The 56247-nt window shown below is 58.1% G+C and carries 55 protein-coding genes and 1 pseudogene (1 of these 56 running past the window's edge); 34 read left to right on the top strand and 22 right to left on the bottom strand.

The features are described from left to right. On the top strand, positions 1 to 982 hold the 3' portion of the coding sequence (locus ROR01S_RS04830) for a PTS transporter subunit EIIC (RefSeq protein WP_064359159.1). The gene continues 578 nt to the left of window position 1, outside the view; the window shows 982 of its 1560 coding nt (coding positions 579–1560); the start codon falls outside the window, past its left edge; it ends in the stop codon at positions 980 to 982. Beyond that, positions 979 to 1668: an N-acetylmannosamine-6-phosphate 2-epimerase gene (locus ROR01S_RS04825; protein ID WP_004866975.1), complete on the top strand. Its 690-nt coding sequence runs from the start codon at positions 979 to 981 to the stop codon at positions 1666 to 1668. The genes ROR01S_RS04830 and ROR01S_RS04825 overlap by 4 nt, the downstream gene beginning before the upstream one ends. 46 nt (positions 1669 to 1714) lie before the next feature. Here the strand turns inward: ROR01S_RS04825 and ROR01S_RS04820 are convergent, their stop codons facing one another. Then, positions 1715 to 2824: an SDR family oxidoreductase gene (locus ROR01S_RS04820; protein WP_044347454.1), complete on the bottom strand. Its 1110-nt coding sequence runs from the start codon at positions 2822 to 2824 to the stop codon at positions 1715 to 1717. 512 nt (positions 2825 to 3336) lie between these two features. Between ROR01S_RS04820 and queE the strand changes: the two genes are divergently transcribed. Continuing rightward, on the top strand, positions 3337 to 4008 hold the full coding sequence (gene queE, locus ROR01S_RS04815) for a 7-carboxy-7-deazaguanine synthase QueE (RefSeq protein WP_004866972.1): 672 nt from the start codon (positions 3337 to 3339) through the stop codon (positions 4006 to 4008). A gap of 78 nt (positions 4009 to 4086) precedes the next feature. Here queE and queD read toward each other — a convergent pair whose 3' ends face one another. Beyond that, positions 4087 to 4449, bottom strand: a complete 363-nt coding sequence (gene queD, locus ROR01S_RS04810; protein WP_004866969.1) for a 6-carboxytetrahydropterin synthase QueD — start codon at positions 4447 to 4449, stop codon at positions 4087 to 4089. A 521-nt stretch (positions 4450 to 4970) separates the two neighbouring features. On the opposite strand from queD, the gene cysJ reads away from it, so the two are divergent. The 3 genes from cysJ (at position 4971) to cysH (ending at position 9313) form a co-directional block, all read left to right on the top strand. After that, complete coding sequence (cysJ, locus tag ROR01S_RS04805; protein WP_032718168.1) at positions 4971 to 6770, top strand: NADPH-dependent assimilatory sulfite reductase flavoprotein subunit; 1800 nt, start codon at positions 4971 to 4973, stop codon at positions 6768 to 6770. After that, on the top strand, positions 6770 to 8482 hold the full coding sequence (gene cysI, locus ROR01S_RS04800; protein ID WP_004866966.1) for an assimilatory sulfite reductase (NADPH) hemoprotein subunit: 1713 nt from the start codon (positions 6770 to 6772) through the stop codon (positions 8480 to 8482). The genes cysJ and cysI overlap by 1 nt, the downstream gene beginning before the upstream one ends. Positions 8483 to 8578: 96 nt before the next feature. Further along, positions 8579 to 9313: a phosphoadenosine phosphosulfate reductase gene (cysH, locus tag ROR01S_RS04795; protein WP_004866964.1), complete on the top strand. Its 735-nt coding sequence runs from the start codon at positions 8579 to 8581 to the stop codon at positions 9311 to 9313. Positions 9314 to 9390: 77 nt separating this feature from the next. Here cysH and ROR01S_RS04790 read toward each other — a convergent pair whose 3' ends face one another. Next, positions 9391 to 10434, bottom strand: coding sequence for an aminopeptidase (locus tag ROR01S_RS04790; RefSeq protein WP_004866962.1), 1044 nt, complete (start codon positions 10432 to 10434; stop codon positions 9391 to 9393). A 247-nt stretch (positions 10435 to 10681) separates the two neighbouring features. Between ROR01S_RS04790 and cysG the strand changes: the two genes are divergently transcribed. The 13 genes and pseudogenes from cysG to ROR01S_RS04725 form a co-directional block, all read left to right on the top strand. Continuing rightward, positions 10682 to 12088 (top strand): siroheme synthase CysG, encoded by a 1407-nt coding sequence (gene cysG, locus ROR01S_RS04785; RefSeq protein ID WP_155075185.1) that lies wholly within the window; start codon positions 10682 to 10684, stop codon positions 12086 to 12088. Between the two features lie 9 nt (positions 12089 to 12097). Next, positions 12098 to 13006 carry a sulfate adenylyltransferase subunit CysD gene (gene cysD, locus ROR01S_RS04780; protein ID WP_004866959.1) on the top strand — a complete coding sequence of 303 codons (909 nt, stop codon included), beginning with the start codon at positions 12098 to 12100 and terminating at the stop codon, positions 13004 to 13006. Positions 13007 to 13015: 9 nt separating this feature from the next. Continuing rightward, positions 13016 to 14443: a sulfate adenylyltransferase subunit CysN gene (gene cysN / locus ROR01S_RS04775; protein WP_004866956.1), complete on the top strand. Its 1428-nt coding sequence runs from the start codon at positions 13016 to 13018 to the stop codon at positions 14441 to 14443. Then, positions 14443 to 15048 (top strand): adenylyl-sulfate kinase, encoded by a 606-nt coding sequence (gene cysC, locus ROR01S_RS04770; protein ID WP_064359158.1) that lies wholly within the window; start codon positions 14443 to 14445, stop codon positions 15046 to 15048. The genes cysN and cysC overlap by 1 nt, the downstream gene beginning before the upstream one ends. Positions 15049 to 15096: 48 nt before the next feature. Then, entirely contained in the window at positions 15097 to 15423 is a 327-nt protein-coding gene (locus tag ROR01S_RS04765; RefSeq protein ID WP_004866953.1) for a DUF3561 family protein, read from the top strand. 140 nt (positions 15424 to 15563) lie between these two features. Further along, positions 15564 to 15875, top strand: coding sequence for a cell division protein FtsB (ftsB, locus tag ROR01S_RS04760; RefSeq protein ID WP_004866952.1), 312 nt, complete (start codon positions 15564 to 15566; stop codon positions 15873 to 15875). 19 nt (positions 15876 to 15894) lie between these two features. After that, positions 15895 to 16605: a 2-C-methyl-D-erythritol 4-phosphate cytidylyltransferase gene (ispD, locus tag ROR01S_RS04755; RefSeq protein WP_044347446.1), complete on the top strand. Its 711-nt coding sequence runs from the start codon at positions 15895 to 15897 to the stop codon at positions 16603 to 16605. Then, the gene (ispF, locus tag ROR01S_RS04750) at positions 16605 to 17084 is read left to right on the top strand and encodes a 2-C-methyl-D-erythritol 2,4-cyclodiphosphate synthase (RefSeq protein ID WP_004866948.1); all 480 of its coding nucleotides are present in this window, start codon (positions 16605 to 16607) and stop codon (positions 17082 to 17084) included. Before ispD ends, ispF begins: the two co-directional genes overlap by 1 nt. Continuing rightward, the gene (truD, locus tag ROR01S_RS04745; RefSeq protein WP_004866946.1) at positions 17081 to 18130 is read left to right on the top strand and encodes a tRNA pseudouridine(13) synthase TruD; all 1050 of its coding nucleotides are present in this window, start codon (positions 17081 to 17083) and stop codon (positions 18128 to 18130) included. Before ispF ends, truD begins: the two co-directional genes overlap by 4 nt. Next, positions 18111 to 18872, top strand: coding sequence for a 5'/3'-nucleotidase SurE (gene surE, locus ROR01S_RS04740; RefSeq protein WP_004866944.1), 762 nt, complete (start codon positions 18111 to 18113; stop codon positions 18870 to 18872). The genes truD and surE overlap by 20 nt, the downstream gene beginning before the upstream one ends. Then, positions 18866 to 19492, top strand: coding sequence for a protein-L-isoaspartate(D-aspartate) O-methyltransferase (locus ROR01S_RS04735; protein WP_004866942.1), 627 nt, complete (start codon positions 18866 to 18868; stop codon positions 19490 to 19492). The genes surE and ROR01S_RS04735 overlap by 7 nt, the downstream gene beginning before the upstream one ends. 123 nt (positions 19493 to 19615) lie before the next feature. Then, entirely contained in the window at positions 19616 to 20740 is a 1125-nt protein-coding gene (nlpD, locus tag ROR01S_RS04730; RefSeq protein ID WP_004866940.1) for a murein hydrolase activator NlpD, read from the top strand. A gap of 153 nt (positions 20741 to 20893) precedes the next feature. After that, a pseudogene (locus tag ROR01S_RS04725) lies at positions 20894 to 21175 on the top strand (sigma-70 factor domain-containing protein); the annotation flags it as partial. Between the two features lie 209 nt (positions 21176 to 21384). Here the strand turns inward: ROR01S_RS04725 and ROR01S_RS04720 are convergent. From ROR01S_RS04720 to ROR01S_RS04695, 6 genes are all read right to left on the bottom strand, one after another. Further along, the gene (locus ROR01S_RS04720; protein WP_064359157.1) at positions 21385 to 22002 is read right to left on the bottom strand and encodes a Fic/DOC family protein; all 618 of its coding nucleotides are present in this window, start codon (positions 22000 to 22002) and stop codon (positions 21385 to 21387) included. 394 nt (positions 22003 to 22396) lie between these two features. Further along, positions 22397 to 23185 carry a heme ABC transporter ATP-binding protein gene (locus ROR01S_RS04715; protein WP_004866920.1) on the bottom strand — a complete coding sequence of 263 codons (789 nt, stop codon included), beginning with the start codon at positions 23183 to 23185 and terminating at the stop codon, positions 22397 to 22399. After that, the gene (locus ROR01S_RS04710; protein ID WP_004866917.1) at positions 23178 to 24173 is read right to left on the bottom strand and encodes a FecCD family ABC transporter permease; all 996 of its coding nucleotides are present in this window, start codon (positions 24171 to 24173) and stop codon (positions 23178 to 23180) included. Before ROR01S_RS04710 ends, ROR01S_RS04715 begins: the two co-directional genes overlap by 8 nt. Then, positions 24173 to 24991, bottom strand: coding sequence for a heme/hemin ABC transporter substrate-binding protein (locus ROR01S_RS04705; RefSeq protein WP_004866916.1), 819 nt, complete (start codon positions 24989 to 24991; stop codon positions 24173 to 24175). The genes ROR01S_RS04710 and ROR01S_RS04705 overlap by 1 nt, the downstream gene beginning before the upstream one ends. Continuing rightward, on the bottom strand, positions 24988 to 26019 hold the full coding sequence (locus tag ROR01S_RS04700) for a hemin-degrading factor (protein WP_004866914.1): 1032 nt from the start codon (positions 26017 to 26019) through the stop codon (positions 24988 to 24990). Before ROR01S_RS04700 ends, ROR01S_RS04705 begins: the two co-directional genes overlap by 4 nt. A gap of 184 nt (positions 26020 to 26203) precedes the next feature. After that, complete coding sequence (locus ROR01S_RS04695; protein ID WP_004866913.1) at positions 26204 to 28573, bottom strand: TonB-dependent receptor domain-containing protein; 2370 nt, start codon at positions 28571 to 28573, stop codon at positions 26204 to 26206. Positions 28574 to 28790: 217 nt separating this feature from the next. Between ROR01S_RS04695 and ROR01S_RS04690 the strand changes: the two genes are divergently transcribed. Together ROR01S_RS04690 and ROR01S_RS04685 are read left to right on the top strand one after the other, a co-directional pair. After that, positions 28791 to 29084: an Rdx family protein gene (locus ROR01S_RS04690; protein WP_004866911.1), complete on the top strand. Its 294-nt coding sequence runs from the start codon at positions 28791 to 28793 to the stop codon at positions 29082 to 29084. Positions 29085 to 29159: 75 nt separating this feature from the next. Continuing rightward, entirely contained in the window at positions 29160 to 29510 is a 351-nt protein-coding gene (locus ROR01S_RS04685) for a nitrous oxide-stimulated promoter family protein (RefSeq protein ID WP_004866910.1), read from the top strand. A gap of 68 nt (positions 29511 to 29578) precedes the next feature. Here the strand turns inward: ROR01S_RS04685 and sitD are convergent, their stop codons facing one another. The 11 genes from sitD to hypA all read right to left on the bottom strand — a co-directional run bounded on the left by sitD (position 29579) and on the right by hypA (position 39680). Next, positions 29579 to 30436: an iron/manganese ABC transporter permease subunit SitD gene (gene sitD / locus ROR01S_RS04680; protein ID WP_004866908.1), complete on the bottom strand. Its 858-nt coding sequence runs from the start codon at positions 30434 to 30436 to the stop codon at positions 29579 to 29581. Continuing rightward, on the bottom strand, positions 30427 to 31278 hold the full coding sequence (sitC, locus tag ROR01S_RS04675; RefSeq protein ID WP_004866907.1) for an iron/manganese ABC transporter permease subunit SitC: 852 nt from the start codon (positions 31276 to 31278) through the stop codon (positions 30427 to 30429). Before sitC ends, sitD begins: the two co-directional genes overlap by 10 nt. Beyond that, positions 31275 to 32096 (bottom strand): manganese/iron ABC transporter ATP-binding protein, encoded by an 822-nt coding sequence (locus tag ROR01S_RS04670; protein WP_004866905.1) that lies wholly within the window; start codon positions 32094 to 32096, stop codon positions 31275 to 31277. The genes sitC and ROR01S_RS04670 overlap by 4 nt, the downstream gene beginning before the upstream one ends. After that, complete coding sequence (locus ROR01S_RS04665; RefSeq protein WP_064359156.1) at positions 32093 to 33010, bottom strand: metal ABC transporter substrate-binding protein; 918 nt, start codon at positions 33008 to 33010, stop codon at positions 32093 to 32095. The genes ROR01S_RS04670 and ROR01S_RS04665 overlap by 4 nt, the downstream gene beginning before the upstream one ends. 198 nt (positions 33011 to 33208) lie before the next feature. Beyond that, positions 33209 to 33637, bottom strand: coding sequence for a TOBE domain-containing protein (locus ROR01S_RS04660; protein ID WP_004866901.1), 429 nt, complete (start codon positions 33635 to 33637; stop codon positions 33209 to 33211). 38 nt (positions 33638 to 33675) lie between these two features. Beyond that, on the bottom strand, positions 33676 to 35748 hold the full coding sequence (flhA, locus tag ROR01S_RS04655; RefSeq protein WP_004866899.1) for a formate hydrogenlyase transcriptional activator FlhA: 2073 nt from the start codon (positions 35746 to 35748) through the stop codon (positions 33676 to 33678). A gap of 236 nt (positions 35749 to 35984) precedes the next feature. Then, the gene (gene hypE, locus ROR01S_RS04650) at positions 35985 to 36995 is read right to left on the bottom strand and encodes a hydrogenase expression/formation protein HypE (protein WP_004866898.1); all 1011 of its coding nucleotides are present in this window, start codon (positions 36993 to 36995) and stop codon (positions 35985 to 35987) included. Continuing rightward, on the bottom strand, positions 36992 to 38113 hold the full coding sequence (gene hypD, locus ROR01S_RS04645; protein ID WP_004866895.1) for a hydrogenase formation protein HypD: 1122 nt from the start codon (positions 38111 to 38113) through the stop codon (positions 36992 to 36994). The genes hypE and hypD overlap by 4 nt, the downstream gene beginning before the upstream one ends. After that, complete coding sequence (locus ROR01S_RS04640; protein ID WP_004866894.1) at positions 38113 to 38385, bottom strand: HypC/HybG/HupF family hydrogenase formation chaperone; 273 nt, start codon at positions 38383 to 38385, stop codon at positions 38113 to 38115. The genes hypD and ROR01S_RS04640 overlap by 1 nt, the downstream gene beginning before the upstream one ends. Continuing rightward, entirely contained in the window at positions 38376 to 39248 is an 873-nt protein-coding gene (gene hypB, locus ROR01S_RS04635; RefSeq protein WP_064359155.1) for a hydrogenase nickel incorporation protein HypB, read from the bottom strand. Before hypB ends, ROR01S_RS04640 begins: the two co-directional genes overlap by 10 nt. 81 nt (positions 39249 to 39329) lie before the next feature. Continuing rightward, a complete protein-coding gene (hypA, locus tag ROR01S_RS04630; protein ID WP_004866890.1) occupies positions 39330 to 39680 on the bottom strand; it encodes a hydrogenase maturation nickel metallochaperone HypA in 351 nt (116 codons plus the stop codon). A 211-nt stretch (positions 39681 to 39891) separates the two neighbouring features. On the opposite strand from hypA, the gene hycA reads away from it, so the two are divergent. From hycA to hycI, 9 genes are all read left to right on the top strand, one after another. After that, a complete protein-coding gene (gene hycA, locus ROR01S_RS04625; protein WP_004866889.1) occupies positions 39892 to 40341 on the top strand; it encodes a formate hydrogenlyase regulator HycA in 450 nt (149 codons plus the stop codon). Between the two features lie 82 nt (positions 40342 to 40423). Further along, positions 40424 to 41032: a 4Fe-4S dicluster domain-containing protein gene (locus tag ROR01S_RS04620; RefSeq protein ID WP_004866887.1), complete on the top strand. Its 609-nt coding sequence runs from the start codon at positions 40424 to 40426 to the stop codon at positions 41030 to 41032. Further along, a complete protein-coding gene (hycC, locus tag ROR01S_RS04615; protein ID WP_015585875.1) occupies positions 41029 to 42855 on the top strand; it encodes a formate hydrogenlyase subunit 3 in 1827 nt (608 codons plus the stop codon). The genes ROR01S_RS04620 and hycC overlap by 4 nt, the downstream gene beginning before the upstream one ends. A 2-nt stretch (positions 42856 to 42857) precedes the next feature. After that, entirely contained in the window at positions 42858 to 43781 is a 924-nt protein-coding gene (locus ROR01S_RS04610) for a respiratory chain complex I subunit 1 family protein (protein ID WP_032718150.1), read from the top strand. 16 nt (positions 43782 to 43797) lie between these two features. After that, positions 43798 to 45507, top strand: a complete 1710-nt coding sequence (hycE, locus tag ROR01S_RS04605) for a formate hydrogenlyase subunit HycE (RefSeq protein ID WP_004866882.1) — start codon at positions 43798 to 43800, stop codon at positions 45505 to 45507. Between the two features lie 9 nt (positions 45508 to 45516). Further along, positions 45517 to 46059: a formate hydrogenlyase complex iron-sulfur subunit gene (locus ROR01S_RS04600; protein WP_004866880.1), complete on the top strand. Its 543-nt coding sequence runs from the start codon at positions 45517 to 45519 to the stop codon at positions 46057 to 46059. Continuing rightward, positions 46059 to 46826: an NADH-quinone oxidoreductase subunit B family protein gene (locus tag ROR01S_RS04595; RefSeq protein ID WP_004866877.1), complete on the top strand. Its 768-nt coding sequence runs from the start codon at positions 46059 to 46061 to the stop codon at positions 46824 to 46826. The genes ROR01S_RS04600 and ROR01S_RS04595 overlap by 1 nt, the downstream gene beginning before the upstream one ends. Then, the gene (locus ROR01S_RS04590) at positions 46823 to 47233 is read left to right on the top strand and encodes a formate hydrogenlyase maturation HycH family protein (RefSeq protein WP_015585877.1); all 411 of its coding nucleotides are present in this window, start codon (positions 46823 to 46825) and stop codon (positions 47231 to 47233) included. Before ROR01S_RS04595 ends, ROR01S_RS04590 begins: the two co-directional genes overlap by 4 nt. Continuing rightward, positions 47226 to 47696, top strand: coding sequence for a hydrogenase maturation peptidase HycI (gene hycI, locus ROR01S_RS04585; RefSeq protein WP_064359154.1), 471 nt, complete (start codon positions 47226 to 47228; stop codon positions 47694 to 47696). The genes ROR01S_RS04590 and hycI overlap by 8 nt, the downstream gene beginning before the upstream one ends. Before the next feature lie 379 nt (positions 47697 to 48075). Here the strand turns inward: hycI and ROR01S_RS04580 are convergent, their stop codons facing one another. Together ROR01S_RS04580 and ascF are read right to left on the bottom strand one after the other, a co-directional pair. Beyond that, a complete protein-coding gene (locus tag ROR01S_RS04580) occupies positions 48076 to 49500 on the bottom strand; it encodes a 6-phospho-beta-glucosidase (protein WP_064359153.1) in 1425 nt (474 codons plus the stop codon). 28 nt (positions 49501 to 49528) lie between these two features. Continuing rightward, positions 49529 to 50971, bottom strand: coding sequence for a PTS cellobiose/arbutin/salicin transporter subunit IIBC (gene ascF, locus ROR01S_RS04575; RefSeq protein WP_032718148.1), 1443 nt, complete (start codon positions 50969 to 50971; stop codon positions 49529 to 49531). Positions 50972 to 51237: 266 nt separating this feature from the next. Between ascF and ROR01S_RS04570 the strand changes: the two genes are divergently transcribed. The 4 genes from ROR01S_RS04570 (at position 51238) to ROR01S_RS04555 (ending at position 56216) form a co-directional block, all read left to right on the top strand. Then, on the top strand, positions 51238 to 52251 hold the full coding sequence (locus tag ROR01S_RS04570) for a LacI family DNA-binding transcriptional regulator (RefSeq protein WP_064359152.1): 1014 nt from the start codon (positions 51238 to 51240) through the stop codon (positions 52249 to 52251). 147 nt (positions 52252 to 52398) lie between these two features. Beyond that, the gene (hydN, locus tag ROR01S_RS04565) at positions 52399 to 52926 is read left to right on the top strand and encodes an electron transport protein HydN (protein WP_004866866.1); all 528 of its coding nucleotides are present in this window, start codon (positions 52399 to 52401) and stop codon (positions 52924 to 52926) included. A gap of 12 nt (positions 52927 to 52938) precedes the next feature. Continuing rightward, positions 52939 to 55173 (top strand): carbamoyltransferase HypF, encoded by a 2235-nt coding sequence (gene hypF, locus ROR01S_RS04560; protein ID WP_064359267.1) that lies wholly within the window; start codon positions 52939 to 52941, stop codon positions 55171 to 55173. Next, positions 55170 to 56216 carry a HoxN/HupN/NixA family nickel/cobalt transporter gene (locus tag ROR01S_RS04555; RefSeq protein ID WP_004866862.1) on the top strand — a complete coding sequence of 349 codons (1047 nt, stop codon included), beginning with the start codon at positions 55170 to 55172 and terminating at the stop codon, positions 56214 to 56216. The genes hypF and ROR01S_RS04555 overlap by 4 nt, the downstream gene beginning before the upstream one ends. Positions 56217 to 56247 lie beyond the last annotated feature (31 nt).

Below are 56247 nucleotides of genomic sequence, written 5' to 3'. Positions count from 1 at the left end.
CGGGGCCCTTATGACCGTAGTGTGGCCCCATTTCCAGAAGCTGATTTTCGGCCTGGGCGGACTGGTCGATGCGACGGGTTATCTGGGCACGCTGCTGTATGGCTTTATCCTGCGCATGCTGGGCCCATTTGGCCTGCATCACATCTTCTATTTACCGTTCTGGACGACGGCACTCGGCGGCAGCGAAATCGTTAACGGACAGCTGGTGGAAGGCACCCAGCGCATCTTCTTCGCTCAGTTGTCCGATCCGAATACGCAGCAGTTCTTTATCGGCACGTCCCGTTTCATGTCCGGGCGTTTCATCACCATGATGTTTGGCCTGATTGGCGCATGTCTGGCGATGTACCACACGGCGAAGCCGGAGAATAAGAAGCGCGTGGCGGGGCTGCTGCTTTCAGCGGCGTTGACCTCTTTCCTGACGGGGATCACCGAGCCAATTGAGTTCTCCTTCCTGTTCGTGGCACCCGTTCTCTACGTCATCCACGCTTTCTTCGACGGGCTGGCGTTTATGATCGCCCACATTCTGCACATCACCATCGGCCAGACTTTCTCCGGCGGCTTTATCGACTTCATCCTCTTTGGCGTATTGCAGGGCGAAGCCAAAACTCACTGGATGTATGTGCCGCTGGTCGGCGTGCCGTGGTTCTGCCTCTACTACTTCACGTTCCGCTTCCTGATTAACCGTTTTGGTTTTATGACGCCTGGCCGGGAGAAAGAAGCGGCAGTCGAAAATGCCATCCCACAAAGCGAACGTGCGGCGGCAGTGATTGCCGGGCTGGGCGGGCGAGATAATCTGGAAGAGGTGGATTGCTGCGCCACGCGATTGCGCGTCACGGTAAAAGACGGCGGGAAAGTCGATCAGGAAGCATTGAAGGCCACGGGCGCGCGCGGCGTGATCCTGCGAGGCAACGGCGTGCAGGTCATCTATGGCCCACACGTCACGATTATTAAAAATGAAGTGGAAGAGAGCTTAGCGTTATGAAAACTGTACTGGATAACCTGAAAGGGAAACTCATCGTCTCCTGCCAGGCGCTGGATAATGAGCCGTTGCACAGCCCGTTTATCATGTCGCGGATGGCGGTAGCGGCAGAAGAGGGCGGCGCGGAGGGGATTCGCGCCAACAGCGTGGCGGACATTGCTGCCATTAAACAGCTGGTTTCACTGCCGGTGATTGGCATCATTAAGCGTGATTATCCGGACAGCGAAGTGTTTATTACGGCGACCATGAAAGAGGTGGATGAACTGATGAGCGTCGGGCCGGAACTCATCGCGCTTGATGCCACGGCTCGCCCGCGCCCCGGTGGGCAGCGGCTGGATGCGCTGGTCGCGGAAATTCGTGCGAAGTACCCGTCGGTGCTGCTGATGGCGGATATCTCGACGGCGGAAGAAGCGCTCACGGCGCAGTCTCTCGGGTTTGATTGCGTGGGCACCACGCTTTACGGCTATACGGCAGAAACGGAGGGGCACGCACTGCCGGAAAACGACTGCGGTTTTTTACGCGATGTACTGGCTGCTGTAAATATTCCGGTGGTGGCGGAAGGGAACGTTGAAACCCCGACGCTGGCGGCCCGGTGCCTTGAACTGGGCGCGCATACCGTGGTGGTTGGCGGCGCGATTACTCGTCCTCAGCAAATTACGGCACGCTTTGCGGCGGCCATCAAAGCCTGAGGTTTTTATACTGAATAAAAAACCCGCCTCGGCGGGTTTTACAGGCTTATTTGAAATCAACGGCCATCTGCTGCGGAATCGAAAGCCCGCGGGTGGTCTGCACGCAGCGATCGATATAATCGGTAAAGCGCGGCGGCTTCGGCATTCCCATGCTGAGCAGCTTATCGTTGCTGAAGCGTACGTTGAGGGTTGCGAAGGCGCCATAAAGGCGCATTGCTTTGAGCATCAGACGTTCATTGCAGGGACCGAAGATATCCTTCAGTTCGCGACGCATCTTGACCAGCGTCTCATAGCTGACCTGCGCATACTTATCGCCGACGGGAACCTGCTCCAGCGCCGAGGCCATGGCGCGATCGATCTCAGCAAATTTGACGCTATTTTCTTCACCTGCCGAAATATGCACGACTTCCCCCTGCGCAAGCTGGTTATCAAGCAGCATCATCAGCGCATCGGCGCAATAGTCGACGGGAATCACATCGATCCGGTCTTCCATTGAGCAGAGGAATTTTTGCAGCATTAAGCCCATGCTGAATACCCAGAAGATACTGCTGGAGGGCTGGCAGCCGTGATGAGTATGGCCCACGACAATCGAGGGGCGGGCAATCGTCAACGGAAGCGTCGGGCAGGTCTGCTGCATCAGCTGCTCGATCGTGGATTTAGAGTGGGTGTATTCGACAAGGTGTTCGGCACGTTCGCGAAACTCGGCGCTTTCCGCGACCAGAGAATCGGGCTCGGGAGAACATGACATAGCCGTACCCACATGCAGGAAGCGCTGTAGCCCGGCAACCCGGGACATACGTTGGGCAAACTGCAGGGTGCCTTCCACGTTCACCTTCCAGATGAGCGGGTTATTGCCAAAGGAGGCGACAGCCGCACAGTTGAGCACGTGAGTCACTTGTTCCAGACGTGGGTCGCAGAGAAATTCTGCGGGGTTAGCTAAATCGCCCGCGAGAATATGTTGCGTACCCAGCGTCGCCAGTTTCTCCTCAGAGACATTGAACTTGCGCATGTTTTCTTTGACCCGGGCAAGCGCCGCGTCATCATTATCGGCTCGAACTAAAAGCAGCAGATTAATCCCGTTATTTTGCTTCAGGATATTCTCTAAAACCGCTCCCCCCAGAAAACCGGTAACGCCTGTAATTAATAGTGTATTCATGAACGCCGTCTCATCATGGTTGGTCGGCTGGATTCTAGGCGGCTGAAACTAAACGGTGAGTCAATGGAAAATGGCGAGTCGGAAGGCTTTCTTAAGACCGAATTAAGGTTACGAACGGGCGTGGATAGCATTGGACATCCGCGAAGTGAAGAAGATTCTGTTTTTCATGTTTCAATTTGTACATATATGATTTTTATGATTATTGTTATATTCTCAATGGTGTTGTTATAGGTGTTTAAATGTAATTTAAAACATATTTAGTTACATCAAAAGTCGCTGTATAAAAAACGTAATACATGCAGAAATAAGTCGAGGCGATTTATTTCTTCCGTCGTTGAAGGTCTTTAAAGGCTGCGAGAAATAAAGCTGAAGGGACCGTTTAGAATTGCTCAGCAGGCTATAATCTTAGTCTGACTTCAGCCACAGCTAAGCGCCGGCAATCGCAGCTGAGGACAAGACCTCGGCCGCTAAATCTGCGATAATGCTCGTTTCGAACCTAAACAGAGATGATTATGCAGTACCCGATTAACGAGATGTTCCAGACCTTGCAAGGCGAGGGTTACTTCACCGGCGTGCCTGCCATTTTTATTCGTCTGCAGGGATGCCCGGTTGGTTGCGCCTGGTGCGATACCAAACATACCTGGGATAAGCTTGCGGATCGGGAAGTGTCGCTGTTTAGTATTCTGGCGAAAACCAAAGAGAGTGATAAATGGGGCCCGGCCAGCGGCGAAGACCTGCTGGCGATTATCGGCCGTCAGGACTGGACCGCACGTCACGTGGTGATCACCGGCGGCGAGCCCTGCATCCACGACTTAACCCCGCTGACCATGCTGCTGGAGCAGAACGGATTCAGTTGCCAGATTGAAACCAGCGGTACCCATGAAGTGCGCTGCAGCCCGCGCACCTGGGTGACGGTTTCACCGAAGGTCAATATGCGCGGTGGCTACGATGTGCTGTCGCAGGCGCTGCTGCGCGCGGATGAAATTAAGCATCCGGTTGGCCGCGTGCGCGATATCGAAGCGCTGGACGAACTGCTGGAAACGCTGAGCGACGACAAGCCGCGGATTATTGCTCTGCAGCCCATCAGCCAGAAAGAGGATGCGACGCGTCTGTGTATTGAGACCTGCATCGCCCGCAACTGGCGGCTCTCGATGCAGACGCATAAATATCTGAATATTGCCTGATAAAAAGGCCCGGTCGCAGGATGCGTACCGGGCCTTTCTGTTCTGCGCGCCAGGAAACGTCGGTTTCCGGCCAGCGCATCACTCGCCGCGATAGATGCAGCCTGCGGTACAGGTTTCTTTGATCATCACGGCGCTCAGCAGCGGCACCAGCGGTTTCATCTGCTGCCAAATCCACTTCGCCAGCACTTCGCTGGTTGGGTTTTCCAGACCGGGAATGTCGTTCAGGTAGTAGTGATCCAGGCGATCGTAGGTCGGTTTAAACGCCGCCTTGAGCTCGGCAAAATCCATGATCCAGCCCGTGTGGGGATCGACTTCACCGGTAATCTCCAGACGCACCATAAAAGAGTGGCCGTGCAGGCGACCGCACTTATGACCTTCCGGTACGTGAGGCAGGTGATGGGCGGCTTCGAAGGTGAAATCTTTAAACAGGGTGGTGGACATCTTTTACTCTCAATAAGACAAAAAAACCGCCGTAGGGTACCGGAAAGCGGTTTTTTTATCATTAACTAAAACGGTCCTGAGCGAAATATCGACGTATTTACCCACGAGTACCTTAATATTCTTTTTAATTTCATAGCGTTGGCTAATCGTTTTTGTTGTTAATAACTATAACTAAAACAGGTTAGTCCATTTGGTTATTTGTTATTTCCATCCCTTCTTTAATTGTTACTATCGGCGCCGTTAACCTTATAACTCGTCATACTTCGAGCCGCATGTGCGTTGGCAATAACTCGGCCCATCCTTGGGCCTCGCCCTAACGGGCGCAGTGAACAGCGTTCAAATTCGTTCCTGACGAATTTGTCCTCGACCACCCCGGTCACTTACTTAGATAAGCTCCCGGGGGGGAACTGCGTCGCCGCCTGCCTGCAACTCGAATTATTTAGAGTAAATACATCCTCTTCTGTTTTTGCCGCGCTGACAGGGTGCGAATAACAGCTTTGCTTACTGGAACATAACGACGCATGACGACACAGGCCCCACCTTCCAATTTGCTCCCGCTGAACCCGGAGCAACTGGCACGCCTTCAGGCGGCCACGACAGACTTCACCCCGACTCAGCTTGCCTGGGTTTCGGGCTACTTTTGGGGCGTGCTGAATCAGCACTCCGGCGCAGCCACAGCGGTTCCTGCTCAGGCTGCAGAAATGCCGGGCATTACTCTGATTTCAGCATCGCAAACCGGCAACGCACGCCGCGTGGCGGAAGCGCTGCGTGACGATCTGATCGCCGCGCAGCTGAACGTGAAACTGGTGAACGCAGGCGACTATAAATTCAAACAAATTGCCTCCGAAAAGCTGCTGGTTATCGTGACGTCGACGCAAGGTGAGGGTGAGTCGCCGGAAGAGGCCGTTGCGCTGCATAAATTCCTGTTTTCCAAAAAAGCGCCGAAGCTTGAGGGTACCGCCTTTGCGGTATTTGGCTTAGGTGATACCTCTTACGAATTCTTCTGCCAGTCCGGAAAAGATTTTGACAGCCGTCTGGCTGAGCTGGGCGCTGAACGTCTGCTGGATCGCGTTGACGCAGACGTCGAGTACCAGCCTGCGGCGGCAGAATGGCGCGCGCGGGTTGTTGAAGTCTTGAAATCTCGTGCGCCCGTCGCGGCTCCGGCCCAGGGAGCGACGAGCGGGGCGGTGAATGACATTCACTCCAGCCCGTATACCAAAGAAGCGCCGCTGACGGCGACGCTGGCGGTGAATCAGAAAATCACCGGCCGCGATTCTGAAAAAGATGTACGTCATATTGAAATCGATCTCGCTGACTCCGGTCTGCGTTACCAGCCGGGCGATGCGCTGGGCGTCTGGTATCAGAACGATCCGGCTCTGGTGAAAGAGCTGGTTGAGCTGCTGTGGCTGAAAGGTGATGAGCCGGTCACGGTTGACGGCAAAACCCTGCCGCTGGCGGAAGCGCTGGAATGGCATTTCGAGTTAACGGTCAATACCGCTAACATCGTTGAGAATTACGCGACCTTAACCCGCAGCGAAACCCTGCTGCCGCTGGTGGGCGATAAAGCGCAGCTCCAGCACTATGCCGCGACCACGCCGATTGTCGATATGGTGCGTTTCTCTCCGGCGCAGCTGGATGCCGACGCGTTAATTGGCCTGCTGCGTCCGCTGACGCCGCGTCTTTACTCCATTGCCTCATCGCAGGCGGAAGTAGAAAGCGAAGTCCATATCACCGTGGGCGCCGTTCGCTACGATATCGAAGGCCGCGCTCGCGCTGGCGGTGCGTCCAGCTTCCTTGCCGACCGTGTCGAAGAAGATGGCGAAGTTCGCGTTTTTATTGAACACAACGACAACTTCCGTCTGCCTGCTAACCCGCAGACGCCGGTAATTATGATTGGCCCCGGTACCGGTATCGCGCCGTTCCGCGCCTTCATGCAGCAGCGTGCGGCGGACGGTGCGGAAGGCAAGAACTGGCTGTTCTTCGGCAACCCGCACTTTACGGAAGATTTCCTTTATCAGGTGGAGTGGCAACGCTACGTCAAAGAAGGCGTGCTGAGCCGTATCGACCTGGCCTGGTCCCGCGATCAACAACAAAAAGTCTATGTTCAGGACAAGCTGCGCGAGCAGGGGGCCGAACTGTGGCGCTGGATTAATGACGGCGCCCATATTTATGTCTGCGGCGATGCCAATCGTATGGCGAAAGACGTTGAGCAGACGTTGCTGGAAGTGATTGCCGAATTTGGCGCGATGGACGCCGAAGCGGCGGACGAATTTTTGAGTGAGCTGCGCGTTGAGCGCCGTTATCAGCGAGATGTCTACTAATGAGCGAAAAACATCCAGGACCTCTGGTGGTCGAAGGTAAACTGACCGACGCCGAGCGCATGAAGGTAGAGAGCAACTACCTGCGCGGCACGATCGCAGAAGACTTAAACGACCCCCTTACCGGCGGCTTTAAAGGCGACAACTTTCTGCTGATTCGCTTTCATGGCATGTATCAGCAGGATGACCGCGACATTCGCGCCGAGCGTGCGGCACAGAAGCTGGAGCCGCGTCATGCGATGCTGCTGCGCTGTCGCCTGCCTGGGGGCGTGATCACCACTACGCAGTGGCAGGCGATTGATAAATTTGCCGCCGATAACACCATTTACGGCAGTATTCGTCTGACCAACCGCCAGACCTTCCAGTTCCACGGCATTCTGAAGAAGAATGTGAAGCCGGTGCATCAGATGCTGCACTCGGTTGGCCTGGACGCGCTGGCCACCGCCAACGACATGAACCGTAACGTGCTGTGCACCTCTAACCCGCACGAGTCTCAGCTGCATGCTGAAGCCTACGAGTGGGCGAAAAAGATCTCCGAGCACCTGCTGCCGCGTACCCGCGCCTATGCGGAGATCTGGCTCGATCAGAAAAAGGTCGCCACCACCGACGAAGAACCGATCCTCGGCCAGACCTACCTGCCGCGTAAGTTCAAAACCACCGTGGTGATCCCGCCGCAGAACGATATCGATCTGCACGCCAACGACATGAACTTCGTGGCGATTGCCGAAAATGGCAAGCTGGTAGGCTTTAACCTGCTGGTGGGCGGCGGGTTGTCTATTGAGCACGGCAACAAAAAAACCTACGCCCGTACGGCGAGCGAGTTTGGCTATCTGCCGCTGGAGCACACTCTGGCGGTCGCGGAAGCGGTCGTCACTACCCAGCGCGACTGGGGTAACCGTACTGACCGTAAAAATGCGAAAACCAAATATACTCTTGAGCGCGTCGGCGTCGAAACCTTCAAAGCCGAAGTGGAGCGCCGGGCGGGGATCAAGTTTGAACCGATCCGCCCGTATGAGTTCACCGGTCGCGGCGATCGCATCGGCTGGGTCAAAGGGATCGACAAAAAATGGCACCTGACGCTGTTTATTGAAAACGGACGTATTCTTGATTATCCGGGCCGTCCGCTGAAAACCGGTCTGCTGGAGATCGCAAAGATCCATCAGGGCGAGTTCCGTATTACGGCGAACCAGAACCTGATTATTGCCGGCGTACCGGAGACGGAAAAGGCGCGGATTGAAAAGCTGGCGCGCGACCACGGGCTGATGAATGCGGTCACCCCGCAGCGTGAAAACTCGATGGCCTGCGTCTCCTTCCCGACCTGTCCGCTGGCGATGGCCGAAGCAGAACGCTTCCTGCCGTCGTTTATTGATAAGGTTGACGGGATCATGGGCAAGCACGGCGTGAGCGATGAGCATATCGTGACGCGTGTGACCGGCTGTCCGAACGGCTGCGGTCGTGCGATGCTGGCGGAAGTCGGGCTGGTGGGTAAAGCGCCGGGTCGCTACAACCTGCATCTCGGCGGTAACCGCAGCGGGACGCGTATTCCACGGATGTATCGCGAGAACATTACCGAGTCGGAGATTCTCGACTCGATCGACGAACTGGTAGGGCGCTGGGCGAAAGAGCGCGAAGCGGGTGAAGGCTTCGGCGACTTTACGGTGCGTGCGGGCATCATTCGCCCGGTGCTCGACCCAGCCCGTGATTTCTGGGAATAAGCCCGGCATCGCCCGGAAGCGCTAAGCTTATCGGGTACTGGTTTTGTAGGCCGGGCAAATGCAGTACGCCCGGCAGAACAGGCAAATGAGGTCTTTATGTCCGTACTCGATCTACACGTCCTTAACGAATTACCGAAGGTCGATCGCATTTTGCAACTGGCGGAAACCAACAGCCAGCTGGAAAAGCTGAGCGCGGAAGCGCGCGTTGCGTGGGCGCTGGAAAACCTTCCGGGCGAATACGTGCTCTCTTCAAGCTTTGGTATTCAGGCGGCGGTGAGCCTGCATCTGGTTAATCAGGTACGGCCGGATATTCCGGTCATTCTGACCGATACCGGCTATCTGTTCCCGGAAACCTATCGGTTTATCGACGAGTTAACGGATAAGCTCAAGTTGAACCTGAAAGTCTATCGGGCGAAGGAGAGCGCCGCCTGGCAGGAAGCACGCTACGGTAAGCTGTGGGAGCAGGGCGTTGAAGGCATTGAGAAATACAATGAGATCAACAAAGTAGAACCGATGAACCGGGCCCTGGAAGCGCTGAACGCGCAAACCTGGTTTGCGGGACTCCGTCGGGAACAGTCCGGTAGCCGCGCCACGCTCCCGGTGCTGGCCATTCAGCGCGGGGTCTTTAAGGTGCTGCCAATCATCGACTGGGATAACCGCACCGTCTATCAATATCTGCAGAAGCACGGCCTCACCTATCATCCGCTGTGGGAACAGGGATACCTTTCGGTAGGGGATACCCACACCACCCGCAAATGGGAACCGGGGATGGCGGAAGAAGAGACGCGTTTCTTTGGTCTGAAGCGCGAGTGCGGGCTGCACGAAGGCTAAGTCAGCGACGACCGTTTCCTGAGACAAAGCCCTCAGTCTGAACGACGAGGGCTTTTTTCATGTCGCCGGACAGCGAATTAGCTCTGCTTTTCCGCCTTTGCCAGCTCTTTTATCAGCGGCAGCATCACCTTGACGACATCGCGGCTGCGGTGTTCGATACGACCCGGCAGAGCCTTATCAATATGCTGCTGGTTATCCAGCTGTACGTCATGCCAGCTGGTTCCTCGCGGGAAGGAGGCGGATTTGTTGCGCTGTTGATAGCCATCTTTCTTACCCAGAGACCAGTTCGTGGCCTCCACGGACAGGACCGGGATCCCCGCGCTATCAAAAATGCTGGCGTCATTACAGCAGCCGGTACCCTGCGGATAATCATGATTGAGGCCAGGGTTGGTATAGGCGGCAATCCCTTTGCTGCGCGCAATAGCCAGCGCGCGGTCTCGGGTGAGTTTGCGAATCGAGGCGGGAGTGCTGCGCCCGCTATTAAAATAGAGCTTATCGCCAACCACCAGATTATCGAGATTAATCACCAGCAGCGTATTTTTCTTCTCCGCATCGCTCATTCGCTTCAGGATATTTTGCGCGCCGAGATTACCTTCCTCTTCACCGCTGGAAGCAATAAAGCGAATGCCGTAGTGAGTGGACACATTTTTCAACCGCTCGGCCAGCTCCAGCAATACGCCCACGCCGACGGCATTATCGTCGATGCCCTGCAGGGTCAGGCCGCCAAGGTTGCGTTCGACGTCAGCATCGCTCATGGGCGCATAGGTGTCGAGGTGCGCCATCACAATGATCTGCTGGCGAGCCGCGCCTTCATGGGCGGCAATGACGGTGCTGCCGGTGACGTTTTGCCAGTTTTTCCGTTTATCCGTATTGCTGTAGATATAACGCGCGTGGAAGCTGCGGATGTCGCTTTGATAGCCCATTTGGGCAAACTGCTGACGCACATAGTCCGCCGACAGCATTTCAGCGGGCGAACCGGTCATTCTTCCGGGAAAAACAGTCGCGATATGACGAGCCTGGGTATTTGCGGTTTCGCCCATGGCGCTGAAAGCCGGGGCGGAGAAGACAAAACCTGCGCCAAGCGCCAGGGGAAGGAGGCGGCGGCACAACGCGGAAAACATAGCGGGGGTCCTTTCTCGAGGGAAAAATTTAACGCTCATAGTATGAAACTGTGACTGCGGTTAAACAATTTCATTTGCTCTTAAATAGCGGAAAAACCGCGCGTTAAGCACTTTTTGATATTTGCTTTTTCAGGTCGTTATTCTTTTGGGTAACTACTCATTCCATTTAGTAATTTCATTTGCTCTAAACAGCACCCTATAGTCGCTCTATGACTGATTGTAAGCGAGTTGTTGCAACGTGGACTATTTGCCCCTGTTTGCCGAATTGAAAGAAAAACCGGTGCTGGTTATTGGCGGCGGAGACATTGCGGCGCGCAAAATTATGTTCTTGCGCCGGGCAGGAGCCAACGTGCAGGTTGTGGCGGCAGCATTATCTGAAGAGGTCGCCGCGCTGGTTGAACGCCAGGAGATTCAGTGGCGGGCCCATGAGTTTGAAGAGCAACAGCTGGACGATGTCTTTTTAGCGATCGCCGCGACCGACGATGATGCGCTCAATCAGCGGGTTTCCGCTGCCGCCAACGCCCGTTACCGGTTGGTGAACGTTGTCGATAATCAGCCGCTCTGCTCGGTGGTGTTTCCCTCCATCGTGGACCGTTCTCCGCTGCTGATAGCGATATTCTCCGGTGGTTCAGCACCGGTATTGTCCCGGCTGATTCGCGAAAAAATCGAAGCGCTGCTGCCCACTAACCTGGGACGCGTCGCCGAGGCGGCCAGCTACTGGCGGCATCATATCAAAACGCATCTGACGACGACGGCAGCACGGCGGCACTTCTGGGAGCGGGTCTTCAATGGCCGTTTTGCCAGTCTGATGATTGCCGGAAATAAAGCCGCCGCCGATAAGGCGTTGGAAGAAGAACTGCATCAGCCGGAAAAACGGCTGGGTGAAATTATTCTCGTCGGCGCCGGGCCGGGCGATGCCGGGCTGCTGACGCTGCGCGGCCTGCAGGCGGTACAGAAGGCGGACGTGGTGTTTTATGACCATCTGGTGACGCCGGAGATCCGCGAACTGGTGCGCCGCGATGCCGAGATGATCTGCGTGGGTAAGCGCGCGGGCGAACACTCGGTGCCGCAGCATGAAACGAATCAGATGCTGGTCGACGCGGCGCGAGAAGGCAAAACGGTGGTGCGCCTGAAAGGCGGCGATCCGTTTATTTTCGGACGCGGCGGCGAAGAACTACAGGCCGCCGCCGCCGCAGGGATTCCGTTTCAGGTGGTCCCGGGCGTAACGGCTGCTGCCGGGGCGACGGCCTATGCCGGCATTCCGCTGACCCATCGCGATTACGCCCAGAGCGTCACCTTCGTCACCGGTCATTACAAGGCCGACAGCGCCGCGCACGACTGGTCGCTGCTGGCGCAAAGCCGACAGACGCTGGCTATCTACATGGGCACCATGAAAGCGGCGGAAATCAGCGCGCAGCTGATCGCCCACGGTCGGGATAGCAATACGCCGGTGGCGGTGATTTCTCGCGGTACTCGCGCCGATCAGCAAACGATAACGGGCACCTTACAGCAGCTCGAAGCGCTGGCGAAAGATGCCCCGATGCCCGCTCTGCTGGTCGTGGGCGAAGTGGTGCAATTACACCACCAGCTCGCCTGGTTTCAACAAACAACTCAAGCAGATGCGTTTAACGCGTCTGTGGTGAATCTGGCTTAAGGAACGGTTATGGACCAAAAACGACTCACTCACCTGCGGCAACTGGAGGCTGAAAGCATCCACATTATTCGCGAGGTGGCCGCCGAATTCTCTAACCCGGTGATGATGTACTCCATCGGTAAAGATTCCAGCGTCATGCTGCATCTGGCGCGTAAAGCGTTTTATCCGGGAACCCTGCCTTTTCCGCTTCTGCACGTTGATACCGGCTGGAAATTCCGCGAAATGTATGAATTCCGCGACCGTACTGCCAAAGCCTACGGCTGCGAGCTGCTGGTGCACAAAAACCCGGAAGGGGTGGCGATGGGGATTAACCCGTTTGTTCACGGCAGCGCCAAGCACACCGACATCATGAAGACCGAAGGTCTGAAGCAGGCGCTGGACAAATACGGCTTTGATGCCGCCTTCGGCGGCGCCCGTCGCGACGAAGAAAAATCGCGCGCCAAAGAGCGTATCTACTCTTTCCGCGACCGTTTCCACCGCTGGGATCCGAAAAACCAGCGTCCGGAGCTGTGGCACAACTACAACGGCCAGATTAACAAGGGCGAAAGCATCCGTGTCTTCCCGCTCTCCAACTGGACCGAGCTGGATATCTGGCAGTACATCTATCTGGAAAATATCGAAATCGTTCCGCTGTATCTGGCGGCCGAGCGTCCGGTGCTTGAACGCGACGGTATGCTGATGATGATTGATGATGATCGTATCGATCTGCAACCGGGCGAGATGATCAAAAAGCAGATGGTGCGCTTCCGTACTTTAGGCTGCTGGCCGCTGACCGGCGCGGTGGAATCCAACGCGCAAACGCTGCCGGAGATTATTGAAGAGATGCTGGTCTCCACAACCAGCGAGCGTCAGGGTCGTATGATTGACCGCGACCAGGCCGGCTCCATGGAGCTGAAGAAACGTCAGGGGTATTTCTAAGGAGCCGCCATGAACACGACAATTGCCCAACAAATTGCTAATGAAGGCGGCGTAGAAGCTTATCTGCACGCGCAACAGCACAAAAGCCTGCTGCGCTTCCTGACCTGCGGCAGCGTCGATGACGGGAAAAGTACCCTGATTGGCCGCCTGCTGCACGATACCCGACAGATTTACGAAGATCAGCTCTCATCGCTGCATAATGACAGTAAGCGTCACGGCACGCAGGGTGAAAAACTGGATCTGGCGCTGCTGGTGGATGGCCTGCAGGCTGAACGCGAGCAGGGCATCACCATCGATGTCGCCTATCGCTATTTCTCTACCGAGAAACGCAAATTTATTATCGCCGACACCCCGGGGCACGAGCAGTACACCCGCAATATGGCCACCGGCGCTTCCACCTGCGATCTGGCGATTCTGCTGATGGATGCGCGCAAAGGCGTGCTCGATCAGACTCGCCGTCATAGCTTTATCTCGACGCTGCTGGGAATTAAAAACCTGGTGGTGGCGGTGAATAAAATGGATCTGGTGGATTTTAGCGAAGAGACGTTTAATCGCATTCGCGAAGAGTACCTCACCTTTGCCGGGCAGCTGCCGGGTGACGTTGATATTCGCTTTGTTCCGCTTTCTGCCCTTGAAGGGGACAACGTCGCGACCCAGAGCGTCAGCATGCCGTGGTACAGCGGCCCGACGCTGCTGGAAGTGCTGGAAACCGTTGAAATCCGTCGCGTGGTGGAAAATCAACCGCTGCGTTTCCCGGTCCAGTTTGTTAACCGGCCCAACCTCGACTTCCGCGGTTTCTCCGGGACCGTGGCTTCCGGCAGCGTGAAGGTCGGACAGCGCCTGAAGGTACTACCATCGGGCGTTGAATCCAGCGTGGCGCGTATTGTGACGTTTGACGGCGACCTGCAGGAAGCCGGTGCCGGTGAAGCCATCACTATCGTGTTGAAAGATGAGATTGATATCAGCCGCGGCGACCTGTTGGTCGATGCGCAGGTGACGCTGCCCGCGGTGCAAAGCGCCAGCGTGGATGTGGTGTGGATGGCCGAGCAGGCGTTAGCCCCGGGCCAGAGCTATGACATTAAAATTGCCGGCAAGAAAACGCGCGCGCGTGTCGACGGGATTCGTTATCAGGTTGATATCAATAATTTGACCCAGCGCGAAGTCGAGTCGCTGCCGCTGAACGGGATTGGACTTGTCGATTTGACCTTCGACGAGCCGCTGGTGCTGGACAAATATCAGCATAACCCGGTAACCGGCGGGCTGATCTTCATCGACCGGTTGACCAACGTCACGGTAGGTGCCGGCATGGTGCGCGAACCGCTGGAACAGCGCCAGGCATCGACATCCTCCTTCAGCGCGTTTGAACTGGAACTGAATCAGCTGATCCGTAAACACTTCCCGCACTGGGACGCGCGCGACCTGCTGGGAGGCAAGTAATGGCCCTGCATGACGAAAACGTCGTCTGGCACGCCCATCCGGTCACCCGGGAGCAGCGCGAACAACACCACGGCCATCGCGGCGTGGTGCTGTGGTTTACCGGGCTGTCCGGCTCAGGTAAATCTACCGTTGCCGGCGCGCTGGAAGAGGCGCTGCATCAGCTGGGCGTCAGCACCTATCTGCTGGATGGCGATAACGTGCGGCACGGCCTGTGTAGCGATCTCGGTTTTAGCGATAGCGATCGTAAAGAAAATATTCGTCGTGTCGGGGAAGTGGCGAAGCTGATGGTTGATGCCGGGCTGGTGGTGTTGACCGCGTTTATCTCTCCACACCGCGCTGAACGGCAGATGGTGCGCGAGCGTTTAGGCGAAGGGCGCTTTATCGAAGTGTTTGTCGATACGCCGCTGGCTATCTGCGAGGCGCGGGATCCAAAAGGGTTATACAAGAAGGCGCGAGCGGGTGAATTACGCAATTTTACCGGCATAGATTCGGTGTATGAACCACCAGAAAAGGCGGAAATTCATCTGGATGGTGAACAATTGGTAACAAATTTGGTGCACCAACTATTAGACCTCCTCAGACAGAGCGATATTATCAGATCCTGAAACGGCGGCGGCATTGAGGTGCCGGTCGCCCGGTCAACAGGATTCGATATGCGCAATACCCAGAACATCAGTCTCATTCGTCCAGAACCACCCGCGGTGGCCCATGACGAGACCACCTGGTCTTTGTCAGGCGCCGCCGTGGGCTTTATCTCATGGCTGCTGGCGCTGGGTATTCCTTTCCTCATGTATGGCAGTAATACACTTTTTTTCCTCCTCTACACCTGGCCCTTTTTTCTCGCCTTAATGCCGGTTGCCGTGGTCGTCGGGATTGCGCTGCACTCGCTGTTGAACGGTAAGCTCCTGTACAGCGCATGTGCGACCATTTTGACCGTGGGGCTGATGTTTGGTCTGCTGTTCCTCTGGTTGCTGGGATAGTCCTTTCTGCGTATGAATCAAGCCTGGGTATCGGCGACAGAAATGTGTTACAGTCCCCGCGTTACGCGGCGTCGTCCGCGCGTCGGAGTGAAATGCTCGGGCGAGTTATGGGATGATGATGCCGTTTTTCAGGGGGCAGAATGGGTAAATTAACGCTGCTACTATTGGCTTTGCTGGTCTGGCTACAGTACTCGCTGTGGTTCGGTAAAAATGGTCTGCATGACTATAGCCGGGTGAATGACGACGTCACCGCGCAGCAAGCCACTAACAGCAAATTAAAGGCGCGCAACGATCAACTGTTTGCGGAAATCGATGACCTTAACGGCGGTCAGGAAGCGATCGAAGAGCGCGCGCGCAATGAACTAAGCATGACCCGCCCGGGCGAAACATTTTATCGTCTGGTCCCGGATGCGTCTAAGCGCAACCAGGGGTCGACGCAGAACAATCGATAAACAAGCCCAGGATTACGACATGGCAGCCACTTTTCCGGGTGTTTGCGCCGTGGTACCGGCAGCCGGTTTTGGCCGCCGTATGCAAACGGAATGCCCGAAACAATATCTCTCAATCGGTAACAAAACGATTCTCGAACACGCGGTCGCCGCGCTGTTGGCGAACGCGTGCGTGCAGCGCGTGGTGATTGCCGTCAGTCCCGGCGATATCCGCTTTAGCCAGCTGCCGCTGGCCACTCATCCGCAGATTACCGTCGTCGACGGCGGGGCCGAGCGCGCTGACTCCGTCCTGGCTGGTCTGCAGGCGCTGCCTGAAGCCGAATGGGTACTGGTGCACGATGCCGCGCGCCCGTGCCTGCATCAGGATGACCTCCAGCGCCTGTTGGCGCTGCGCGAAACCAGCCGCGTGGGGGGCATTCTCGCTGCGCCGGTTCGCGATACCATGAAACGCGCGGAACCCGGCAAGGTGGCTATTGCGCACACCGTCGATCGGAATGACTTATGGCATGCGCTGACGCCGCAATTTTTCCCTCGTGAATTACTCCTCCAGTGCCTGACGCGCGCGCTCAATGAAAGCGCGACCATCACCGATGAAGCCTCGGCGCTGGAGTACTGTGGCTTCCATCCCGAACTGGTGGCCGGACGAGCTGATAATATTAAAGTGACGCGCCCGGAAGACCTGGCGCTGGCAGAATTTTACCTTACCCGTTCCCGACACCAGGAGAAGGCTTAATGCGAATTGGACACGGTTTTGACGTACACGCTTTTGGTGGTGAAGGCCCAATCATTATTGGCGGGGTGCGCATCCCTTACGAGAAAGGGCTGTTGGCCCATTCCGATGGCGACGTGGCGCTGCATGCGCTGACCGATGCCCTGCTTGGGGCGGCGGCGCTGGGGGATATCGGCAAGCTGTTCCCGGATACCGACCCGGCCTTTAAAGGCGCCGACAGCCGCGAGCTGTTGCGCGAAGCCTGGCGGCGGATTCAGGCCAAAGGTTATACCCTCGGAAACGTCGATGTCACGATCATTGCTCAGGCGCCGAAAATGCTGCCGCATATTCCGCAGATGCGTGTCTTTATCGCCGAAGACCTCGGCTGCCATATGGATGATGTCAACGTGAAAGCCACCACCACCGAGAAGCTGGGTTTCACCGGCCGCGGTGAAGGCATCGCCTGCGAAGCGGTGGCGCTGCTGCGTAAGGGGCAGCAATGATTGCCTTCAATGAACTCACCTGGCTGCACGGTAAACCGCAGGGGCAGGGGATACTGAAAGCCAACCCGGAAGATTTCGTGGTGGTCGAAGATCTCGGCTTTGCGCCGGATGGCGAAGGCGAGCATCTGTTGGTACGGATTCTGAAAACGGACTGCAATACGCGGTTTGTGGCGGATGCGCTGGCTAAGTTCCTTAAAATCCATGCGCGGGAAGTGAGTTTTGCCGGGCAGAAAGATAAACATGCCGTGACCGAGCAGTGGCTGTGCGCCCGGCTTCCGGGCAAAGAGATGCCTGACCTGAGCAAGTTTCAGCTGGAAGGTTGCCAGGTGCTGGAATACGCGCGGCATAAACGTAAGCTGCGGCTCGGCGCGCTGAAGGGCAACCAGTTTACCCTGATTCTGCGGGAAATCAGCGATCGCGACGAGGTCGAGCGGCGTCTGCAGGCTGTTGCCGCACAGGGGGTGCCGAACTATTTCGGCGCCCAGCGCTTTGGTATCGGCGGCAGCAATCTGCTGGGCGCGCTGCGCTGGGCGGAGAGCGGCGCACCGCTTCGCGATCGCAATAAACGCAGTTTTTGGCTGTCGGCGGCGCGTAGCGGCTTGTTTAATCAACAGGTCAGTATTAGATTAAAAAAACCGGAATTTAATCAGGTTGTTGATGGCGATGCGCTACAATTAGCGGGGCGCGGGAGCTGGTTTGTCGCTACGCCTGAGGAACGCGCGCAGCTGCAGGAGCGGGTTGATAACCGTGAACTGATGATTACGGCGGCGTTACCGGGAAGCGGCGAGTGGGGCAGCCAACGCGAGGCGCTGGCCGCCGAGCAGGCGGCCGTTGCCGAAGAGACGCAGCTCCAGGCTCTGCTGGTGCGTGAAAAAGTAGAAGCGGCACGCCGGGCGATGCTGCTCTATCCGCAGCAGATGAGCTGGAACTGGTGGGATGACGTAACCGTTGAACTGCGTTTCTGGCTGCCAGCGGGCAGCTTCGCCACCAGCGTGGTAAGGGAACTTATCAATACAACGGGTGACTATGCGAATATTGCTGAGTAACGATGACGGGATTCATGCGCCGGGTATTCAGACCCTGGCGAAGGCCTTACGGGAGTTTGCTGAGGTCCAGGTAGTTGCACCCGATCGTAACCGCAGCGGCGCATCGAACTCCCTGACTCTCGAGTCTTCGTTACGCACTTTCACTTTCGATAACGGCGATATCGCCGTCCAGATGGGGACACCAACGGACTGTGTCTATCTCGGCGTCAACGCCCTGATGCGCCCGCGTCCGGATATCGTGGTTTCCGGCATTAACGCCGGCCCCAATCTCGGCGATGACGTCATCTACTCCGGCACTGTCGCCGCCGCAATGGAAGGCCGTCACCTCGGCTTTCCGGCGCTGGCCGTCTCCCTGAATGGTCATCAGCACTACGACACCGCGGCGGCCATCACCTGCTCTATCCTGCGTGCTTTAAGCCGCGAGCCGCTGCGTACCGGTCGCATCCTCAATATCAATGTGCCCGATCTGCCACTTGAGCAGATTAAAGGCATCCGCGTCACTCGCTGCGGCAGCCGACATCCCGCCGATCAGGTCATTCCGCAAAAAGATCCGCGCGGCAATACGCTGTACTGGATTGGCCCGCCGGGAGAGAAGCACGATGCCGGGCCGGATACCGATTTTGCGGCCGTTGACGAAGGCTATGTCTCCGTGACGCCGCTGCACGTTGATTTAACCGCCCACCAGGCTCACGGGATGGTGGCCGACTGGCTGGATCGCGTCGGAGTGGCAACACAATGGTAAGCAAACGTGTAGAAAGCCTGCTGAATCAGCTGCGTACTCAGGGCATTGTTGACGAGCGCGTGCTGGAGGCGATAACCCTGGTACCGCGTGAAAAATTCGTTGATGAAGCCTTCGAACACAAGGCGTGGGAGAACACGGCACTACCTATCGGCCAGGGGCAAACCATCTCGCAACCCTACATGGTGGCGCGGATGACGGAGCTTCTGACGCTGACGCCGGAATCGCGGGTGCTGGAGATTGGCACCGGTTCAGGCTACCAGACGGCGATCCTGGCGCATCTCGTTCATCATGTGTGTTCGGTCGAACGGATTAAGAGTTTACAGTGGCAGGCGCGTCGTCGCCTGAAACAACTTGATTTACATAATGTTTCAACCCGTCACGGCGATGGATGGCAGGGTTGGAAGGCACGCGCTCCCTTTGATGCGATTATCGTCACCGCCGCACCGCCGGAAGTGCCGCCAGCGCTGCTGGCGCAGCTGGATGAGGGAGGCGTGCTGGTATTACCGGTGGGCGAGGAGCATCAGTTCCTGAAACGGATCCGTCGTCGCGGTAATGAGTTTGTGATGGATACCGTCGAAGCCGTACGCTTTGTTCCTCTGGTGCAAGGGGAGCTGGCGTGAGACCCGGATTTATCCAGGTTTTTTTTGCCTGACTTTAGGCGTAGGGTGGACACATTTTAGTGTCCTGGCCGGGCGTTGTCCGGTAAGCAAGATATTGGCAGTTAACATATTCCTGGGGGATAAATGAGCGCGGGAAGCCCAAAATTTACCTTAAGCCGTATTGCGGCGTTATCACTGGTTTCACTCTGGCTGGCAGGTTGTACGAATACCAATAATCCGCCTGCGCCGGTTAGCTCGGCGGGTGGAGCCTCATCCTCGGGAACGAATTCCGGGATGCTGATCACTCCGCCGTCGACAACAGGATCCGCCATTGTTCCGCATACCCCTCAGGTACAGCCGGTTCAGACGCCTGCGACGCAGGTTCAGCCGATGGCTCAGCAGCCGGTGCAGACCGTGAACGGCAAGATAGTCTATAACCGTAAATATGGCGATATTCCGAAAGGCAGCTATACGGGTGGCAGCACCTATACCGTGAAACGCGGCGATACGCTGTTCTATATCGCATGGGTAACAGGTAACGATTTCCGTGACCTCGCGCAACGCAACAACATCCCTGCACCATACGGTCTGAACGTCGGTCAGACGCTGCAGGTTGGCAACTCTGCTGGCCAGCCAATCACCGGTGATAACGCCGTTGCTGCGGCAAGCGTACGGGCAAGCGGAGGTGCGACGGCGGCCTCAAATACTGCACAAAAATCGACCGCGGTGGTTGCGTCACAACCAACTATTACGTATTCTGAATCCTCAGGTGAACAGAATGCTAATAAGATGTTGCCGAACAATAAGCCAGCGACGACGACTACCGTCGCGCCAGTGACGGCTCCCGCTGTTAGCACAAACCAACCGACTGCAAGCAGTACGTCAACCAGTTCGCCTATCTCCACATGGCGCTGGCCGACTGATGGCAAGGTTATCGAGAACTTTAGTGGCGCAGAAGGCGGCAATAAAGGTATTGATATTGCAGGCAGTAAGGGACAGGCTATTGTCGCGACCGCTGACGGACGCGTCGTCTATGCCGGTAACGCGCTGCGCGGTTACGGTAATCTTATTATCATCAAACACAACGATGATTACCTGAGTGCCTACGCTCATAACGATACAATGCTGGTCCGGGAGCAACAGGAAGTTAAAGCGGGGCAGAAAATCGCTACCATGGGTAGCACCGGCACCAGCTCTACAAGATTGCATTTTGAAATTCGTTACAAGGGGAAATCCGTCAACCCGCTGCAGTATTTACCGCAGCGATAATTTGGCGAAGTACGGATAAGCGTCACATCAGTTAGCAGACGCCAGGCCGGTCGCAACAGCCCCTTCACCGGGGCAAAAAGTCTCCGTCCGGCGTCGTTAAATGATGTATAGCGAAGGTGCTTTGCTCAGGGATCACGGGTAGGAGCCATCTTTATGAGTCAGAATACGCTGAAAGTTCATGATTTAAATGAAGACGCGGAATTTGATGAGAACGGAGTCGAGGTTTTCGATGAGAAAGCCTTAGTAGAAGAGGAACCCAGTGATAGCGATCTGGCCGAGGAAGATCTTCTGTCGCAAGGCGCAACGCAACGTGTGCTTGATGCGACGCAACTCTACCTGGGTGAGATTGGTTATTCCCCACTGCTGACGGCCGAAGAAGAAGTCTATTTCGCCCGTCGCGCATTGCGTGGTGATGTGGCTTCACGCCGCCGGATGAACGATGTCTTTCAGCCCAGATTCTGCTTTTCAGGAGTAATTATGAGCAACAACAAAAAAACTCAGGCAAGCTACGTTAAGCCATCTCGTGCTGATATCGTTCGCTCAGTAGCAACATCTACGGCTGTTGAAACAGGGCAGTCCTCCGCGAAGATCGAAGCTTCACTTGAAGCCACGCGCAAAAAATTCGCTCATTTGCGTCTTGCGGTTTAACCCCTTCTTAATGCTTCACTGACCCAGTGTTTCATCGGCTCGTAGTCCATTGATACACCTGCATGGATAGCCGAGATATACTGGGTTTTGTTTTGCTCCCAGCTTTGATAATCCAGCGGTTTGTACCCTCCCTGAACGGCCATCACGTCGGCCAGCAGTCGCGACAGGCGCCCATTTCCCTCTCTGAATGGATGGATAAGTATTAGCTCGACATGGGTGATGGCGATAGCGGTGATGAGTTGTTCTTCGTCCATGCCGCTACACGGCGTGTATTGAGCCAGATATTTGGTGTCGAATTCGCTCAGCAGTTTTGGCAACTGCGCTGAAGGGGCAAACATAAAGCCGCCTTTGCTGATGTTAACCGCTCTTTCTTGCCCAGCCCACTCGTAGATGTTACCTAACCAGCGGCGATGCCAGTTTTTTAGCATGGCTACGCTGAGCAGTCCTTCCGGGAACTGTTCTTCAAAAACGGACTGATAGAGTTGTTCTAACAGGACAAGTTCAGCCTCATCCATCTCATCAGAAGCAGCGATACCCAGTTTATTAGCCAAAACCTGCTCGCCAGAGTCTTTCTCATACTGACCTTCACTGCTGGATACATGGTATCGGCTCATGGAGATACCCTGTGTTATTAGAGGGATGGAAAAACAGAGGGATTATAACGCTGGATGAGTACAGTAAACAATATTCGTAAAATCAGATGGTTACAAAAGTGTAGGTTAAAATATAGTTTTTATTCTATGGTGGAAAATAACCTTTAATAATCAGCTTTGACACACCAATGCATCATCGGGGGATGGGCGTCGAGATTATCGATTGTACTCATAGGATATTATCCAGGTCCCTGATTCTTAATGAATTGAGATCTTTTTGTTTTCGTTGTTATCACATTGAGGGGACATCATAACGGAGATACGTATTTCAGGGAAAGTGACGATATGAGGTGCCGTGATGCGCATTCCATCTGAAGCGCGGACGAGCACCAACGGGCGTACTCGTCCGGCCTTATTATGGCGCAAGGTAAACCTGGGGAATGGCGATGTCTGGATGCTCACCCATTCTCACTTCCGCTCCGTACCAGCGGCTGATAACCGACTGGCAAATGACCTCCTGCGGCGTTCCCTCGGCCACCAGCTTTCCCTGATGGAGAAGCAGAATGCGGTCTGCCCATAGCGCGGCGAGATTGAGGTCGTGCAGCACGACGCAGACGTGCAGCTGGCCGCTGCGGGTCAGCCGTTTTAGCAGACGCAGCAGATGCTGTTGATAGTAAAGATCCAGCGCCGAGGTCGGTTCGTCGAGAAACAGCCAGCCCCGTGGAGCGTCGTTATGCCACAGCTGAGCAAGGCAGCGAGCCAGCTGCACCCGCTGCTGTTCGCCGCCGGAGAGCGAAGGATAGCGCCTGCCCGCGAGGTGGTCGCAGCCGGTTTCCACCATCACCTGCTGAATCATCTGCCGGTCCGGATTTTTACCCCATGGAGAGCGTCCCATGGCGATGACCGTTTCCACCGGCCAGTCGGCATGGAGCTGCGTACGTTGCAACATCACCGCCCGGCGGCGGGAGAGCGCTTCCGACGACCAGTGTTCCAGCGCACGTCCTTCCACATGACGTTCGCCGCTGTTCGGGGATAAGAAACCGGTTAACAGCCGCAGCAGCGTTGATTTACCGGCGCCGTTTGGGCCAATCAGCGCGGTCATCTCTCCGCCGCATAGCCGGACCGACACATCGTCAATGACCCGGCGTTTGCCCAGCAACAGAGAGAGCGACGTCGCGTGCCAGGTGCGATCGCGATTATCCATATGTCGTCCTCTGTTGGCGGAAAATTAACCACAAAAACCACGGCGCGCCGAGCATGCTGGTCAGCAGACCCACCGGCATTTCGGCCGGTGCGGCGACGGTGCGGGCAAGGGTATCGGCCAGCAGCAGTAAGATCGCCCCGGCCAGCAGCGATCCTGGCACCAGCGCGCGGTGGTCCGGCCCCAGCCACATTCGTATCAGGTGCGGCACCACGAGACCAATAAAACCAATCACTCCGCTGATCGCCACCGAAGAGGCCACCAGCAGCGCGCTGCACAGTAACAGCAGACGCTGCACGGCCCGGACGTTAATCCCCAGGTAGTGGGCTTCTTCATCGCCAAGCTGTAGCAGGTTGAGGCGGGAAGCCATTAGCCAGATGACCAGCGAAGCAGGGAAGATTAAGGTGGCCGCGACCAGCAGCGTGGACCACTCTGCCTGGCCGAGACTGCCCATTCCCCACAGCGACAGCTGGCGCAGCTGGGTATCATTACTTATCCAGGCCAGCACCCCCACCAGCGCGCCGCACAGCGCGTTGATGGCGATCCCGACCAGCAGCAGACGCGAGAGCGAACCCTCACTCGCCTGGCTGAGGATAAAAATGACCACCATGACGGCGATACTCCCGATGAACGCCGCCAGCATCGGGGCATACAGCGCCACCAGCGCCGGAACGGACAGCGGCAGAACCAGCCAGCAGGCCACCGCCAGCGCTGCACCGCTGCTGACCCCCAGCAGGCCGGGATCGGCTAACGGATTGCGAAACAGCCCTTGCATGACGCAGCCGGAGAGCGCCAGCGCGGCGCCGACCAGCAGCGCCAGCAGGACGCGCGGCAGACGAATGGTGAGCCAGATATGGCGCAACACCTCATCCCCCGGCGGCCACAGACTGGCGAGCGGCAGAGGCATCGCGCCGAGGGTCGTCGCGAACAGCGTCAGGCTCACCAGCAGCAGCGTCATTAACCACAGATGGCGAGAGAGAGTGGGGCGCATCAGGGGAGCTGCTCCGCTTTTTTTCTCAGCGCGCTAATCGCCTGCGGCGTCCGCGGTCCAAAGCCGAGCAGGGCCATATCGTCAATCACCAGCAGCTGTTTATGGCGACCGGCCGGCGTTTGCGCCAGCCCCGGCAGCTTCCATAAGCCGGCTTCACCGCCCATGCCTTTAAGCCCGTCGGCGGAGATCACTACCAGGTCCGGCAGGCTGGCGATCACGCCTTCCTGAGACATACTGCGATAATGGTCAAATCCCTGCATCGCGTTCTGCAGCCCGGCGGCCTGAATAGCACCATCCGCAGCGGTCTTTTGCCCGGCGACCATCGTATTCATTCCGCCGTGGCTGAGAATAAACAGCACCCTTTTGCCGAGCGGCTGCGTGGGGATCTGCGCGATCTGTGCGGCGACGGCGTGGCGCAGGGCGTCACCTTCAGTCTGCTTACCCAGCGCGTCGGCCACCGCGACGATTTTTTTATCAATCGCCGACAGATCGTTACCGCCCGGGATATTAACCACTTTTACCCGACTGTCCTCTACCTTTTGCAGGACCAGCGAAGGCTGGGCCTGTGCGCTTGCCAGGACGATCGTCGGGCGTAACGACAGGATCCCCTCGGCGTTCAGCTGGCGTATATAGCCGACGTCCGGCAGCGATCGCGCGGCGGCAGGCCAGGTGCTGGTACTGTCTTTAGCGACCAGCTGCTGCTGTGCTCCCAGGGCATAGACGATCTCTGTGACATCGCCGCCCAGAGAGATGATGCGTTCTGCGGCGGCATGCGCAAACAGTGGAAGAGCGGCAATGAACATCAGCCAGCGTTTCATGCGCTCTGTCCTTCCGTCGTCAGACGGTCAACCTGGCTACGCCATGTCGCTTGCTCCGGGTGCCCTTCGCTACGCTGGCCGTACAGCTGGGCGATTTGCGTACCGTCATGGGCAAACAGCTCTACGCTGGTGACATGGCCATCCGAGGTCGGCTTACGCGTTACCCAGATTTCATCAATACTGTCTTCGCGCAGGTGCAGGGTGAAGGTGGTATTGAAGATGTTGAGCCAGCCGCGCATCGGGGCCAGCTTTTCCAGGGCGCCGGTGAAGATTTGTACGCAGCCGCGGTTGCCAACGAAAATCATGATCTCATTGCCCTCTTCGCGAATGGTTTCCAGCAGGTGCGGCAGGGCATCGTGGTCAATGCGGCAGGCCAGATCATCGCTGACCAGGCGGAAAGCCTGCTGGCGGGAGAGGTTATATTTTCGCAATAGCCCGAAGAACTGATGGACATCGGTCATGGCGCGCCATTCATTTTCCAGCGCCGCACCGTCGGCGGAGGCGGCGTAGCGGGGGGTATCGACGGGGCGGATTGCCAGCGGCGCCGGGTCGGCCTGGGTCTGCCCGACAATCAGCGCTTCCCACGCCGTCATATCGGTTTGCGCTGTCGCATAGACTTTCAACAGCGCGTCACCGTGATGGTCGAAGAACTGAATGCTCTGGCGGCCGTTATCACTCAGGTGGAAGGCGCTGGCCCACTGACTGAGGAACAGGCGCAGATCGAGTGCGCGCGGGTTCAGCACCAGCCCGGCATGGCCGCTCAGGTGCTGGTGGGTAAACTGACCCACCTGCTCATGCACCGCATATTCATTCCGGCAGATGCATTTGGTCTCGCCGACGCCTTCCAGTCCGGCGATGATTGCCCGTATATCGTCCTGCAGGCGAACGGCGTCGTGGCCAACGCGAGCGGCGGTTAATTCCGCCTCACTAATGCCCATTTCAGCGGCGATATCGCGGGCATATTTAGCGGAAGCCTGCGTTTTGGCGGCCTGATAGCGCTGCCACAGTGCGTTTGCGTTGTGTTGCATGATTCATCTCCTTCTCTACGATGAATATCCCCGGCCGAGGCCGGGGAGCAGGTTTATCCCCGCTGTCTTTCAGCATGATGCGAACGGGATGGTGCAGAGCCGGTCTGAGTCTGCGTATCGCGACCCACGCCGCTGCTGCCCGTCGATATGTTGAAATCCATGGGGTTTATTATTCTCCGGGCTATCAGAAATCGACGTTGACGCCCAGTTGCCAGGTCCGGCCCGGCATCGTCGCCAGCGCTTTATCGTAGGCATCCTGATTCGTGGACGTCTCAATATTGCGGCTGCTCAGGTAATCCCAGTATTGCCGATCGGTAATGTTGTAAACGCCGCCGTTAAGACGCACGTTTTTCGCGACCTGCCACCAGGCCGTCAGGTCCAGCATGCCGTAGCCAGGCACGCGCATGTATTCGCTGGAGGAGTCGGTAATGGCAGAGCCCGTGTTGGTATAGCTTTCGCGGTTGGTGGCGCTGGCCTGCTTACCTTTCACGAAAGTGGCGGTCAACGCGGTCCCGTAGCGTTTCGCCGGATCGTCCCAGGCAACGCCTACGATCGCTTTCATCGGCGCCACGCTGTCGAGGTCGATGTACTTGTCGCCGAGATAGCTGGATTTCGATTTCCCTTCACTATAGCCGTAGGCCAGCGTCGCGCTCAGGCCGTTAACCTCTTCAAACCAGGTGCCAAAGTTGAATTTGGCGCTGATTTCGCCGCCGTAGATATAGGCTTTATCGCGGTTTTCCGCCTGATAAATCGTATAGATATTCGACGGGACGTTGGTGAAGTGGTCGGGGTTACCGGAACGGGTGTAGCGGCTATAGGCGATGAAGTTCTTGTAGTTGTTATAGAACAGGGCGGTGCGCATCGTGATCCCTTCGACCACTTCGCCTTTTAAGCCCCATTCGAAGTTGTCGCTGGTTTCCGTGTTCAGATCGGTGTTACCAATCAGCGCATACTGCGCTCGTCCGGCGTAGCTGGATCCGAGGTTCCAGGAGCCGTAAAGCTGGCTGGCGTTAGGGAACTCGGCGCCGCGTTTATACTGCAGGTAGGTCATGGTACGCGGAGTGATATCGTACTGGAACGTCAGGGACGGCAGCACCTGAGTATCGGAATTTTTACCGTACAGGCTGGCGACGGAGGACTCCGTCAGCACGCTGCTGTTGGTGGTCAGATCGCCGAGATTCTCCGGTTTGGTGGATTGATGCACCACGCGCACGCCCGGGATCACCGCAAAGTTGTGGCTGTCGAGATCGAAGTTGATCTTATCCTGAACGAAGCCGCCAAGAGTGTAGCCCCGGCTGTCGGCTTCCGGCTGCATGATTTCGCTGTAGATGCTCGGGACCGGCGACTGGCTGAACGGGCGCTGGGTTTTGGTGGTGCTGGCGTTGAGCCCGGCGCTCAGGTCGTGGCGGCCAATGGATTTCGCCAGCGCGGTCTGAATACCCCAGGTGTCGGTATCGTAGTTGGAGTTGACCGTTTCCATCGATCTGGTGGTGCTATCCGGCATCCACGTCCAGTCATGGGCCTCGGTGTGCTGGTAGTAGACTTTGGTCGACATACTGTCGAGATAGTCATTCATTGGCGTCCAGTCGTCTTTCAGGCTGATGCCCCAGCGACGAGTCTGGCTGGTCTGATTGGCATCGCCAATAATACTGTTGCCGCTGCTATCCCAGCTGTCAAAGTGGGTGTGGTTGGTTTTATGGTAGTAGTCGAGCGTGCTGGTCAGCTTGTGTTCATCATTGGGCTGCCAGATGCCGGAGGCCATAAACGCATCGGAGTGCCAGTTGGCCGGATAGGCGTCAATCTTATCGCTGTTATTTGCCGTTTCCTGGCCGTCGCGGCGACTGTAAACGAAAATGCCGCGTAGGGTTTCATCTCCGCCGGCCACCGTCACGCCGTTATGCCAGCTGCGGTCGGCAGAGTCGTAGCCGCTCCGGTAGCCGAAGGCGCTGGTTTTTCCCGGGCGCAGATAGTCATCGGCAGATTTCGGCTGGAAGGAGACGTTGCCGCCGATAGAGGTGTTGGCGGTTTCAGTCGAGGTGGCGCCGGACTGAATATCGATGCTGCCATACATATACGGGTCGATGTAATCGCGACCGATGCCAAACGTATTCAGGCCGGCACGGCCGACGTAGCCGCGTCCGGTCGCATCCGGCTGCGCGATGCCGTCGACATCAATCCCGACGCGGTTGCTTTCCAGCCCGCGAATGTTATAACCGGTATAGCCGCCGCGGTCGAAGCCGCTTTTGCCATTACCCGAGCCGCCGCTGGCGCCGGTCGCGCTGATTAACGGTTCGTAACGCATGACGGAACCAAAATCTTTGGCCCCTTTGTCCTGGAGCTCCTGCGCGCTGACCGAATGTTCGCTACCGGCTTTGAGCAGGGGAGCGGGTGCGGTAACGGTCATCTGCTCGGAGCTATCCGATGATGTGTCGCTGGTGGTGGTGTGTGCGGTGGTATCAGCTGCCCCGGCGGTCGTCTGATAGATTGCTGCAAGCAACGAAGTCACCAGCAGGCTTTTCTTAAACCAGGCCGGTGATTGAGTGGATTTATACATAGTAGCCACGCCTTGATAATTATTAGTATCGGCTCACGCGTTACTTCCAGATTTGCAGGTGAGTCCCGTTGCTTCCGTTAGCGGACTCTGTTTCTCCATGATTATTGATTGCGAATGGTAATGATAGGTATTATCGTTTGCAACAAAATAATCATGTCTTCCTCATTTAATCTGCAATTTGTTTACAATCAGTCCTTTTAGATACAGCGAGAAAATCATGAGTCACAAAGCCGCGATTACGATCAACTACTGCTCTCAATGCAACTGGATGCTGCGCGCCAGCTGGATGGCTCAGGAGCTGCTGCATACGTTCAGTACCGATATCGGCTCGGTCACGCTGGTTCCGGGCACCGGCGGTATCTTCACCATTACCGTTGACGACGTACAAATCTGGGACCGCAAGCAGGATGAGGGTTTCCCGGATGCGGCTGAACTCAAGCGTCGGGTACGGGATGTCTGCTTCCCGGAGAAGTCGCTGGGTCACCTCGATAAGTCCGCCGATCCGGCGTAAGCGATAGGGGAAAACGGCTGCGCCAGAGGCTATAAAGGTGTATTATTTTTGCATCTTTATTGATGGAGAAACGCAATGGCGGGTCAACGCATCGACCGGGAAAAAAAGACTATCCGCAGCATGATTTCGCTCTATCAGCGCCGCTGCCCGGACGCGCAGGCCGACGTGGAACATTACCAGGCGCTAAACGCCTATGCCGATAAGCGGCTGGATAAATGCGTGTTTGGCGAAGAGAAGCCGGCCTGTAAGCAGTGCCCGGTTCACTGCTACCAGCCGGCAAAACGCGAAGAAATGAAGCAAATCATGCGCTGGGCGGGGCCGCGAATGCTCTGGCGCCACCCGATTCTGACGATTCGTCACCTGATTGATGACCGGCGTCCCGTGCCAGCGCTTCCGGAAAAATACCGGCCTAAAAAGTCGCGGTGATTTCCCCGGCTAGCGCTGCGCTCAGGCGGGCTTCAACGCGTGCGGTCTGTCGTCGCCCGGGTAAGGCGTCAGCGGCGCTCCGGAGCCTCTGCGGACATCGCCTGAGTTTGATTGTCGCGAACCGACGTCCAGACAAAGGTGATAATAAACAGCGCGGTAAACAACACCACGATGGTCGGCGCCGGTGCGCTATCAAGGTAAAACGAGAGCCACACGCCGCCCAACGAACAGCTCAGCGCAATCCCCACCGCCAGCAGCAGCGCGCTGATAAAACGCCGGGTCAGCAGCAGAGCAATGGCTCCGGGGGCAATCAGCAGCGAGATTGACAAAATAATCCCCACCGCTTTGAGCGTCGCCACGATAGTCAGGGCAATCATGCACAGCAATCCGTAGTGCAGCAGGCCGCAGCGTAATCCGCTGGCTTTAGCCTGATGCGGATCGAAGGCATGAAGCAGAAAGTCGCGCCACTTTAGTCCGATAATCAGCGCAATTACTAGTGCAATCGCCGACGTTTGCCCAATATCGCTGGCGGAAATCCCCAGCATGTCGCCAAACAGAATATGGTCGAGATGGACTTCGGACTGAATGGCGACATACAGCACCAGCCCGGCGCCAAACATCCCGGAAAAGACAATGCCCATAATGGTATCGCGCTTGATGCGACTGTTATCGTCGAGATAGCCGGTCGCGATGGCGCAGAATAGCCCGGCAACAAAGGCGCCAATGGCAAACGGGATCCCGGCGATATAGGCCACCACCACGCCGGGAAAGACCGCATGGCTCATGGCATCCCCCATCAACGCCCAGCCTTTCAGCACCAGAAAAACCGACAGCAGCGCACAGGGAATGGCGACGATGGTGGCCACCAGCATGGCGTTGACCATAAACGAAAACTGGAACGGTTCGAGGAGCGTGGTCAGCAGCATGAGCCCTCCCTGGCGCGACGGCGGTTGGCCAGCAGGCCGTGTTTAGGGGCAAAGACAAAGGTCAGCAGGAAGAGCAAAGTCTGAGCCACGACGATAATGCCACCGGTTGCGCCATCCAGATAGTAGCTCAGCCAGGCGCCGAAAAAACTGGTCAGGCTGCCAATAGCGACGGCAATCGCCAGCAGCCGTGGAAAGCGGTCGGTCAGCAGCCAGGCGGTCGCTCCCGGAGTGACCACCAGGCAAATGACCAGAAAGGCGCCCACGGTTTGCAATGCCGCCACGGTACAGGCGGCCAGCAGGGTGAAGAACAGCAGCTTGAGCCCGGTGGTGTTCAGGCCAATGGAACGGGCGTGGCTCTCATCGAAAAAGGTGACCATCAGGTCTTTCCATTTCAGCAGCAGAATTGCCATTGAAATCGAGCCGATGGCCGCCAGCTGAATAATATCTTCCGGAGCGATCGCCAGGATATTGCCGAGAATAATGGTCTGGATATTCACCGAAGTTGGGTTGAGTGACACCATAAACAGCCCGATACCGAAGAACGACGAAAAAATCAGACCGATAATGGCATCTTCTTTGAGCTTCGAACGCTGGTTGAGAAACAGCATGCTGCCCGCCGCCAGTCCTCCGGAGAGAAAAGCGCCGACGGCGAAGGGCAGGCCGAGCATATACGCTCCCGCCACGCCCGGTACGATGGAGTGGGAGAGGGCATCGCCAATCAGCGACCAGCCTTTCAGCATCAGGTAGCAGGAGAGAAAGGCGCACACGCCGCCCACCAGCGCCGATACCCACATCGCATTCAGCATATACTGATAGCCGAACGGCTCGATTAGCCAGCTCATCCTTCACCTCCCGCCGTCCGGCGGCTGATAAACGGCCGTTCATCGTCGGTGATAATCTGCTCTTCTCCGCCGCTGAGCACCACGTGGCGCAGCGCGCCGCTGAAAGCGAGTTCGAGATTGGCGGCGGTAAAGGTCGTTTCCGTCGGTCCGCTGGCCAGCACGGTACCTTTGACCATCACCGTGTAATCGCAAAACTCGCTGACCGAACCGAGATTGTGGGTCGAAACCAGCAGAGTACAGCCGTCGTCACGCAGTTCGCGCAGCAGGGTGATGATCTGGGTTTCGGTCTGGACGTCAACGCCGGTAAACGGCTCATCCAGCAGAATGACCTTGCCCTGCTGGGCGATAGCGCGGGCAAGGAACACCCGTTTTTTCTGCCCGCCGGACAGCTCGCCGATTTGCCGGTGGCGATAGTCGCTCATCCCGACGCGGGCCAGCGCCGCATCAACCACTTCCCGATCATGGGCTTTGGCCCGTCGCAGCCAGCCCATATGCCCGTAGCGGCCCATCATGACGACATCTTCCACCAGCACCGGGAAGGTCCAGTCAACGTCCTCTGATTGCGGGACATAGGCCACCAGGTTCTGGCGCAGCGCGCGATGAACCGGCTGGCCAAGTATGGCAATCTCGCCATGGGACAGACGAACAAAGCCCATCAGCGCTTTAAACAGCGTCGATTTTCCCGAACCGTTGATGCCCACCAGCGCGGCAATTGAGCCGCGCGGTACGCTGAAGGTGGCATCGCGCAGCGCGGTGTGGCCGTTGCGATAGGTTACGCTGACCCGGTTGACCGCGAGGCCAGGCATATCGGCGTTCATGGCTGCTTCCTCATCCCATCGTTGATGCCCTGGACGATGGTTTGCGTCGTGACGCGCAGCAGATCCAGGTAGGTGGGAACCGGGCCATCGGCGGTGCTCAGGGAGTCAACATAAAGTACGCCGCCATAGTGGGCGCCGGCTTCCCGCGCTACCTGGCGCGCCGGTTTATCTGAAATGGTGCTTTCGCTAAAGATGGTCGGGATATGCTCTTTTTTCATGATATCGATGGTTTTACGCACCTGCTGCGGCGTGCCCTGCTGGTCGGCATTGATTGGCCACAGGTAGCGCTCTTTCAGCCCGTTGTCGCGGGCCAGATAGGAGAACGCGCCTTCGCTGGTGACCAGCCAACGCTTCTCTGCCGGCAGTTTCGCCAGCTCCGCCTTCAGCGGCGCCATATTCTGGCGGATTTTCTCTTTATAGAGGGCGGCATTCTGACGATAGGTCTGCGCATTCGCAGGGTCGTATTTGATCAGCGCATCACGGATGTTATCGACGTAGATCAGCGCATTATCCGCCGACATCCACGCATGGGGATTGGGCTTACCGTTATAGGGACCTTCGCTGATCCCCATTGGCTGAATGCCCTCGCTGACGACCACTTCCGGGACCCCTTTCAGGTGCTGATAAAAGCGGGCAAACCACAGTTCGAGATTCAGGCCGTTAGTGAGGATCAGCTGTGCCCCCTGGGCGCGTTTAATATCGCCAGGCGTCGGCTGGTATTCGTGGATCTCGGCGCCGGGTTTGGTAATTGAGCTGACCTGGGCCGCCTCCCCGGCGACGTTTTGCGCCATATCGGCAATCACCGTAAAGGTGGTGATCACTTTGAATTTTTCGCTGGCCTGAGCCGGGGCGATCGCCAGCAGGCCGAGCAGAGCGGTAAAGATCAGGTGCTTCAGAGGCGGCAGGTGCAGCATAGGATCCCTCACATCAATGTGGTTAATTAATCATCTGTTATAGCCATTGCTATGTTATATAGCACAGGCTATTTATAAATGAAAATGATTATTATTTAAATGATGGGGGGGTAAGCCGTGCAAACCGGTCTGTCGCGGGGAAAATGGCCAGGTACTTCGAAGAACGCCGTTTCGTGTGAAACGGCGTTTGAGTCCGGATTACGCGCGGGTGGCGAGGAGAATGGCAGAGGCTTTGATCAGCGCAATCACCCGGCTGCCGTCGACCAGTTTCATCTCTTCCTGACTTTCATTGGTGACGACGGCGATGATCTCGAAGCCCGCGTCGGTTTTGATGTGTACCGTCGCGTTGACCGCCCCTTCAGTGATGCGGGTGACGCTCCCGGCAAACTGATTGCGCGCGGAGAACTTCAGGCCGCAATCCTCGGTGGCCAGGGTGACCCACGGCGCTTTAATCAGCGCGATGGCTTCTTTACCGGCAGCCAGACCCAGCGCCTCCTTGCTGCTATGGGTGACGATCGCCACCAGTTTTGCGCCACCGGCGAGGGTCAATTCTACTTCATCGTTGACCGCGCCGGCGGCAACTGCGCTGACCGTGCCGGTCAGCTGGTTACGTGCTGATACCGCCATAAAATCTCCTTGTGTGGCTGATTAAGTGAGTACAGGACTTATACTAGCTCATCTTTGTTAATACCCAGGCGTTTCATGCGGGATAGCAGCGTCGTACGCTTTAATCCCAGCCGCTGCGCCGCCCCTTTCGGCCCGGCAACCACCCCGTTGCTCTCTTTCAGCACGCGGACGATCAGCTGATATTCATCCTCGCCCTCTTGCGGAAGCACCTCGGCCGTCATCGTCTCCGCATCGATATTCATCTCCGGCAGCGACAGCTGCAGCACGCTACCGCGGGTTAACAGCACCGCGCGTTCAATCACGTTTTCCAGCTCACGAACGTTACCCGGCCACTCCATGTGGCTCAGCGTACGCAGGGTTTCTGCCGGAATGCTGTCGATATTACGCCCGAGGCGGCGGGCGATTTTAAAGGTAAACGCCTTGACCAGCAGCGGGATATCTTCCGGACGTTCGCGCAGTGGCGGCAGATGGATCGGAAAGACGTTCAGGCGATAGTAGAGATCGCTGCGGAATTCACGATCGGCGACCATCTGCCGGAGATCGCGGTTGGTGGCGGCGATCAGCCGGACGTCGGTGCGGATCAGCTTGTTGCTGCCGAGACGTTCAAACTCCTGCTCCTGCAGAACCCGCAGCAGCTTCGGCTGAAGCTCCAGCGGCATGTCGCCCACTTCATCAAGGAATAATGAGCTTTTATCCGCCAGTTCGAAACGGCCGATGCGCTGGGCGCTGGCTCCGGTAAACGCGCCGCGCTCATGGCCGAAGAGATCGCTTTCCAGCAGCCCGGCGGGCATCGCGGCACAGTTCATCTTCACCATTCGTCGCGCGTTACGACCGCTGAGATTATGAATGGCGCGGGCAATCAGCTCTTTGCCGGTACCGGTTTCGCCGAGGATCAGGACGGTACTGTCGCTCTGGGCGACCATCTCGACCTGTTTGAGTACGCTGTGCATGGCTTCGCTGCGGCCAATAATTTCACCAAACTCGCTCTCGACATTATTCAGCTGTTCGGTGAGCGCCAGATTTTCATCCACCAGCCGCTCTTTTAGCCGCTGAATTTCGCGGTAGGCGAGAGCATTATCAACGGCGATCGACACCCGCTCGGCAATTTGCCGCAGCAGCTTGAGGTTGGTGGTGGTGAACACCTTCTCATCGCACTGCGCCAGTTTCAGCACGCCCAGCAGCGTATCGCCGGACATCAGCGGCAGCAGGCACAGCGTTTGGATCTGGTTGCCCCACATCTCAAAAAGCATTTTCTCGTACGGGGCCAGCGAGTCGTGCTCGTGTAAATTGAGCAGCAGCATCTCTTTGCTTTTAAACACCCGTTCGGTCAGCGTACCGGCTTCATTCACCTCGCTCTGATCGTGAACCGGATGGCTGGCGTCGAGATAATGGGTCGAGTAGATATTCAGTTTGCCTTTGCGGTTGCTGCGTAGCACCACGCTGATAGCGTCGATACGAAAATAGTGGTGAATCTCTTTGGCGACTTCGCTGACCAGCTCATCGATATCCAGCCGGGAGAGCACGGCGTTAGTGATAGCAACCAGAATGCGAAAGTTGTCGCGCTCGTGGCACAACAGATCGTAATCGACGTTGTTGCTGACCCGACTCTGGATCTGTTCGGTCACCACCGCAACCAGCTGGGTAAAGGTATGCAGCCGCTGGAACTCTTTCTCGGTCCACGGTCTGGCGTCGTGGCGGATAAACTCGCAGCCGCCAAAGATGCGGCCTTCCGCAGCCAGCGGCAGCAGGCCGTAATAGCCAAACGCTGGATAGAGTCCGCTGCTGGCCAGCTGAGGCCAGGCCTCGACGAAGGTCGCCTTGTCGCAGTGCAGCGCATCGGGACGCGACAGCAGGCGACGCACCGGCCCGTGTGCCAGTACGGTCTCATCTTCATAGCTGACCGGCAGGCCCGCTTCGTCACAGCCATACCTTGCCGCACGATGGTTCCCGGCGTTCCACAGAATAATCGCCGCACGATCCGCCAGCGCAGATTGCTGAACCAGACGGGTTAGCGTTTCACTCAGCGCCGCCAGGTCAGGCTGCTGTAATAAAATACGGGTGATATCGAACAGCCCTTGCTGCCCGAAATCGCCCAATGGTGTATACGACATTACTGAAGTCCAAAACGCACCCGCAAAGCGGCACGTAAGAAAGTGGTGACACAAATAATAGTATGTTAATAAAGCGGTTGTTGCCGCCGCCAGCTCTTCCGTGGTTGTCCGCGGATTTGGGCCGGATAATGGTGCTGACTTTTCCCGGCTCGCGTTGTGCCTGGCCGGGCTACAGGTCCGTGCGTAGTCGGTAGCCCGGATAAGACGTTAGCCGCAACCCGGGGACCCGACTTCCGTTAACAAATTCGCGGCAGCGGCTCGGCATGGGGAAGGTCCAGCGTCCGCTTCACGCCATACAGGCCGATCGTGCGCACGCCGGTACGCTCAACCACGTCGCCGATAATCGCGGCGTGGCGGCCAAGCGGGTGGCTTTGAAGCTGCGCCAGCGCGGCCTCAGCCGCTTCCCGGGCGACGGCAATCACCAGTTTGCCTTCATTGGCGAAGTTAAGCGCATCCAGGCCTAACAGTTCGCACACCCCGCGCACGGTCTCGTTCACCGGCAGCTTCTGTTCATGTAGCTCAATGCCGCAGCCGCTGGCGGCGGCGAACTCATGAGCTACCGCGTTTACTCCGCCGCGGGTCGCATCGCGCAGCGCTTTGATGCCGGGAAGGGCGCGCAGCGTCTGAATAAGCGGCGTCAGCACCGCACAGTCGCTGGCCAGCGCGCCGTCCAGCCCCAGCTGTTCGCGGAGGTTGAGAATGGTCGCGCCGTGGTCGCCCAGCGTGCCGCTGACCAGCAGCACGTCGCCGGGAGCGATCTGTTGCGCCCCCCAGCGAATATCCGCCGGAATGGCGCCGATCCCGGCGGTATTGATAAACAGTTTATCCGCCGCGCCGCGCGGGACGACTTTGGTATCGCCGGTGACGATGGCAATCTCAGCGGCCTGCGCGGTACGGGCCATGCTATTAACCACGCGTTCCAGGGTGGCCATCTCCAGCCCCTCTTCGAGAATAAACCCGCAGGAGAGATAGCGCGGCAGGGCGCCGCTGACCGCCACATCGTTGGCGGTGCCGCATACTGCCAGCTTGCCGATGTCGCCACCGGGGAAAAACAGCGGATCGATAACGTAGCTGTCGGTGGAGAAGGCGAGACGATCGCCCTGAGCGGTAAGCTGCGCCAGATCGAGACGCGCCTGATCTTCCTGCTCCGCCAGCCACGGGTTGGCGAAAGCCTGCATAAACAGGGAGGCGATCAGCTGTTGCATCGCCTGTCCCCCGCTACCGTGAGCTAACTGGACGCTTTTCATGCTTCATTTTCCTGACTGCGATATTGATACCAGGCGGCGCATGCGCCCTCTGATGAGACCATCAGCGCGCCAAACGCGCTTTGCGGGTTACAGACTTGCCCGAACAGCGGACACTGATGCGGCTTACAGCGGCCGGTCAGCACATCGCCACAGCGGGCGCGCGGATCGTCGCAGACGCGCTGCGGCGCCGGCTGAAAATGGGCTTCAGCGTCAAAGCGCTGATAGGCGGGCGTCAGGCGTACGCCGGAGTTGTTGATGACCCCCAGCCCGCGCCATTCGCTATCGCCCGACAGGCAGAAAACGTCGGCAATCGCCGCTTGCGCCAGCGGGTTGCCTTCATCAGGTACCACGCGGCGGTACTGGTTTTCGACCTGGCTGCGCTGCGCTATTGTCTGCTCAACCAGCATCACCGCGCCTTGCAGTAGATCAAGAGGTTCGAAACCAGCCACCACTAAAGGACGCCGGTAGTCGCTGGCGATAAACCCGTAGGCCTCGGTGCCGATGACCATACTGACATGGCCCGGGGCAAGAAAGGCATCGATGCTGTTATCAGGCTGGTCGAGCAGGCTGCGCAGGGTCGGGAGCAGGGTGATGTGCTGGCAAAAAAAGAAGAAGTTATCCACGTTGCGCTCGCGGGCCTGACGCAGCGTCAGCGCGGTCGCGGGCATGGTGGTTTCAAAACCGAGGCCAAAGAAGACCACCTCCCGCTGCGGGTTCTGCTGCGCCAGCTTCAGCGCATCCATCGGTGAATAGACGATCCGCACATCGGCGCCGCGGGATTTCGCCTGCAGCAGGGAGCCGTTTTTGCCGGGCACGCGCATGGCGTCGCCGAAGGTGCAGAAAATCACCCCCGGGCGACTGGCGATATCGATACAGGTGTCGATTCGCCCCATCGGCAGAACGCAGACCGGGCAGCCGGGGCCGTGAATAAATTCGATATTCTCCGGCAGCAACTGGTCGAGACCGAATTTAAAGATGGCGTGCGTATGGCCGCCGCACACTTCCATAATGCGCAGCGGATGCCCGGCGGTATGAGGCAGCAGATGCGCGCGCGCCTGAAGATGTTCAACCAGCTGCATCACCTGCTCCGGCGCGCGATATTCATCAACAAAACGCATTATCGCTCCTCACCGTACAGCAGCGCGCCCACGTCAGGCTCGACTTCAAACATATTTTGCAGCGCCTCAAGGGTATCGCGGGCCTCCGCTTCATTAATGATGCTCATGGCGAAGCCCACGTGGACCAGAACCCACTGGCCGAGCCGCGGCTGCCCCTGTTCATCAACGCTTCCTACCAGCGTCAGATCGACTTCGCGCTGGATACCGCACACTTCGACCTTCGCCAGATTGCCGTCAATGGCGCAGATCTGCCCCGGAATGCCTATGCACATGTCTGCGCCTCCAGCCAGCTGAGCCACTTATCCATGCCTTCGCCGCTGGTGGCGGACAGCATAATGATCTCAATATCGGGATTAACCTCCCGCGCGCAGGCGAGACACTTCTCTACATCAAAGTTGAGGTACGGCAGCAGGTCGATTTTATTCAGCACCATCAGGCTGGCGGCGGCGAACATATGTGGATACTTCAGCGGCTTATCTTCGCCTTCGGTGACCGACAGCACCGCCACCTTGTGACGTTCGCCGAGGTCGAAGCTCGCCGGACATACCAGGTTGCCGACGTTTTCAATAAACAGAATGCCGTTATCCACCAGCGGCAGACGCGGGGCGGCATCGGCAATCATCTGCGCATCCAGGTGGCAGCCCTTCCCGGTGTTGACCTGAATGGCCGGCGTGCCGGTGGCGCGAATGCGTGCCGCATCATTGACCGTCTGCTGGTCGCCTTCGATGACCGCGCACGCGGTTTTTCCTTTCAGACGCAGCAAGGTTTCACTCAGTAACGTGGTTTTGCCGGATCCCGGGCTGGAGACCAGGTTCAGCACCAGCTGGCCGCGTGCGGCAAAGCGCGCGCGGTTGCGGGCCGCCAGACGATTGTTCTTATCCAGCACGTCGATTTCGACTTCCAGCATCCGGCGCTGGCTTTGACCCGGCGCATGGGTACCCGCTTCGCCGTGGCCGTAGTGCAGGTCGCCGTGCGCTGAGCGGGTGGGGGAGAAGCTATCGGTTTTGACGCCGATAATCGTCATGGTCTGGCGCGGGGCTGGCGCGAAGGGGGCGCTGCGAAACGCCGAGTGGGGGTTATGCTCATCACCTTCGATATAAAGGTTGCCTTCCCCACAGCCGCAAGTCGTACACATAGTTTTACTCCTGGTCTGTCCCGTCATCCTCGCGTTGTCTCTTTGCCGGCTGACTTGCGGGCCGCCGTGAGATAACCCGAATTAACGGTGGATCACTTCTATTCGCTGAATCTGTAGGCCGTCGTCCGCCACAATCTGCAGCGTGTCGCTGTGGCACTGCGGACAGCGCCGCACGTGCTGCGAGATGAGTTGCACGTACTGCTGGCAGGATTCGCACCAGCATTCGGCCTGTTGTTCGGCAATATGCAGTTCGCAGCCTTCCGCCAGCGTGCCGCGGCACACCAGCTCAAAACAGAAGGTCAATGCGCTGGCTTCCACGCAGGAAAATGCGCCGACCTTCAGCCACACGCCGGTAACCCGACGCGCGCCGGCCTGCTGCGCCTGCTGTTCAATAATTTCCAGCGCCCGCTGGCTAAGAGTGATTTCGTGCATGGTCGCCTCCGTATCGCGATGGGCCATATATGCAATAACGATGCCAGGTCATATCTACTGTCGGATGAACTGTCGATGACGACAGCTGACGGATGTCATCGACATGTCAGTACGGGGCGGCTTTTTTATTAAAATCATTAAATATCAATAAATTAAAATTTGGCATGGAAAATGCTTGTACGGTGCATCTCATGCAACCGGGGAGACCGAGATGACTATTTGGGAAATAAGTGAAAAGGCGGACTACATCGCCGACCGTCACCGCCGCTATCAGGATCAGTGGCGCCAGTACTGCAATTCGCTGGTTCAGGGCATCACCCTGTCAAAAGCGCGTTTGCATCATGCGATGAGCTGCGCGCCGGACAAAGAGCTGTGCTTCGTCCTGTTTGAACATTTTCAGGTGTATGTCGCGCTGGCAGAAGGGTTCAACAACCACACCATCGAGTACTACGTCGAAACGCGTAATAGTGATGATAAACGCTTGATTGCTCAGGCAACGCTGGCATCCGACGGTACCGTTGACGGCCGGATCAGCAACCGTTCGCGCGAACAGGTGCTGGAACATTACCTGGCCATTATTGCCAGCGTCTATGACCGTCTGTATGACGCCATGGAACACGACCAGCCGGTGGATTTAAGCCATCTGGCGCTGGCCCATTAATCGTAAGGTGTCGACACGTGTCGAAAATGACATCTGAACTCCCTGATTTCGTCAAAAATGACTTTCACCCGAGGATTGCCCGGTGAACCGTTTTGTAATTGCTGACTCCACCGTCTGTATCGGCTGCCGCACCTGCGAAGCCGCCTGCTCAGAGACGCATCGCCAGTACGGCCTGCAGGCCATGCCGCGACTACAGGTCATGCGTAATGAAAAAGAATCGGCGCCGCAAATGTGCCACCACTGCGAAGACGCCCCTTGCGCCGCCGTGTGTCCGGTTAATGCGATCAATCGCGTCGATGGCGCGGTTCAGCTGAATGAAAGCCTGTGCGTGAGCTGCAAGCTGTGCGCCATTGCCTGCCCGTTCGGGGCGATTGAATTTTCCGGCAGTCGTCCGCTGGATATTCCGGCTAATGCCAATACCCCTATGGCACCCGCTGCGCCGCCGGCGCCCGCTCGCGTCAGTTCGCTGCTCGACTGGGTACCCGGCGTGCGCGCTATCGCCGTGAAATGCGACCTGTGCCATTTCGATGAGCAGGGACCCGCCTGCGTGCGTACATGTCCGACGAAAGCGCTGCTGCTGGTGGATATCCGCGATATCGCCCAGGCCAGCAAGCGCAAGCGTGAGCTGACCTTTAATACCGACCTCGGCGATTTGTCGCTGTTTCAGTCGCAACAGGAGGGCGTGAAATGAGCGCGATCTCTTTAGTCAACCAGGCGGTGCTGTGGTATGCCGCCAGCGGCGTGCTGGCATTTATCTTTACCCTGAGAAAACCGTTAAGCGGTGCGATTGCCGGGATCGGCGGCGCGGTGGCCAGCGCCATGCTGATCGTCGCCGCTATCGCGACGCTGATAACCCCGGAGCAGGTGAGCGACGGCATGCTGCAGATGCTCTCTTTACCGGCTCGGGTGAACGGCATCAATGCGCTATGGCTGCTCGCCATTGGCCTCAGCGCCCTGCCTGTCGCCCTGTTTAATATCGCCTGGCACCGTCATTCGCAGGTGAAAGCCAACGGCCTGCTGGTCAATCTGCTGCTGGCTTCAGCAACCTGCGCCGTGGTGGCAACAAACTTCGGTACGCTGGTGGTCATGGCGGAGATGATGGCCCTGTGCGGAGCATTTCTGACCGGCTGCGCGCAATCCGCAAAGCTGTGGTTTGCGTTGGGACGTCTGGGCACGCTGCTGATGGCGTGGAGCTGCTGGCTGGTGTGGTCTTTCTACGGCACTCTCGACCTGGGGCAGATTAGTCTGCTCGCCGCCCACGCTCCGCAAAATATGCTGCTGTGGTTGCCGGCGCTCGTCGGTTTCGCGCTGCTGGCGGGCGTTATCCCGCTCCACGGCTGGGCGCCGCAGGCGCACGCCGGGGCCAGCGCGCCGGCCGCCGCGCTGTTCTCCACGGTGGTGATGAAAGTCGGGCTGTTTGGCATGCTGACGGTCTCGCTTGCCGGGAGCACGCCGCCGCTGTGGTGGGGCGTCTTGCTGCTGGTCGTGGGAATGATAACCGCGTTTATCGGCGGACTGTACGCCCTGATGGAGCACAATATTCAGCGCCTGCTGGCTTATCACACCCTCGAAAATATCGGCATTATTTTGCTGGGACTTGGCGCCTTCGTCACCGGTCTGGCGCTCAACAGCAGTAGCCTGATGGTGCTGGGCTTCATCGGCGGCATGTACCACCTGATCAACCACAGTCTGTTCAAAACGACGCTGTTCCTTGGCGCCGGCGCCGTGTGGTTCCGTACCGGCCACCGCGATATCGAAAAGCTGGGCGGGCTGGGCAAAAGAATGCCGCTGATTTCGCTCGCTATGCTGATCGGCCTGATGGCGATGGCGGCGCTGCCGCCGCTCAACGGCTTTGCCGGCGAGTGGGTTATCTACCAGTCCTTCTTCAAACTGAGCACCGGCGACGCCTTTATCGGCCGTCTGCTTGGGCCGCTGCTGGCCGTTGGCCTGGCAATGACCGGCGCGCTGGCGGTGATGTGTATGGCGAAAGTCTACGGCGTGACCTTCCTCGGCGCCCCGCGGACTCCGGAAGCGGAGAACGCCACCGGCGCCCCGCTGCTGATGACGGTCAGCGTGCTACTCGCCGCGCTCTGCTGCGTGGCGGGCGGGGTCGCCGCGCCGTGGCTGTTGACGCTGGTCGGCGGGGTACTACCGGTTCAGGCGCAGATCTCAAGCGTGGTGTCGCAGCCGCTGATCGCCATTCTGCTGCTGGCCTGTCCGCTGCTGCCGTTCCTGCTGATGATCTTCTTTAAAGGCGATCGTCTGCCCGCACGCTCCCGCGGTGCGGCATGGGTCTGCGGCTACGACCATGAAAAATCGATGGTCATCACCGCTCATGGTTTTGCCATGCCGGTTAAAGAGGCCTTTGCGCCGCTGCTGAAATTGCGTCATTGGCTGAATCCGGTGCGTCTGGTTCCCGGCTGGCAGTCCGCCTCGGCGCCTGCGCTGTTCCGCGGCGTGGCGTTGCTTGAGCTGGCGGCGCTGGTGGTTATTGTCATTTCGCGAGGAGCCTGAGAATGAGCGTTTTAATTGCACTATTGCAGGCGCTGCTGCTGTTTGCCGTCGCGCCTCTGCTGTCCGGCATCACCCGCGTAGCCCGCGCCCGCTTGCATAATCGCCGCGGTCCGGGAGTGCTGCAGGAGTATCGGGATATCTTCAAGCTGCTGGGTCGCCAGAGCGTCGGGCCGGATGTTTCCGGCTGGGTTTTCCGCCTGACGCCCTTCGTGATGGTCGGCGTGATGTTGACCATTGCCAGCGCGCTGCCGGTGGTAACCGTCTCGTCGCCGCTGGCGGGACTGGGCGATCTGATCACCCTGATCTACCTGTTCGCGATTGCCCGTTTCTTCTTTGCGATTGCCGGTCTGGACACCGGTAGCCCGTTTACGGCGATCGGCGCCAGCCGCGAAGCGATGCTCGGCGTGCTGGCGGAGCCGATTCTGCTGCTGGGCCTGTGGGTTGCGGCGCAGGTTGCCGGCTCCACGCACCTCAGCCAGATCGCCGCCACCATTTATCACTGGCCCGTTGCCCGCTCGGTACCGCTGGTCCTGGCGCTGTGCGCCTGCGCGTTCGCCACCTTTATCGAAATGGGCAAGCTGCCGTTCGACCTGGCGGAAGCGGAGCAGGAGCTGCAGGAAGGGCCGCTGACCGAATACAGCGGCAGCGGATTTGCGGTGTTGAAATGGGGCATCAGCCTCAAACAGCTGGTTGTGCTGCAGATGTTTGTCGGCGTCTTTATTCCGTGGGGAGCGATGACCAGTTTTAGCCTCGGTGGCCTGCTGCTGGCGCTGGTCGCCGCCATCGCCAAGCTGGTGGCGGGCGTGCTGGTTATCGCGCTGTTTGAAAACAGCATGGCGCGTCTGCGTTTTTGTGCCACTTCCCGCGTTACCTGGGCCGGTTTTGGCTTTGCGTTTTTAGCTTTCGTCTCCTTGCTGGCGGCGTGATTAAGAGAGTTTGAGCATGTCTGAAGAAAAAATCGGTCAACACTATCTCGCCGCGCTGCATCAGGCCTTCCCGGGCGTGGTGCTCGACGAAGCCTGGCAGACCAAAGATCAGCTCACCGTGACGGTGAAGGTCAACTATCTCCCGGAAGTTGTGGAGTTTCTCTACTACCAGCAGGGCGGCTGGCTGTCGGTGCTGTTCGGTAACGACGAACGTAAGCTTAACGGCCACTATGCCGTGTATTACGTGCTGTCGATGGAGCAGGGGACCCGGTGCTGGGTAACCGTGCGCGTCGAAGTGGATGCCGACAAACCGGAATATCCGTCGGTGACGCCGCGCGTGCCTGCCGCCGTCTGGGGCGAGCGTGAAGTGCGCGATATGTACGGTCTGATACCGGTGGGGCTGCCGGATGAGCGCCGTCTGGTACTGCCGGACGACTGGCCGGATGAACTCTATCCGCTGCGTAAAGACAGCATGGATTATCGTCAGCGCCCGGCGCCGACCACCGATGCGGAAACCTACGAGTTCATCAACGAGCTGGGCAGTAAGAAAAACAACGTGGTGCCGATTGGCCCGCTGCACGTCACTTCCGATGAACCCGGTCATTTTCGCCTGTTCGTTGATGGCGAGAATATTATCGACGCCGATTACCGCCTGTTCTATGTCCACCGGGGCATGGAAAAACTGGCGGAAACCCGCATGGGTTATAACGAAGTGACCTTCCTGTCCGACCGCGTGTGCGGTATCTGCGGCTTTGCCCACAGTACGGCCTATACCACCTCCGTCGAGAATGCGATGGGGATCGTGGTACCGGAACGCGCGCAGATGATCCGCGCCATCCTGCTGGAAGTGGAACGCCTGCATTCACACCTGCTGAACCTCGGCCTCGCCTGCCACTTCACCGGCTTTGACTCCGGGTTTATGCAGTTCTTCCGCGTGCGTGAGACCTCAATGAAGATGGCGGAGATCCTCACCGGGGCGCGTAAAACCTACGGTATGAACCTGATTGGCGGCATCCGTCGCGACCTGCTGAAAGATGACATGATCCAGACAAGAGCGCTGGCGCAGCAGATGCGCCGCGACGTGCAGGAGCTGGTCGATATGCTGCTCAGCACGCCGAATATGGCGCAGCGTACCGTGGGGATAGGCCGCCTCGACCCGCAAATCGCCCGTGATTTCAGCAACGTCGGTCCGATGGTCCGCGCCAGCGGCCACGCTCGCGACACCCGCGCCGACCATCCGTTTGTCGGCTACGGTCTGCTGCCGATGACGGTTCACAGCGAACAGGGCTGCGACGTCATTTCGCGCCTGAAGGTGCGTATCAACGAGGTCTATACCGCGCTGAATATGATCGACTTCGGCCTCGATAACCTGCCGGGCGGTCCGCTGGCGGTGGAAGGCTTTACCTATATCCCGCACCGTTTTGCGCTGGGCTTCTCGGAAGCGCCGCGCGGGGATGATATCCACTGGAGCATGACCGGCGACAACCAGAAGCTGTACCGCTGGCGCTGTCGTGCGGCCACCTACGCCAACTGGCCGACCCTGCGCTATATGCTGCGCGGCAACACCGTCTCCGACGCCCCGTTGATTATCGGCAGCCTCGATCCTTGCTACTCCTGTACCGACCGCATGACCGTGGTCGATGTGCGGAAGAAAAAAAGCAAAGTGGTGCCGTACAAAGAGCTGGAGCGCTACAGCATCGAGCGTAAAAACTCGCCGCTGAAATAAGGAATCGCCATGTTTACCTTTATCAAAAAAGTGATCAAAACCGGCAACGCGACGCACGCCTATCCGCTGGAGCCGATGCCGGTAGATAAAAACTTTCGCGGCAAACCGGAACATACGCCGCAGCAGTGTATCGGCTGCGCGGCCTGCGTGAACGCCTGCCCGTCGAACGCGCTGACGGTGGAAACGGACCTGGTGACGCGCGAGCTTGCCTGGCAGTTCAACCTCGGGCGTTGCATCTTCTGCGGTCGCTGCGAAGAGGTGTGCCCGACGGCGGCCATCAAGCTGTCGCAGGAGTATGAACTGGCGGTGTGGAAGAAAGAGGATTTCCTCCAGCAGTCGCGCTTTGCCATTTGCCATTGCCGGGTGTGTGAACGCCCGTTCGCCGTACAAAAAGAGATCGACTACGCCATCGCGCTGCTCGGGCACAACGGAGATACTCGCGCCGAGCTGCATCGCGAAAGCTTCGAGACCTGCCCGGAGTGTAAACGCCAGAAGTGCCTGGTGCCGTCCGATCGTATTGAACTGACTCGTCATATGAGAGAGGCCAGCTGATGAGCAATTTACCAGGCCCGCGCGATGAAAACGGCATTCCGCTGCCGATGACGGTGGAGGAGTCCATCGCCAGCATGAAGGCATCGCTGCTGAAGAAAATTAAGCGTTCCGCCTATGTCTATCGCGTGGACTGCGGCGGCTGCAACGGCTGCGAAATCGAGATTTTCGCCACCCTGTCACCGCTGTTTGATGCCGAACGCTTTGGGATCAAAGTGGTGCCGTCACCGCGCCATGCCGATATTCTGCTGTTTACCGGCGCGGTGACCCGCGCCATGCGTTCACCGGCGCTGCGTGCCTGGCAGTCGGCGCCGGATCCGAAAATCTGCATCTCCTACGGCGCCTGCGGCAACAGCGGCGGTATCTTCCACGACCTTTACTGCGTCTGGGGCGGAACCGACAAAATTGTCCCGGTGGACGTCTATATTCCGGGCTGTCCGCCGACGCCTGCCGCCACGCTATATGGCTTTGCGATGGCGCTGGGTCTGCTGGAACAGAAAATTCACGCCCGTCTGCCGGGCGAGCAGGATGACAAAGCGGCGGAAATTCTCCACCCCGGCATGGTGCAGCCGCTGCGGGTGCGCATCGATCGTGAAGCGCGTCGCCTGGCGGGCTATCGCTATGGCCGCCAGATTGCCGATGACTACATGCGTCTGCTGGCGCAGGGCGATAGTCAGGTGGTGCGCTGGCTGGAGGCGGAGAAAGATCCGCGTCTGACTGAGATCGTCACCCATCTGAACCAGGTGGTTGAGGGGGCGCGTATCCGATGAGCGAGACGGTGGTGTTCAGTCAGCTGAGCCGTAAATTTATTGATGAGAACGACGCGACGCCCGATCAGGCGCAACAGGTGGTCTATTACAGCCTGGCGATTGGCCACCACCTCGGCGTCATCGACTGCCTGGAGGCAGCGCTAAGCTGCCCGTGGCAGGACTATCTGGCGTGGATTGCCACTCTCGAAGAGGGCAGCACCGCACGGCGTAAAATGGAGGGCGTGCCGAAGTACGGCGAGATAGTGATCGACAGCAATCATGTCACGATGCTCGCCAACGCCTTCGATAAAGCGCAGGCCCGGCAGACCGCCGAACAGCAGGCGTGGAGCAAAACGATGCTCAGCATGCTGCACGATATTCACCAGGAAAGCGCCATCTATCTGATGGTGAGGAGACTCCGTGACTGATGTTTTACTTTGTGTTGGCAACAGCATGATGGGCGATGATGGCGCAGGCCCGCTATTGGCGGAGATGTGCGCCGCCAGGCCGGTCGGTGAATGGGTAGTGATCGATGGCGGCAGCGCCCCGGAAAACGACATCTTCGCCATTCGCGAGCTACGTCCCGATCGCCTGCTGATCGTCGATGCTACCGATATGGGACTCAACCCCGGAGAAATCCGCCTCGTTGACCCGGACGATATTGCCGAAATGTTTATGATGACCACCCACAATATGCCGCTCAACTATCTGATCGATCAGCTGCAAGAGGATGTTGGTGAGGTCATTTTTCTCGGGATTCAGCCGGATATCGTCGGCTTTTATTACCCGATGACCCAGCCAATTAAGGATGCGGTCGAGGTGGTATATCACCAGCTTAGCGGCTGGCAGGGGAACGGCGGTTTTGCGCAGCTGGAGGCGGCAGACGCATAGCGTCTGGCATCCGGGCTTACGCGAATGTTTAGCCGGGTCAGGCAATACGCTTTTTCGCCTACGCCATCTCAAGGAGCTGGGGGTGACAAGGCTAACGTGGATGGGTTAATAGCGGGTTGGCTATGCCGCTCAAGCGCTGGTGCGTGGATTTGTTGGCTGTCTGCCGATGAGCGACGCGGAGTATGGCCGCAAACGCGCGCCGCGGCATCTGCGGACCATGCCCGCGCCGGATGGCGGCTAACGCCTTATCCGGCCTACAAAACGACAAAACCGTGGGCCGGTGCAGCCACAGCGCTGCCCGGCAATACGTGCTCTACTCGAATCCGGCCGACAAAACCGTAGGCCGGTGCAAGCGTAGCGCCGCCCGGCAATATACGCTCTACTCGAGGTCTTCGCCGTTGCTGGCAATCACCTTCTTGTACCACCAGAACGATTTTTTACGCTTACGCTCCAGCGTACCGTTGCCGGCATCATCGCGATCGACATAGACAAAGCCATAGCGCTTGCTCATTTCGCCGGTTGAAGCAGAAACCAGATCGATACAGCCCCAGCTGGTGTAGCCCATCACCGGGATCCCGTCCTCAATAGCATCGCGCATCGCTTTGATATGCTCGCGCAAATAGCTGATGCGATAGTCATCGTGAATCTCGCCGTTGGCATCGATCTCGTCCCGGGCGCCGAGGCCGTTTTCGACCAGAAACAGCGGCTTCTGATAGCGGTCATACATCATATTCATGGTGATGCGCAGGCCGAGCGGATCAATGCCCCAGCCCCATTCACTGGCTTTGATGTGCGGGTTTTTCAGCGATTTAACAATGTTTGCCGCATTGGTGTTGTTGGCGTTCATGTCTGCCGACGCGCAGCGAGAGGCGTAATAGCTGAATGAGACAAAATCGACGGTGTTCTTCAGGATCTCGTCATCGGCCGGCTGCTTTTCAATGGTCACGCCTTTTTCGCGGAACACGCGCGCCGAATAAGACGGATAAGCACCGCGCGCCTGTACGTCAATAAAGAAGAGGTTTTCGCGATCTTTCTCCAGCGCCATCCACACATCTTCAGGCTTGCAGGACCAGGGATAAAAATTGCCGCCCGCCAGCATGCAGCCGACCTGGTTATGCGGGTTGACCTCGTGGGCGATTTGGGTCGCCAGCGCGCTGGCGATAAGCTCGTGGTGCGCCGCCTGGTACTTCACCTGCTCCTGGTTCTCTCCCTCTTCAAACACCAGCCCGGCGCCGGAGTAGGGGCTATGGAGCATGATGTTGATTTCATTGAAGGTTAGCCAGTATTTCACCAGCCCGTCGAAGGCTTCAAAGCAGGTGCGGGCGTAGCGGGTAAAGAACTCCACCATTTTACGATTGCGCCATGAACCGTATTCAATGACCAGATGCATCGGCACATCGAAGTGGCAAAGGGTCACCAGCGGCTCAATCCCGTACTTTTTGCACTCTTCAAACAGCGAGCGATAAAAGGCGATCCCTTCTTGATTCGGCTCCAGCTCATCGCCGTTAGGGTACAGGCGGCTCCAGGCAATTGAGGTGCGGAAGACGCTAAAGCCCATCTCCGCCATCAGGGCGATATCCTCTTTATAGCGATGATAAAAATCGATGGCCTCATGGCTCGGGTAAAATTCATCGTCACGCAGCTGAAAACGCTTCTCCAGCCCGAGCTTTACCGGCATGCGGTTCGCGCCATGGGGCAGCGTATCCACGGTGGTCAGCCCTTTGCCGCCCGCGAGATACCCCCCTTCAGACTGGTTTGCGGCCAGCGCGCCGCCCCATAAAAAGCCGTGTGGAAAAGTCGACATGCGTTACCTCGCTTACAAAAAATAGTGTTCAGACGTGTGATGGTCGGGTCGTGGTCTGGCGCGCTCTGGCATCGGCTGCGGCCTCTTCCACCGGGATATCTTCAAAGCCGAGCAGCAGCGTCAGTACGAATGAGAGCACCACCGCCAGCGCCATCACGCCGAAGACCCAGACGATAGACATCGGGTTAGCCGGGTCAAAGAACTGGACGCTGGTGAACAGGCCCGGTGCCGCCATCGAGTGGCTGGCAAGCCCGGCGATACCGGCCACCGCGCCGCAGATAAAGCCGCTGATCAGGCTGGCGATGAGCGGACGTTTGAGGCGCACCGCGACACCGTACAGCGCCGGTTCGGAGATACCGGCCAGAATGGCGGAGGCCGCGGCCGCCAGCGCAGTCTGGCGCAGCTCCGGATTTTTGGTTTTCCAGGCTACCGCCAGCGATGAGCCGCCCAGCGACAGGTTGGCGCCGATTTCTGACGGCATCACCATCCCTTCTTTACCGGTTTCCGCAATGGTCTGAATAATGGTTGGGGTGAAAACGCGATGCATCCCGGTCATCACCAGCAGCGGCCACAGGGCGCCCATAATGGCCACCGACAGCCAGCCCAGATAGCTATGAATGGTGTACACCAGCGCGGAGATGGCGCTGCCGATCCAGATCCCGAGCGGGCCTATCAGCAGGATCGCCAGCGGAGCGGCGATCAGCACGATCAGCATCGGCTTGAGGAAGTTTTTCGTCACCGCCGGAGTAATGCGATCGACCCAGCGTTCGATATATGACAGGCACCAGGTCATCACCAGCGCCGGAATAACGGTATAGGTGTATTTCACCGCCGTCACCGGAATAAAGGCGAACTCGACGTGCTCACCCTGGGCCGCTTTGGCCATCAGCTCAATAAAGCTCGGATGGACCAGCACCCCGGCAATGGCAATCGCCAGCGACATATTGGTTTTGAATTTTACCGCCGCAGAGGCGGCGACCATCAGCGGCAGGAAGAAAAAGGCGCCGTCGCCGATGACGGTCAAAATAGTCAACGTGGGCGCACCTTTAGGCAGGACGCCGCTCATCTCAAGGATCATCGCCAGCAGTTTGACCATCGATCCGCCGATGATGGCGGGGATCAGCGGTGACATGGTGCCGATCAGCGCATCGAGGATCCCGGCGCCGATACGCTTTAACGTCAGCGGCGGTTTTCCCTGAGGTTCCGCGGGGCGCATGTTGTCCGGCAGCAGGTTGACCACTTCGCGAAACGCCTGCGATACCGTATTGCCGATGATGACCTGGCACTGATTGTCGCTGCGCACCACGCCAAGCACGCCTTTCAGGCTTTTCAGCGCGGCGCTGTCCACCCGCGCATCATCTTTGACCACAAAACGCAGGCGGGTCATACAGTGGGTGACTGCCGTGATGTTATCCGCCCCGCCTGTTGCCGTCAGAATTTGCTTTGCCAGGGCTGCGTAATTTTTAGACATCGGATTTTATCCTGTTTAATCAATAGGGTACTGGCTGGTTATCGCACCTGAGGATCGTGCGCTATCAGGGATATATAGGAAACCGGTTCCACAAAATCATGATGAGTTTCATTTGTTCTAACAAGATATAAAAAAATCATTTTTTCGTTTTGTGATTTTGATCGCTATGTAAGCCAGCTAAGAATCTGCGCTGCGCGCGAGTCAAAGCTGTAAAACGGCGAGGTGTGCAGTACACTGCGGGCATCTTTTGCAACAGGAAGAACAACATGGCAACGATGCTGGAGGTGGCGAAACGCGCGGGAGTCTCGAAAGCGACCGTTTCCCGGGTACTGTCGGGTAACGGCTATGTCAGCCAGGAAACGAAAGATCGCGTATTTCAGGCCGTGGCGGAAAGCGGCTACCGGCCCAATCTGCTGGCGCGTAATCTGGCGACCAAAAAGAGCCAGACGCTGGGGCTGGTGGTGACCAACACCCTTTATCACGGGGTCTATTTTAGCGAGTTGTTGTTTCACGTTGCGCGGATGACGGAAGACAAGGGACGGCAGCTGATTCTGGCCGACGGCAAGCACAGCGCGGAAGAAGAGCGCGAGGCGATCCAGTACCTGCTCGACCTGCGCTGCGACGCGATTATCATCTATCCGCGTTTTCTCAGCGTTGATGAAATGGACGAAATCGTGGAAAACCAGCCGCAGCCGATTATGGTGCTCAACCGCCGCCTGCGGCGCAACGCCAGCCACTGCGTCTGGTCCGATCAAAAAGCCTCGGCATTTACGGCGGTCGAAAAACTGATTGCCCGCGGCCATCGTGATATCGCGTTTATCACCGGCTCGCTGGATTCGCCTACCGGGATTGAACGCCTTTCCGGCTATAAAGATGCGCTGATGAAACACGGGATTTCGCTGAATAATGAGCTGATCGTTGAGGGCAAGTGGACGCCGGAAAGCGGCGCGGCTGGCGTAGCGACGCTGCGTCAGCGCGATGCCCGTTACAGTGCGCTGGTGGCGAGCAATGACGACATGGCGATTGGCGCGATGAAGCAGCTACATCAGCAGGGCGTGCGGATTCCGGAGCAGGTCTCGGTCATCGGCTTCGATGATATCGTGCTGGCGCCGTATATGGTTCCGGCGCTCTCCAGCGTCAAAATACCGGTGACGGAGATGATCAAGGAGAGTATTAACCGACTGATCTTTATGCTCGACGGCGGCGATTTAAAATATCAGCAAACCTTCCCCGGTGAGCTGCTTGAACGTGACTCGATTGCCCCGGGACCGTTCGCCTGACGTCGTCATCTGTCATCGTCAGATGTGACGATGACAGAATCTGTTCCCCGTCTTTAGGTTATTCATTTCCTTTATTATCAGCGTGATAAAAGTTGGAACGTATTATGCATACTCCGCCGCGTAACCTTCTTACAGCTGGAGAAATGGATGAACCGTTTCATTATTGCCGACGCGAGCAAATGCATTGGCTGCCGCACCTGCGAAGTGGCCTGCGTGGTCTCTCATCAGGAAAATCAGGACTGCGCCGCGCTGACGCCAAAATCCTTCTTACCGCGTATCCATGTGATCAAAGGCGTTAACGTCTCGACGGCCACCGCCTGCCGCCAATGTGAAGACGCGCCGTGCGCCAACGTCTGTCCGAACGGCGCGATCGCCCGGGATAAAGGCTTTATTCACGTGATGCAGGAGCGCTGCATCGGCTGCAAAACCTGCGTGGTGGCCTGTCCCTATGGCGCGATGGAGGTGGTCGTGCGTCCGGTGATTCGTCATAGCGGTGCCGGGCTGAACGTGATGGCGGAAAAAGCGGAAGCCAATAAATGCGATCTTTGCCATCACCGGGAAGAGGGCCCCGCCTGTATAGAGGCCTGCCCGACGCATGCGCTGATTTGCGTGGACCGCAATAAGCTTGAGCAGATGAATAGCGAAAAACGTCGTCGTACGGCGCTGGCCTGGTAAGGCGGCGGCATGATGAACGGGGTGCAGATTCGCATTCGCGGTAAAGTGCAGGGGGTGGGCTTCCGCCCCTTTGTCTGGCAGCTGGCGCAAGAGTCAGCACGCTGCGGCGACGTATGTAACGACGGTGACGGCGTACTGGTGCGCCTGTTGGGCGATGAGGCGGCGTTTCTCGCCGCGCTGACCCGCCGCTGTCCGCCGCTGGCGCGTATCGACAGCGTGGAAACCCGGCCGTTTCACTGGCGTACGCTGCCGCAGGATTTCGCCATTCGCGAAAGCGGCGGCGGAAGTATGCGTACCCAGATTGTGCCCGATGCGGCCACCTGCCCGGCATGCCTGGCGGAGATGAACAATCCGCGGGATCGCCGCTATCGCTACCCGTTTATTAACTGCACTCACTGTGGGCCGCGTTTCACCATTATTCGCGCGATGCCCTATGACCGCCCCTTTACCTCGATGGCGCCTTTTCCACTCTGTCCGCGCTGCGAGGCCGAGTACCGCCACCCTGGCGACCGACGTTTTCATGCTCAACCGGTGGCCTGCGCCGACTGCGGCCCGCGTCTGGAGTGGCGCGCGGAAGGCGAGTCGCTGGTCGGAGAAGCGGCATTGCAGGCGGCGATTCATCAGCTACAGGCCGGGCAGATTGTCGCCATCAAGGGCATGGGCGGTTTTCATCTGGTGTGCGATGCCGGTAATCCGCGCGCGGTGGCGGCGTTACGCACACGCAAACATCGTCCGGCAAAGCCGCTGGCGGTGATGCTGCCGGCGGCGGATAGCCTGCCGGCAGCGGCGCAGGCGTTACTGACGTCACCCGCTGCACCCATCGTATTGATAGAGAAATCGCAGGTCGATGGCCTGTGTGACGACATTGCGCCAGCGCTGAATGAAGTGGGGGTGATGCTGCCATCTAATCCGTTGCAGCATCTGGTTTTGCAGGCGCTGGCGCGCCCTCTGGTGATGACCTCCGGCAACCTGAGCGGGCGGCCGCCGGCGATCGCCAACGTCGATGCGCTGCGTGATTTGGCCGGGATTGCCGATGGTTTTCTGCTGCACAACCGCGACATCGTGCAGCGGATGGACGACTCGGTGATGCGGCAAAGTGGTGAAATGCTACGTCGTTCGCGAGGCTATGTGCCTGATGCGATGCCATTACCGCCGGGGTTTCACGACGTGCCGCCGCTGCTGTGCCTCGGCGCCGATATGAAAAATACCTTTTGTCTGGCGCGCGGAGAGCAGGCGGTACTGAGTCAGCACTTCGGCGACCTCGGCGATGAGGGCGTAGAACAGCAGTGGCATCAGGCGCGGCGTCTGATGCAGGCGGTTTATGGCTTTAACCCAAGCCTGGTGGTCAGCGATACGCATCCGGGCTACCGTTCGACGCAGTGGGCGACCTCGTTGGCGCTGCCGGTTGAGCGCGTCCTGCATCACCATGCCCATGCCGCCGCCTGCCTGGCGGAACACGGCTGGCCGCTGGATGGCGGCGATGTGATTGCCGTGGTCCTCGACGGTATCGGCATGGGGGAAAACGGCGCGCTGTGGGGCGGCGAGTGTCTGCGGGTGAATTACCGGGAGTGTGAACGCCTGGGCGGATTGCCGGCGGTGGCGCTCCCCGGCGGCGACCTGGCGGCTCGTCAGCCGTGGCGTAATCTGCTGGCCCATTGCCTGGCCTACGTTGACGACTGGCAAAACGATGCGCAAACCGCGGCGCTGCGCCAGCACAACTGGCCGCTGCTGGCGCGGGCTATTGATCGGGGAATGAATGCGCCGAAGGCGTCATCCTGCGGACGCCTGTTCGATGCCGTGGCCTGCGCGCTGGGCTGCGCGCCGGACTGCCTGAGCTATGAGGGGGAGGCGGCCTGCCGGCTGGAGGCGCTGGCCACCGCTTGCGATGGCGTTGCGCATCCTGTTCGCCTGCCGTGGCAGGCGGGCGAGCTGGATCTGGCCACCTTCTGGCCGCAGTGGCTGGGATGGCGGGCGAGCCGCGAACAAAAAGCCTGGGCCTTTCATGATGCGCTGGCCTGCGGAGTGGCCGCGATGGCGCGCGATTGTGCAACGTCGCGCGGGATGACTACGTTGGCATTCAGCGGCGGCGTGTTGCATAACCGGCTGCTGGTCTCACGATTGACCTTTTATCTGGCGGATTTTACTCTGCTGTTTCCGCAGCAGCTCCCTGCCGGAGATGGGGCTATCGCGTTTGGTCAGGCGGTCGTGGCCGCAGCCCGCTGGCAGGCTCACAGGGTATCATCATGATAGTGACAATTTTACGCCAGCAGCCGCGTGCCGCTGCGCTGGTGTTGGGACTGGTTGTGGCAAATCTGCTCGCCTGGGGCTGGGCCTGGCAGGCGTTTGGCGATAGCGGCGCGCTGATGGCGGCGAGTCTGCTGGCCTGGGGGTACGGATTGCGCCATGCGGTCGATGCCGACCATATTGCGGCGATCGACAGCGTCACCCGCAAAATGATGCAGCAGGGGCGTCGGCCTTTTGCCGTCGGAGCCTGGTTCTCGTTTGGCCACTCGTCGATTGTGGTGCTGGCTTCGGCGGCGATTGCCGCCACCGCCACCGCTTTCGGCCAGCAGATGAGCTGGCTGCATGATACCGGCAGCGTGATTGGCACCGCGGTGTCGGCGCTGTTTTTATTGCTGATGGCGTTTATCAACCTGGTGATTTTACGCAGCGTCTGGCGCAGCTTTCGCACGTGGAAGAGAGGCGGTAAGGTGAGCGATGAGGTGGCGACCGGCGGCGGCATGATGAGCTGGTTGTTCGGTAAAACTTTTCGTCTGATTAGCCGTAGCTGGCAGATGTATCTGGTGGGCTTTCTGTTTGGCCTCGGATTTGATACCGCCACCGAAATCGGCGTGCTGGGGATTTCTGCCGCCAGCGCGTCAAGCGGAATGTCTATCTGGTCGATCATGGTCTTTCCGGCGCTGTTTGCCAGCGGGATGGCGCTGGTGGATACCCTCGATAATGTGCTGATGGTCGGCGCCTACGGCTGGGCGTTTAGCAAGCCGCAGCGCAAGCTCTATTACAATATGACCATTACCGGCACGTCGGTGGTGGTGGCGTTATTTATCGGTGGTCTGGAAGCGCTGGGGCTGCTGATGGACAAGTTTTCGTTCAGCGGCGGGCTATGGCGCTGGGTCGCCGCGCTGAACGATAATCTCGGCGACGCCGGTTTTGTGGTCATCGGGCTGTTTGTCGCCTGCTGGGTGCTGTCGGTGCTGAATTACCGCTGGCGCGGATACGATAATCTGGCGCGCCAGGTTGCAGATTCCCCCGGCTCTCGCGGCGTTTAGCCGGGCTACCTGAGCCAGGCCGGCCTGCTGC

The sequence above is a fragment of the Klebsiella ornithinolytica NBRC 105727 = ATCC 31898 genome (assembly GCF_001598295.1).
GTDB lineage: Bacteria > Pseudomonadota > Gammaproteobacteria > Enterobacterales > Enterobacteriaceae > Klebsiella > Klebsiella ornithinolytica.
The sequence above is the reverse complement of the archived record's forward strand: the minus strand, read 5'-3'. Positions and strand labels throughout refer to the sequence as shown.

Excerpts from the sequence above, each read along its gene's own strand:
- ROR01S_RS04825 (WP_004866975.1), top strand. The coding sequence starts at position 979 with ATGAAAACTGTACTGGATAACCTGAAAGGGAAACTCATCGTCTCCTGC.
- ROR01S_RS04820 (WP_044347454.1), bottom strand. The coding sequence starts at position 2,824 with ATGAATACACTATTAATTACAGGCGTTACCGGTTTTCTGGGGGGAGCG.
- queE (WP_004866972.1), top strand. The coding sequence starts at position 3,337 with ATGCAGTACCCGATTAACGAGATGTTCCAGACCTTGCAAGGCGAGGGT.
- queD (WP_004866969.1), bottom strand. The coding sequence starts at position 4,449 with ATGTCCACCACCCTGTTTAAAGATTTCACCTTCGAAGCCGCCCATCAC.
- cysJ (WP_032718168.1), top strand. The coding sequence starts at position 4,971 with ATGACGACACAGGCCCCACCTTCCAATTTGCTCCCGCTGAACCCGGAG.
- cysI (WP_004866966.1), top strand. The coding sequence starts at position 6,770 with ATGAGCGAAAAACATCCAGGACCTCTGGTGGTCGAAGGTAAACTGACC.
- cysH (WP_004866964.1), top strand. The coding sequence starts at position 8,579 with ATGTCCGTACTCGATCTACACGTCCTTAACGAATTACCGAAGGTCGAT.
- ROR01S_RS04790 (WP_004866962.1), bottom strand. The coding sequence starts at position 10,434 with ATGTTTTCCGCGTTGTGCCGCCGCCTCCTTCCCCTGGCGCTTGGCGCA.
- cysD (WP_004866959.1), top strand. The coding sequence starts at position 12,098 with ATGGACCAAAAACGACTCACTCACCTGCGGCAACTGGAGGCTGAAAGC.
- cysN (WP_004866956.1), top strand. The coding sequence starts at position 13,016 with ATGAACACGACAATTGCCCAACAAATTGCTAATGAAGGCGGCGTAGAA.
- cysC (WP_064359158.1), top strand. The coding sequence starts at position 14,443 with ATGGCCCTGCATGACGAAAACGTCGTCTGGCACGCCCATCCGGTCACC.
- ROR01S_RS04765 (WP_004866953.1), top strand. The coding sequence starts at position 15,097 with ATGCGCAATACCCAGAACATCAGTCTCATTCGTCCAGAACCACCCGCG.
- ftsB (WP_004866952.1), top strand. The coding sequence starts at position 15,564 with ATGGGTAAATTAACGCTGCTACTATTGGCTTTGCTGGTCTGGCTACAG.
- ispD (WP_044347446.1), top strand. The coding sequence starts at position 15,895 with ATGGCAGCCACTTTTCCGGGTGTTTGCGCCGTGGTACCGGCAGCCGGT.
- ispF (WP_004866948.1), top strand. The coding sequence starts at position 16,605 with ATGCGAATTGGACACGGTTTTGACGTACACGCTTTTGGTGGTGAAGGC.
- truD (WP_004866946.1), top strand. The coding sequence starts at position 17,081 with ATGATTGCCTTCAATGAACTCACCTGGCTGCACGGTAAACCGCAGGGG.
- surE (WP_004866944.1), top strand. The coding sequence starts at position 18,111 with ATGCGAATATTGCTGAGTAACGATGACGGGATTCATGCGCCGGGTATT.
- ROR01S_RS04735 (WP_004866942.1), top strand. The coding sequence starts at position 18,866 with ATGGTAAGCAAACGTGTAGAAAGCCTGCTGAATCAGCTGCGTACTCAG.
- nlpD (WP_004866940.1), top strand. The coding sequence starts at position 19,616 with ATGAGCGCGGGAAGCCCAAAATTTACCTTAAGCCGTATTGCGGCGTTA.
- ROR01S_RS04720 (WP_064359157.1), bottom strand. The coding sequence starts at position 22,002 with ATGAGCCGATACCATGTATCCAGCAGTGAAGGTCAGTATGAGAAAGAC.
- ROR01S_RS04715 (WP_004866920.1), bottom strand. The coding sequence starts at position 23,185 with ATGGATAATCGCGATCGCACCTGGCACGCGACGTCGCTCTCTCTGTTG.
- ROR01S_RS04710 (WP_004866917.1), bottom strand. The coding sequence starts at position 24,173 with ATGCGCCCCACTCTCTCTCGCCATCTGTGGTTAATGACGCTGCTGCTG.
- ROR01S_RS04705 (WP_004866916.1), bottom strand. The coding sequence starts at position 24,991 with ATGAAACGCTGGCTGATGTTCATTGCCGCTCTTCCACTGTTTGCGCAT.
- ROR01S_RS04700 (WP_004866914.1), bottom strand. The coding sequence starts at position 26,019 with ATGCAACACAACGCAAACGCACTGTGGCAGCGCTATCAGGCCGCCAAA.
- ROR01S_RS04695 (WP_004866913.1), bottom strand. The coding sequence starts at position 28,573 with ATGTATAAATCCACTCAATCACCGGCCTGGTTTAAGAAAAGCCTGCTG.
- ROR01S_RS04690 (WP_004866911.1), top strand. The coding sequence starts at position 28,791 with ATGAGTCACAAAGCCGCGATTACGATCAACTACTGCTCTCAATGCAAC.
- ROR01S_RS04685 (WP_004866910.1), top strand. The coding sequence starts at position 29,160 with ATGGCGGGTCAACGCATCGACCGGGAAAAAAAGACTATCCGCAGCATG.
- sitD (WP_004866908.1), bottom strand. The coding sequence starts at position 30,436 with ATGCTGCTGACCACGCTCCTCGAACCGTTCCAGTTTTCGTTTATGGTC.
- sitC (WP_004866907.1), bottom strand. The coding sequence starts at position 31,278 with ATGAGCTGGCTAATCGAGCCGTTCGGCTATCAGTATATGCTGAATGCG.
- ROR01S_RS04670 (WP_004866905.1), bottom strand. The coding sequence starts at position 32,096 with ATGAACGCCGATATGCCTGGCCTCGCGGTCAACCGGGTCAGCGTAACC.
- ROR01S_RS04665 (WP_064359156.1), bottom strand. The coding sequence starts at position 33,010 with ATGCTGCACCTGCCGCCTCTGAAGCACCTGATCTTTACCGCTCTGCTC.
- ROR01S_RS04660 (WP_004866901.1), bottom strand. The coding sequence starts at position 33,637 with ATGGCGGTATCAGCACGTAACCAGCTGACCGGCACGGTCAGCGCAGTT.
- flhA (WP_004866899.1), bottom strand. The coding sequence starts at position 35,748 with ATGTCGTATACACCATTGGGCGATTTCGGGCAGCAAGGGCTGTTCGAT.
- hypE (WP_004866898.1), bottom strand. The coding sequence starts at position 36,995 with ATGAAAAGCGTCCAGTTAGCTCACGGTAGCGGGGGACAGGCGATGCAA.
- hypD (WP_004866895.1), bottom strand. The coding sequence starts at position 38,113 with ATGCGTTTTGTTGATGAATATCGCGCGCCGGAGCAGGTGATGCAGCTG.
- ROR01S_RS04640 (WP_004866894.1), bottom strand. The coding sequence starts at position 38,385 with ATGTGCATAGGCATTCCGGGGCAGATCTGCGCCATTGACGGCAATCTG.
- hypB (WP_064359155.1), bottom strand. The coding sequence starts at position 39,248 with ATGTGTACGACTTGCGGCTGTGGGGAAGGCAACCTTTATATCGAAGGT.
- hypA (WP_004866890.1), bottom strand. The coding sequence starts at position 39,680 with ATGCACGAAATCACTCTTAGCCAGCGGGCGCTGGAAATTATTGAACAG.
- hycA (WP_004866889.1), top strand. The coding sequence starts at position 39,892 with ATGACTATTTGGGAAATAAGTGAAAAGGCGGACTACATCGCCGACCGT.
- hycC (WP_015585875.1), top strand. The coding sequence starts at position 41,029 with ATGAGCGCGATCTCTTTAGTCAACCAGGCGGTGCTGTGGTATGCCGCC.
- ROR01S_RS04610 (WP_032718150.1), top strand. The coding sequence starts at position 42,858 with ATGAGCGTTTTAATTGCACTATTGCAGGCGCTGCTGCTGTTTGCCGTC.
- hycE (WP_004866882.1), top strand. The coding sequence starts at position 43,798 with ATGTCTGAAGAAAAAATCGGTCAACACTATCTCGCCGCGCTGCATCAG.
- ROR01S_RS04600 (WP_004866880.1), top strand. The coding sequence starts at position 45,517 with ATGTTTACCTTTATCAAAAAAGTGATCAAAACCGGCAACGCGACGCAC.
- ROR01S_RS04595 (WP_004866877.1), top strand. The coding sequence starts at position 46,059 with ATGAGCAATTTACCAGGCCCGCGCGATGAAAACGGCATTCCGCTGCCG.
- ROR01S_RS04590 (WP_015585877.1), top strand. The coding sequence starts at position 46,823 with ATGAGCGAGACGGTGGTGTTCAGTCAGCTGAGCCGTAAATTTATTGAT.
- ROR01S_RS04580 (WP_064359153.1), bottom strand. The coding sequence starts at position 49,500 with ATGTCGACTTTTCCACACGGCTTTTTATGGGGCGGCGCGCTGGCCGCA.
- ascF (WP_032718148.1), bottom strand. The coding sequence starts at position 50,971 with ATGTCTAAAAATTACGCAGCCCTGGCAAAGCAAATTCTGACGGCAACA.
- ROR01S_RS04570 (WP_064359152.1), top strand. The coding sequence starts at position 51,238 with ATGGCAACGATGCTGGAGGTGGCGAAACGCGCGGGAGTCTCGAAAGCG.
- hydN (WP_004866866.1), top strand. The coding sequence starts at position 52,399 with ATGAACCGTTTCATTATTGCCGACGCGAGCAAATGCATTGGCTGCCGC.
- hypF (WP_064359267.1), top strand. The coding sequence starts at position 52,939 with ATGAACGGGGTGCAGATTCGCATTCGCGGTAAAGTGCAGGGGGTGGGC.
- ROR01S_RS04555 (WP_004866862.1), top strand. The coding sequence starts at position 55,170 with ATGATAGTGACAATTTTACGCCAGCAGCCGCGTGCCGCTGCGCTGGTG.